The 57,098-nt window shown below is 72.1% G+C and carries 49 protein-coding genes and 1 riboswitch (2 of these 50 running past the window's edge); of the genes, 22 read left to right on the forward strand and 27 right to left on the reverse strand.

Translation table 11 applies throughout. The features are described from left to right. The 3 genes from AB0E98_RS11015 to AB0E98_RS11025 form a co-directional block, all read right to left on the reverse strand. Positions 1–486, reverse strand: the start of a protein-coding gene (locus AB0E98_RS11015; protein ID WP_361701158.1) for an SPFH domain-containing protein. 1,224 nt of this gene lie to the left of the window's left edge; the window shows 486 of its 1,710 coding nt (coding positions 1–486); its start codon is at positions 484–486; its stop codon lies off the left edge, out of view. A 105-nt stretch (positions 487–591) separates the two neighbouring features. Further along, positions 592–792, reverse strand: a complete 201-nt coding sequence (locus AB0E98_RS11020; RefSeq protein ID WP_311613379.1) for a hypothetical protein — start codon at positions 790–792, stop codon at positions 592–594. 22 nt (positions 793–814) lie between these two features. Continuing rightward, positions 815–2,134 (reverse strand): YibE/F family protein, encoded by a 1,320-nt coding sequence (locus AB0E98_RS11025; protein WP_361701160.1) that lies wholly within the window; start codon positions 2,132–2,134, stop codon positions 815–817. 61 nt (positions 2,135–2,195) lie between these two features. Next, positions 2,196–2,333, forward strand: a riboswitch (TPP riboswitch). Between AB0E98_RS11025 and thiC the strand changes: the two genes are divergently transcribed. Next, on the forward strand, positions 2,327–4,099 hold the full coding sequence (thiC, locus tag AB0E98_RS11030; protein ID WP_361701162.1) for a phosphomethylpyrimidine synthase ThiC: 1,773 nt from the start codon (positions 2,327–2,329) through the stop codon (positions 4,097–4,099). It overlaps the preceding riboswitch by 7 nt. Positions 4,100–4,176: 77 nt before the next feature. Here thiC and AB0E98_RS11035 read toward each other — a convergent pair whose 3' ends face one another. From AB0E98_RS11035 to AB0E98_RS11045, 3 genes are all read right to left on the reverse strand, one after another. Continuing rightward, a complete protein-coding gene (locus AB0E98_RS11035; RefSeq protein WP_361701164.1) occupies positions 4,177–5,073 on the reverse strand; it encodes a hypothetical protein in 897 nt (298 codons plus the stop codon). A 180-nt stretch (positions 5,074–5,253) separates the two neighbouring features. Next, positions 5,254–6,348 (reverse strand): metallophosphoesterase, encoded by a 1,095-nt coding sequence (locus tag AB0E98_RS11040; RefSeq protein ID WP_361701166.1) that lies wholly within the window; start codon positions 6,346–6,348, stop codon positions 5,254–5,256. A 297-nt stretch (positions 6,349–6,645) separates the two neighbouring features. After that, positions 6,646–7,758: a LacI family DNA-binding transcriptional regulator gene (locus tag AB0E98_RS11045; protein ID WP_311613383.1), complete on the reverse strand. Its 1,113-nt coding sequence runs from the start codon at positions 7,756–7,758 to the stop codon at positions 6,646–6,648. Positions 7,759–8,158: 400 nt separating this feature from the next. On the opposite strand from AB0E98_RS11045, the gene hisC reads away from it, so the two are divergent. The 6 genes from hisC to AB0E98_RS11075 all read left to right on the forward strand — a co-directional run bounded on the left by hisC (position 8,159) and on the right by AB0E98_RS11075 (position 18,594). After that, positions 8,159–9,238: a histidinol-phosphate transaminase gene (gene hisC, locus AB0E98_RS11050; protein ID WP_361701168.1), complete on the forward strand. Its 1,080-nt coding sequence runs from the start codon at positions 8,159–8,161 to the stop codon at positions 9,236–9,238. Positions 9,239–9,475: 237 nt separating this feature from the next. Continuing rightward, on the forward strand, positions 9,476–11,056 hold the full coding sequence (locus tag AB0E98_RS11055; protein ID WP_361701170.1) for a cytochrome ubiquinol oxidase subunit I: 1,581 nt from the start codon (positions 9,476–9,478) through the stop codon (positions 11,054–11,056). A gap of 106 nt (positions 11,057–11,162) precedes the next feature. Continuing rightward, on the forward strand, positions 11,163–12,164 hold the full coding sequence (gene cydB / locus AB0E98_RS11060) for a cytochrome d ubiquinol oxidase subunit II (protein WP_361701171.1): 1,002 nt from the start codon (positions 11,163–11,165) through the stop codon (positions 12,162–12,164). Positions 12,165–12,177: 13 nt separating this feature from the next. Next, positions 12,178–15,690: a thiol reductant ABC exporter subunit CydD gene (gene cydD, locus AB0E98_RS11065; RefSeq protein WP_361701172.1), complete on the forward strand. Its 3,513-nt coding sequence runs from the start codon at positions 12,178–12,180 to the stop codon at positions 15,688–15,690. An 82-nt stretch (positions 15,691–15,772) separates the two neighbouring features. Then, positions 15,773–17,353, forward strand: coding sequence for a GAF domain-containing protein (locus AB0E98_RS11070; protein WP_361701526.1), 1,581 nt, complete (start codon positions 15,773–15,775; stop codon positions 17,351–17,353). Positions 17,354–17,490: 137 nt separating this feature from the next. Beyond that, entirely contained in the window at positions 17,491–18,594 is a 1,104-nt protein-coding gene (locus AB0E98_RS11075; RefSeq protein ID WP_361701173.1) for a peptidoglycan DD-metalloendopeptidase family protein, read from the forward strand. Between the two features lie 73 nt (positions 18,595–18,667). Here the strand turns inward: AB0E98_RS11075 and AB0E98_RS11080 are convergent, their stop codons facing one another. Beyond that, positions 18,668–19,528, reverse strand: coding sequence for a Cof-type HAD-IIB family hydrolase (locus AB0E98_RS11080; protein ID WP_361701174.1), 861 nt, complete (start codon positions 19,526–19,528; stop codon positions 18,668–18,670). Positions 19,529–19,659: 131 nt separating this feature from the next. On the opposite strand from AB0E98_RS11080, the gene AB0E98_RS11085 reads away from it, so the two are divergent. The 3 genes from AB0E98_RS11085 (at position 19,660) to AB0E98_RS11095 (ending at position 22,229) form a co-directional block, all read left to right on the forward strand. Then, complete coding sequence (locus AB0E98_RS11085) at positions 19,660–20,559, forward strand: LLM class flavin-dependent oxidoreductase (RefSeq protein WP_361701175.1); 900 nt, start codon at positions 19,660–19,662, stop codon at positions 20,557–20,559. Between the two features lie 132 nt (positions 20,560–20,691). Then, positions 20,692–21,594, forward strand: a complete 903-nt coding sequence (gene htpX / locus AB0E98_RS11090; RefSeq protein ID WP_311613391.1) for a zinc metalloprotease HtpX — start codon at positions 20,692–20,694, stop codon at positions 21,592–21,594. Between the two features lie 35 nt (positions 21,595–21,629). Continuing rightward, positions 21,630–22,229: a hypothetical protein gene (locus AB0E98_RS11095; protein WP_361701177.1), complete on the forward strand. Its 600-nt coding sequence runs from the start codon at positions 21,630–21,632 to the stop codon at positions 22,227–22,229. On the opposite strand, the gene AB0E98_RS11100 is transcribed toward AB0E98_RS11095, so the two are convergent. After that, on the reverse strand, positions 22,170–22,766 hold the full coding sequence (locus AB0E98_RS11100; protein WP_361701178.1) for a PadR family transcriptional regulator: 597 nt from the start codon (positions 22,764–22,766) through the stop codon (positions 22,170–22,172). The genes AB0E98_RS11095 and AB0E98_RS11100 overlap by 60 nt on opposite strands. A gap of 142 nt (positions 22,767–22,908) precedes the next feature. On the opposite strand from AB0E98_RS11100, the gene AB0E98_RS11105 reads away from it, so the two are divergent. Together AB0E98_RS11105 and AB0E98_RS11110 are read left to right on the forward strand one after the other, a co-directional pair. Continuing rightward, positions 22,909–23,469, forward strand: a complete 561-nt coding sequence (locus tag AB0E98_RS11105) for a hypothetical protein (protein WP_361701180.1) — start codon at positions 22,909–22,911, stop codon at positions 23,467–23,469. 100 nt (positions 23,470–23,569) lie between these two features. After that, the gene (locus AB0E98_RS11110) at positions 23,570–24,916 is read left to right on the forward strand and encodes a carotenoid oxygenase family protein (RefSeq protein ID WP_361701181.1); all 1,347 of its coding nucleotides are present in this window, start codon (positions 23,570–23,572) and stop codon (positions 24,914–24,916) included. 31 nt (positions 24,917–24,947) lie between these two features. Here the strand turns inward: AB0E98_RS11110 and AB0E98_RS11115 are convergent, their stop codons facing one another. The 4 genes from AB0E98_RS11115 to AB0E98_RS11130 form a co-directional block, all read right to left on the reverse strand. Further along, positions 24,948–25,916 carry a MerR family transcriptional regulator gene (locus AB0E98_RS11115; RefSeq protein ID WP_361701183.1) on the reverse strand — a complete coding sequence of 323 codons (969 nt, stop codon included), beginning with the start codon at positions 25,914–25,916 and terminating at the stop codon, positions 24,948–24,950. A gap of 39 nt (positions 25,917–25,955) precedes the next feature. Then, positions 25,956–26,858: a metal-dependent hydrolase gene (locus AB0E98_RS11120; RefSeq protein ID WP_361701185.1), complete on the reverse strand. Its 903-nt coding sequence runs from the start codon at positions 26,856–26,858 to the stop codon at positions 25,956–25,958. An 85-nt stretch (positions 26,859–26,943) separates the two neighbouring features. After that, positions 26,944–28,731: an SDR family oxidoreductase gene (locus tag AB0E98_RS11125; protein WP_361701187.1), complete on the reverse strand. Its 1,788-nt coding sequence runs from the start codon at positions 28,729–28,731 to the stop codon at positions 26,944–26,946. Then, on the reverse strand, positions 28,728–29,570 hold the full coding sequence (locus tag AB0E98_RS11130; protein ID WP_361701188.1) for a M24 family metallopeptidase: 843 nt from the start codon (positions 29,568–29,570) through the stop codon (positions 28,728–28,730). The genes AB0E98_RS11125 and AB0E98_RS11130 overlap by 4 nt, the downstream gene beginning before the upstream one ends. 239 nt (positions 29,571–29,809) lie before the next feature. Here AB0E98_RS11130 and AB0E98_RS11135 point away from each other — a divergent pair, with 239 nt between their 5' ends. Genes AB0E98_RS11135 through AB0E98_RS11150 form a run of 4 tightly spaced genes read left to right on the forward strand, consistent with a single transcriptional unit; the run spans position 29,810 to position 33,458 of the window. Beyond that, positions 29,810–30,898, forward strand: coding sequence for an ABC transporter ATP-binding protein (locus AB0E98_RS11135; protein ID WP_361701528.1), 1,089 nt, complete (start codon positions 29,810–29,812; stop codon positions 30,896–30,898). Beyond that, positions 30,888–31,802: an ABC transporter permease subunit gene (locus tag AB0E98_RS11140; RefSeq protein WP_361701189.1), complete on the forward strand. Its 915-nt coding sequence runs from the start codon at positions 30,888–30,890 to the stop codon at positions 31,800–31,802. The genes AB0E98_RS11135 and AB0E98_RS11140 overlap by 11 nt, the downstream gene beginning before the upstream one ends. Next, positions 31,799–32,710 (forward strand): ABC transporter ATP-binding protein, encoded by a 912-nt coding sequence (locus AB0E98_RS11145; RefSeq protein WP_361701191.1) that lies wholly within the window; start codon positions 31,799–31,801, stop codon positions 32,708–32,710. Before AB0E98_RS11140 ends, AB0E98_RS11145 begins: the two co-directional genes overlap by 4 nt. Positions 32,711–32,723: 13 nt before the next feature. After that, positions 32,724–33,458 (forward strand): ABC transporter permease subunit, encoded by a 735-nt coding sequence (locus AB0E98_RS11150; RefSeq protein WP_361701193.1) that lies wholly within the window; start codon positions 32,724–32,726, stop codon positions 33,456–33,458. 28 nt (positions 33,459–33,486) lie between these two features. On the opposite strand, the gene AB0E98_RS11155 is transcribed toward AB0E98_RS11150, so the two are convergent. The 3 genes from AB0E98_RS11155 to AB0E98_RS11165 all read right to left on the reverse strand — a co-directional run bounded on the left by AB0E98_RS11155 (position 33,487) and on the right by AB0E98_RS11165 (position 36,613). After that, positions 33,487–34,422 (reverse strand): aminoglycoside phosphotransferase family protein, encoded by a 936-nt coding sequence (locus AB0E98_RS11155; protein WP_361701195.1) that lies wholly within the window; start codon positions 34,420–34,422, stop codon positions 33,487–33,489. An 80-nt stretch (positions 34,423–34,502) separates the two neighbouring features. Further along, positions 34,503–35,660 (reverse strand): MFS transporter, encoded by a 1,158-nt coding sequence (locus tag AB0E98_RS11160; protein ID WP_361701530.1) that lies wholly within the window; start codon positions 35,658–35,660, stop codon positions 34,503–34,505. Between the two features lie 242 nt (positions 35,661–35,902). Further along, complete coding sequence (locus AB0E98_RS11165) at positions 35,903–36,613, reverse strand: FadR/GntR family transcriptional regulator (RefSeq protein WP_361701197.1); 711 nt, start codon at positions 36,611–36,613, stop codon at positions 35,903–35,905. A 144-nt stretch (positions 36,614–36,757) separates the two neighbouring features. Here AB0E98_RS11165 and AB0E98_RS11170 point away from each other — a divergent pair, with 144 nt between their 5' ends. Continuing rightward, positions 36,758–37,519: a rhomboid-like protein gene (locus tag AB0E98_RS11170; RefSeq protein ID WP_361701199.1), complete on the forward strand. Its 762-nt coding sequence runs from the start codon at positions 36,758–36,760 to the stop codon at positions 37,517–37,519. Here AB0E98_RS11170 and AB0E98_RS11175 read toward each other — a convergent pair. The 9 genes from AB0E98_RS11175 to AB0E98_RS11215 all read right to left on the reverse strand — a co-directional run bounded on the left by AB0E98_RS11175 (position 37,461) and on the right by AB0E98_RS11215 (position 47,664). Then, the gene (locus AB0E98_RS11175) at positions 37,461–38,273 is read right to left on the reverse strand and encodes an HAD hydrolase family protein (RefSeq protein ID WP_361701201.1); all 813 of its coding nucleotides are present in this window, start codon (positions 38,271–38,273) and stop codon (positions 37,461–37,463) included. The genes AB0E98_RS11170 and AB0E98_RS11175 overlap by 59 nt on opposite strands. Next, positions 38,270–39,547: a serine--tRNA ligase gene (gene serS, locus AB0E98_RS11180; protein ID WP_311613406.1), complete on the reverse strand. Its 1,278-nt coding sequence runs from the start codon at positions 39,545–39,547 to the stop codon at positions 38,270–38,272. The genes AB0E98_RS11175 and serS overlap by 4 nt, the downstream gene beginning before the upstream one ends. 609 nt (positions 39,548–40,156) lie before the next feature. Then, positions 40,157–41,143 carry a prephenate dehydratase gene (gene pheA / locus AB0E98_RS11185; RefSeq protein WP_361701203.1) on the reverse strand — a complete coding sequence of 329 codons (987 nt, stop codon included), beginning with the start codon at positions 41,141–41,143 and terminating at the stop codon, positions 40,157–40,159. 82 nt (positions 41,144–41,225) lie between these two features. After that, on the reverse strand, positions 41,226–42,719 hold the full coding sequence (efeB, locus tag AB0E98_RS11190) for an iron uptake transporter deferrochelatase/peroxidase subunit (RefSeq protein WP_361701205.1): 1,494 nt from the start codon (positions 42,717–42,719) through the stop codon (positions 41,226–41,228). Next, positions 42,719–44,746, reverse strand: coding sequence for a FixH family protein (locus AB0E98_RS11195; RefSeq protein ID WP_361701207.1), 2,028 nt, complete (start codon positions 44,744–44,746; stop codon positions 42,719–42,721). The genes efeB and AB0E98_RS11195 overlap by 1 nt, the downstream gene beginning before the upstream one ends. A 7-nt stretch (positions 44,747–44,753) precedes the next feature. Next, the gene (locus AB0E98_RS11200) at positions 44,754–45,251 is read right to left on the reverse strand and encodes a copper chaperone PCu(A)C (protein ID WP_361701209.1); all 498 of its coding nucleotides are present in this window, start codon (positions 45,249–45,251) and stop codon (positions 44,754–44,756) included. Next, complete coding sequence (locus tag AB0E98_RS11205; protein ID WP_361701211.1) at positions 45,251–45,904, reverse strand: SCO family protein; 654 nt, start codon at positions 45,902–45,904, stop codon at positions 45,251–45,253. Before AB0E98_RS11205 ends, AB0E98_RS11200 begins: the two co-directional genes overlap by 1 nt. Before the next feature lie 88 nt (positions 45,905–45,992). Further along, entirely contained in the window at positions 45,993–46,757 is a 765-nt protein-coding gene (locus AB0E98_RS11210; protein ID WP_361701212.1) for a YcnI family protein, read from the reverse strand. Positions 46,758–46,869: 112 nt separating this feature from the next. Continuing rightward, positions 46,870–47,664 (reverse strand): hypothetical protein, encoded by a 795-nt coding sequence (locus AB0E98_RS11215; RefSeq protein WP_361701213.1) that lies wholly within the window; start codon positions 47,662–47,664, stop codon positions 46,870–46,872. Positions 47,665–47,881: 217 nt separating this feature from the next. Between AB0E98_RS11215 and AB0E98_RS11220 the strand changes: the two genes are divergently transcribed. The 3 genes from AB0E98_RS11220 (at position 47,882) to dmpI (ending at position 49,777) form a co-directional block, all read left to right on the forward strand. Continuing rightward, positions 47,882–48,361, forward strand: a complete 480-nt coding sequence (locus AB0E98_RS11220; RefSeq protein ID WP_361701215.1) for an ATP-binding protein — start codon at positions 47,882–47,884, stop codon at positions 48,359–48,361. Positions 48,362–48,589: 228 nt separating this feature from the next. After that, positions 48,590–49,480: a LysR substrate-binding domain-containing protein gene (locus AB0E98_RS11225; RefSeq protein WP_361701216.1), complete on the forward strand. Its 891-nt coding sequence runs from the start codon at positions 48,590–48,592 to the stop codon at positions 49,478–49,480. Between the two features lie 114 nt (positions 49,481–49,594). Then, on the forward strand, positions 49,595–49,777 hold the full coding sequence (gene dmpI, locus AB0E98_RS11230; protein WP_358215953.1) for a 4-oxalocrotonate tautomerase DmpI: 183 nt from the start codon (positions 49,595–49,597) through the stop codon (positions 49,775–49,777). 89 nt (positions 49,778–49,866) lie between these two features. Here dmpI and AB0E98_RS11235 read toward each other — a convergent pair whose 3' ends face one another. Both AB0E98_RS11235 and AB0E98_RS11240 read right to left on the reverse strand, forming a co-directional pair. Next, the gene (locus AB0E98_RS11235) at positions 49,867–51,324 is read right to left on the reverse strand and encodes an aminopeptidase P family protein (protein WP_361701218.1); all 1,458 of its coding nucleotides are present in this window, start codon (positions 51,322–51,324) and stop codon (positions 49,867–49,869) included. Positions 51,325–51,399: 75 nt separating this feature from the next. Further along, positions 51,400–52,911 carry a PP2C family protein-serine/threonine phosphatase gene (locus AB0E98_RS11240; RefSeq protein WP_361701220.1) on the reverse strand — a complete coding sequence of 504 codons (1,512 nt, stop codon included), beginning with the start codon at positions 52,909–52,911 and terminating at the stop codon, positions 51,400–51,402. A 777-nt stretch (positions 52,912–53,688) separates the two neighbouring features. On the opposite strand from AB0E98_RS11240, the gene AB0E98_RS11245 reads away from it, so the two are divergent. After that, a complete protein-coding gene (locus AB0E98_RS11245; protein ID WP_361701222.1) occupies positions 53,689–54,426 on the forward strand; it encodes a bifunctional DNA primase/polymerase in 738 nt (245 codons plus the stop codon). A gap of 388 nt (positions 54,427–54,814) precedes the next feature. Next, a complete protein-coding gene (locus AB0E98_RS11250) occupies positions 54,815–55,573 on the forward strand; it encodes a hypothetical protein (RefSeq protein WP_361701224.1) in 759 nt (252 codons plus the stop codon). A 631-nt stretch (positions 55,574–56,204) separates the two neighbouring features. Here the strand turns inward: AB0E98_RS11250 and AB0E98_RS11255 are convergent. Further along, positions 56,205–57,098 carry the 3' portion of a DUF5926 family protein gene (locus AB0E98_RS11255; RefSeq protein WP_361701226.1) on the reverse strand. It continues 75 nt past the right edge of the window, so only the last 894 of its 969 coding nucleotides appear in the window; its start codon lies off the right edge, out of view — the gene reads right to left on this strand; it ends in the stop codon at positions 56,205–56,207.

The following is a 57,098-nucleotide window of genomic DNA, read 5'->3' on the forward strand; positions in this document are numbered from 1 at the left end:
GGCGGCACGGGTCTCACCCGTCAGCCGTTCCCGGTCGCGGATCATGTCCTCCACGGTCAACCCGCCGACGATCGAGCGCAGATGGCCGGCGAAGACGTTGTGCACCCGCTCGGGCATATGTTTCTGCTGGTCGAGGAAGCGGCGGGCGGCGTTGGCGATCGAGACGAAGTCATCGCCCACCTTGAAGATCACCACACCGTGCACCTTCAGTGGAATGCCCTGCTTGGTGACGCAATCCACGTTGAGATCCGCCTCGTTGAGGTCGAGGGACAACTTGCGCACCGCCTGTACCCCAGGCAGCACGAACGTCCCCCGCCCCGTGACTATCCGGAACCCCAGCCCGTCCCCCAAGCCCTCCGTACGGTGCTTGGAACCGGAGATGATCAGGGCCTCGTTGGGCTCCGCGACCCGCCACATGAGCTTGAACAGCCCGACCAGAATGATGACCGCGACGAGGACCGTCCCCGCCACGACGCCGACGACCATGCGTCTCTCCCCCCTGTACGGCCCGCTGCGGGGCCGTCCGTTCACGAAATGTGCCACCCGGCGAGACCGGGTGAGGACGCTGATACCCCGCCCGCGACGTCGGAATCAGGTGTAGGCGGACGTCACATAGACGGTGCGCGGCGGTTGATATTCCGTGACCATCACGACCGTCCCCCGCTCGAGGCGCTCGCCCGGTTCGGCGGCGTAGGCCAGGAAGGCCTCGGCGCCGCCCCGGACCCGCACGATCACCTCGCCGACCAGCCCGGGACCGACCGTCCCCGTCACTCTCCCCAGCTCACCGACCACCGGAAGCCCCCCCGTCTCCCCGCTACTTCGCGCGACGGCGCCTGCCGCCCCGGGCCTTCGCCCGCCCCTTGCCCCCATCATGCCGGTCGGCACTGACAACGAGCGCGGCGAGGAGGGTCGTCACCGGCACCGAGGCCACCAGGCCGATGCTGCCCACCAGCGTCCGGACGATCTCCTCCGCGACGATCTCGCTGGTAGCCACCGTGCCCACACCGCTGTCCGCGATCGAGAACAGCAGCAACAGCGGCAGGGACGCGCCCGCGTAGGCCATGACCAGCGTATTCACGACCGAGGCGATATGGTCCCGCCCGATGCGCATCGCGGAACCGTAGAGTTTCCGCCAATTCGCCGACGGGTCGGCCTCCTTCAGCTCCCACACCGCCGAGGTCTGGGTGACCGTGACGTCGTCGAGCACGCCCAGCGAGCCGATGATGATGCCGGCGAGCAGCAGGCCCCGGATCTCGATCTGCGGATAGAGGCCGTGCACGAGTCCCGTCTGGTCGTCCGTGTTGCCCGTCAGATGCGCCCAGTCGATGAACAGTGACCCGAGCAGCCCGATGACCAGCAGGGACGTCAGCGTGCCCAGCACCGCCACCGAGGTGCGCGCGTTGAGGCCATGGCACATGTAGAGCGCGATCAGCATGATCGCGCTACCGCCGATCACGGCGACCAGCAGGGGATTCGAGCCCTGGAGGATAGCCGGGAGGATGAACAGCGTCAGAATCCCGAAGCTGATCACCAGGGCCACCAGCGCGAAGACCCCGCGCAGTCGGCCCACGACCACGACCGCGAGCGCGAACACCCCCGCGAGCAGGGCCATCGGGAAGTCGCGGTCCACGTCCGTGACCGAATAGCGCAGATTCTCGGGGGCCTTAGGCGCGTAGGCGAGGACCACCTTCTGGCCCACGTCGTAGCGGCGCGACGCGCTCGGCTGGACGATCTCGGTGAAGGTCCTGCCCTTGTCCGGGCCCTCGGTCACCTCGATGGTGGCCTTCTCGCAGGTCCCCTGGGCGGGGGCCGGGGCGGGCGACGGGCTCTGCTGGGGCCCGCCCGGCAGCCCGCCGGACTTCGGGCAGTCGAATTTCTCGATCTTCGTCACCTGCCCCGACCGCAGTTGCTGGTCGAGGCCGACGCCGGTGTGCTGGTGCGGTGGCGCGCCGCCCGGCCAGAGGACTATCAGGCCGGCCAGCACCGCCACGGTGAAGGGCACGAGCACCGCCGCGATCACCTTGCGGAGGTGTGACGACACGGGCGTCGCGGGCCCGTGGCCGTGGGAGTGTCCGTGCGAATGGCCGTGCGCGTGGTGGTGGGGGGCGTGGGGTGTGGAGTCGGTGGGGGTCACCGCCGCATCATCGCAAGCCCCACTGGCCCTCCGGCGGACGGAGGCGCTAGCGTGGTGGCACCTTTGCAATCGCGGGAGCTCGGAGCACCGGGCTGAGAGGGCGCTGATCTTCGTACGACCGCACGTACGAACGCCGCTGCGTCGACCGCCGAACCTGTTACCGGGTAATGCCGGCGTAGGGAGTTTGGTCTGATGACCACGCAGGATGCACGCACGTCCGCGACCGGCCGGGAGATCGGCTGGCACAAGGACTACGTGACCGGCTCGCGGCCGGACCTCAGGGTTCCGGTGCGGCGGGTCCACCTCACCAACGGGCAGGACGTGCGGCTGTACGACACCTCCGGCCCGTACACCGACCCGGCCGTCGAGACGGACGTCCGGCGCGGTCTCGCCCCGCTGCGGGAGAACTGGATCATCGCCCGCGGTGACACCGAGGAGTACGCGGGGCGCCCCATGCGCCCGGAGGACGACGGCATCAAGCACACGTCCCCCCGAGGGGGCCTGAAGAACCTCGACGCGGTCTTCCCGGGCCGCCCCCGCCAGCCCCGCCGGGGCCGCGACGGCACGGCGGTCACCCAGCTCGCGTACGCTCGCCGGGGCGAGATCACCGCGGAGATGGAGTACGTCGCCCTCCGCGAGAACGTCTCCCCCGAGACGGTCCGCGAGGAGATCGCGGCGGGCCGGGCCGTCCTCCCGGCGAATGTGAACCACCCGGAGATCGAGCCGATGATCATCGGCAAGAAGTTCCTGGTCAAGGTAAACGCCAACATCGGCAACTCCGCCGTCACCTCCTCCATCGAGGAGGAGGTGGAGAAGATGACCTGGGCGACCCGCTGGGGCGCCGACACGGTCATGGACCTCTCCACCGGCCGCAACATCCACACCACCCGTGAGTGGGTGCTGCGCAACTCCCCCGTGCCGATCGGCACCGTGCCGCTCTACCAGGCCCTGGAGAAGGTCGACGGCAAGGCCGAGGAGCTCACCTGGGAGATCTACAAGGACACGGTCGTCGAACAGGCCGAGCAGGGCGTCGACTACATGACCGTCCACGCCGGTGTGCTGCTGCGCCACGTCCCGCTGACCGCCCGCCGCAAGACCGGGATCGTCTCGCGCGGCGGCTCGATCATGGCCGCGTGGTGCCTGGCGCACCACAAGGAGTCGTTCCTCTACGAGAACTTCGAGGAGCTCTGCGAGATCCTCGCCGCGTACGACGTCACCTACTCCCTCGGTGACGGGCTGCGCCCCGGTTCGATCGCGGATGCGAACGACGAGGCGCAGTTCGCCGAGCTCAAGACCCTCGGCGAGCTCAACCGGATCGCCAAGCGGCACAACGTCCAGACGATGATCGAGGGCCCGGGCCATGTCCCGATGCACAAGATCAAGGAGAACATCGACCTCCAGCAGGAGATCTGCGAGGAGGCCCCGTTCTACACGCTCGGCCCCCTGACCACGGATGTCGCGCCCGCGTACGACCACATCACCTCGGGGATCGGCGCGGCGATGATCGCCTGGTGGGGCACGGCGATGCTCTGCTACGTCACGCCCAAGGAGCACCTGGGCCTGCCGGACCGCGACGACGTCAAGACCGGTGTGATCACCTACAAGATCGCGGCGCATGCGGCGGATCTGGCCAAGGGGCACCCGGGCGCCCAGGAGTGGGACGACGCGCTCTCCGACGCGCGTTTCGAATTCCGCTGGGAGGACCAGTTCAATCTGGCCCTCGACCCGGACACCGCCCGCGCCTTCCACGACGAGACGCTTCCGGCGGAGCCGGCGAAGACCGCGCACTTCTGCTCGATGTGCGGCCCGAAGTTTTGTTCGATGAAGATCTCGCAAGACATTCGTCGTGAGCACGGCGGGGACCTCGGCGGGGATCCCGCTGTGGACGCCGAGGCCGGAATGGCGCAGAAGTCCCGCGAATTCGCCGCCGCCGGCAACCGGGTGTATCTCCCGATCGCCGAGTAGCCGGCGGAGCCGCCTCCGGAGGGCCCTCCGGAGGCGGTTTCACGGTGGTGCGCGACGCCCGTCGCGCACCACCTCGGTCAGTCCTTCCTGGGGCCCGGGCCGCCGAACTCGGGGCCGGTGTAGTCCGGGCTGGTGAAGCCCGCGCGGCTGGGGGAGGAACGGCCGTCGTCGGGGCTCGAGAAACCGGGCCGGGAGTAGCCGAGCTGGGGGGTACGGCCGGGCCCGGTGTGGTTTCTGGGAGAGGGCGGGCGACGTTGTGCGGCCGGGGTGTTGGCCAGCGACTCCCGGAGGAAGGGCAGGATGCCCCGGTCCAGCAGCGCCTGCCGCCAGGCCTCACGGGCCCGCTCGGTCTCCTGGGAGAGCTGGTCGTAGCCGTCGGGGAGGCCGTCGTGCCGCGGCGTCTCCTCGGTCTGCCTGCCGTTGCGCACGGCCGTGACCAGCATGCCGGAGCTGGCGATGAGCACCGCGGCGACGGTGAAGCCGCCGAACCACCAGCCGATCTTGATGATCGGGTCGGCGACGGCCCCGTTCGACCCGACGGTTCGCAGGACGTAGCCGATGAGCAGGAAGAGGAAGGCGGCGATCCCCGCCAGGACGGGGGCGAGGACGACGACGACCGCGCCGGCGCCCGCTCCCTGGTCCTCGGGGACGTCCGCGGGGGAGAGGGAGGGGGACGGCGCGCCCGTACGGCCGTCGTCCTCGCCCGCCGGGGGCCTGGCGGTGGCCGACCAGGCGCGCTGCTCCTCCCGCGCCCTGACGAAGTCCTGATATTCCGTCATCGCGCAGGCGGAGATGGCCGTCATGGCGCTGAGGGCCATACTGCGCAACTGTTCGGTATTGAGGCGCTGTCCTATCGCGGCGGCCAGGGCGCTGATCTGTGGGTCATGGTTCGCGGTACGCAACGCCCGGTCGAGAACTCGCTCGAATTCCGGGCGGTCCTCGGTCAGCAGGTGCGGAGCGCTGTTCATGTGCATCCCCCGATGCTCCGTAGGGCCCTCTTGCCGGCCGGTGCCGACGGTGGGCGGAAACGGAGGAGAGCCTGCTACGGATAAGCCGATGGTAGAGCCGCACCGCCGCGTGGTGACAGTCGGTTTCCCGAATTACCCCGCGTCGGTGGAACTCCTCACCTGCCCGTGCGGCGGCCCGCTGAACCCTCAGCCCGCCAGGGGGAGTTGTACGACCAGCAGTTTTCCGGCCATGGTGACCCCGCCGTCCATGGCGAGCGCGAGCCCGTCGGCGTACAGGTGCGGACCCTCCACGCGGGGCGCGCCCTCATCACCGTCCGCGTCCTCGGTACCCACCTCGCCCAGGAGGTAGGGGATGGGGCTGTGGCCGTGCACGATGCGGCTGCCGCCGTAGGCGTGCAGCAGCTCCCGTACGGCCATGGGGCCCGCTTCCTCGTCGCGGAAGGCGAAGCGCTTGGTGAATTTGCGGAAGAGATCCCAGCACTCGTCGGGGTCGTTCCGCTGGAGGGCCTCGGTGATCGAGTCGTTGACGGCCGCGATGGAGTCGCCGTACTCCAGATAGGCGGTCGTGTCGGAGTGGACGAGCAGGTGCCCGTCCTCCTCGGCGATCGCGTCCAGGCGCGACATCCACTGGAGGTGGTGGTCCTCCAGGCGCTCCATGTCGGTGCGCTGGCCGCCGTTGAGCAGCCAGGCGGCCTGGAAGGAGGCGGTGCCGGCGCCGGAGTTCACCGGGGTGTCGGCGAACCGCTTGGCGCCGATCAGCAGCAGCTCGTGGTTGCCCATGAGGGCCTTGCAGTAGCCGCCGGCGGCGGCCGCCTCGGCGGACAGCCTCATGACCAGGTCGATGACGCCGATGCCGTCCGGTCCCCGGTCGGTGAAGTCGCCGAGGAACCACAGCCGGGCGTTGCCCGCGGCCCAGTGGCCGTGCTCGTCGATGAGGCCCTGCTCGAAGAGCGCCCGGTGGAGCTCGTCGAGATAGCCGTGGACGTCGCCGACGACGTACAGCGGGCCGGGCCCGGAGGGCAGGGGCTGCTGCTGCGGCTGCGGGGCGGAGAGCGGGGTCAGCTCCACGGTGGGCACGTCCTGGGGCGTGGCGGGCCCGCCGATGACCGGGAGGTCACGGGCGGTCGGGGTGTAGCCCTCGGGGTACTCCGGGTACTCGTGGGCGGGCTGTACGGGCGGGGGAGCGGCATGGGCGTAGCCGGGCGCGGGTGTGGCGTACCCGGGGAAGGGCGGCATCGCCGCCGTGGTCCGTGCCGCTCCCTGACCGGCCCCCTGAGTCATCGACCCCTCCACCATCGCGCCGCCGTGCACCTTGTGGACCTTGCCTGGTCGACGGCGGTCCGTGGTGTCGTGCGCCCATCATAGGAATGACCGTCGCGCCTTGTGACGCACCAGGGGCCGTGAATCGGGGCGGGAGGCCGGGATCGCCGGTCATTTCTCCCAAAATGAGCCGTTAAATGTGCCGTAAGCGCCGGTCAGGCGGCTCCCGGACGGCTCCCCGGGGCGGATGACCCACTGCCCGTGCGCCGGACACGGGGTCCACTTCCGGTTGACGCGCGTCGGGCGGGGTGCGGAGGGTCAGGGGGTGGCGGGGCCGCGGGGCGCGCTGATGGTGGTGCGCGGCGGGCGGCGTTCGGAGGAGGTCCGGACGATCAGTTCGGTGGGTATCACCTGTTCCACCGGCCGGCCGGTGTCGAGGCCCTCGATCGCGTCGATGAGCAGCTGGACGACGGCGGTGCCGATGCGCCGGGGCTTGAGCGAGAGCGTGGTGATGGGCGGCTCGGTGGTCGCGTAGACCGTGGACTCGCTGCAGCAGACGAGCAGCAGGTCGTCCGGGACGCGCAGGCCGTAGCGGCGGGCGGCGGCGAGGAGGTCGGTGCCGTTGGGGTCGAACAGCCCGTAGACGGCGTCCGGCCGGTCGGGCCGGGCCAGCAGCCGGTCGGCGGCCACGGCGCCCGCGCACGGGTCGTGGGCGGGGTACTCCTCGTAGACCGGGTCCTGGCCGACCCGCTCGCACCAGCGCAGGTAGGCGGTGGTGGAGAGCCGGGTGTAGGTGTCCGTGGTGGTGCCGGTGAGCAGGCCGATCCGGCGTGCCCCGGCGGCGGCCAGGTGGTCGAGGATGCCGAGCACGGCCGCCTCGTGGTCGTTGTCGACCCAGGCGGTCACCGGCAGGGATCCCGCGGGGCGGCCGTCGGAGACCACGGGGATGCCCTGGCGGACCAGGTCGGAGACCACGGGATCGTGGTCGGAGGGGTCCACCACGACCGTGCCGTCCAGGGCGACGTTGGACCACACGTCGTGCCGGGAGGTGGCGGGGAGGATGACCAGGGCGTAGCCGCGGGCGAGCGCGGCGGAGGTGGCGGCTCTGGCCATTTCGGCGAAGTAGGCGAACTCGGTGAAGGTGAAAGGTTCATCCCCGTAGGTGGTCACGGTCAGGCCGATCAGCCCCGACTTGCCGGTACGGAGGGTGCGGGCGGCCGCCGACGGGCGGTAGCCCAGCCGGTCGGCGACTTCGCGGACATGGCGGCGGGTCGCGTCCGGGAGCCGGCCCTTGCCGTTGAGCGCGTCGGAGACGGTCGTGATCGAGACGCCGGCGGCGGCGGCCACGTCCCGGATGCCCGCCCGTCCTTGCCGACTGGCCCGGCGGGATGACTCGGCCCGGCTCACCTGGTGCTTCCCTGCTGCTGTCATGGCGAGCCGATAGTAGGGCTCGGTTGGTCCTTTGGCAGGGCGCGGCATTTGACTGTTGACAGGCACGTTTCTGCTCTGGCGATTTCCTTCAATGATCATGGAAACGCAGGCTGTTGAGCGCTTTTGTGGTAGGCCATCGGGCTGTGGCATATCCACGCCTCATGAATGGTCCAGGTCTCGGTGAGGTCTCAACTCACCTTCACGAGGGATGCGCGCCAGGGCGCCCGCCACGGCGCGTGGCAGGCAGAGGAGCGCTCCGACAGCTATGGACGCCGCCCGGGGCAATCCTCATAAGGTGTGCAGTATTCCGATCAGGATTCCCACGGGATTCCCATCCGGGGTGTCCCGAACGGGGGTGTCCCGACAGAGGTGTCCCGTCAGAGGTGGAGGAGGACCCGCGGTGAACGAGAAGACCCCGAAGCTGCGCGCCGCGCTCGAGGCCGTGCCGACCTATAAGCCGGGCAAGCCGGCGACCCCCGGTGGCCCCGTCGCCTACAAGCTCTCCTCCAACGAGAACCCCTATCCGCCGCTCCCGGGGGTGCTGGAAAGCGCTGTCGAAGCCGCCTCCACCCTCAATCGCTACCCCGACATGGCCTGCACCGTGCTGATGGCCGAGCTCTCCGAGCGCTTCGGCGTACCGCTGTCGCACCTGGCGACCGGCACCGGCTCGGTCGGAGTGGCTCAGCAACTGGTTCAGTCGACGGCTGGCCCTGGTGATGAGGTCATCTACGCCTGGCGCTCCTTCGAGGCGTACCCGATCATCACCCGGATCGCCGGGGCCACCCCGGTCGAGGTGCCGCTGACCGAGGACGCGACGCACGACCTGGAGGCGATGCTCGCCGCGATCACCGAGCGGACCCGGCTGATCTTCGTCTGCAACCCCAACAACCCCACCGGCACGGTGGTGGGCCGGGCCGAGCTGGAGTCCTTCCTGGACCGGGTCCCCGGCGATGTGCTGATCGTCCTGGACGAGGCCTACATCGAGTTCATCCGGGACGAGAACGTCCCCAACGGCATCGACCTCTACCGGGACCGGCCGAACGTCTGTGTGCTGCGGACCTTCTCCAAGGCGTACGGGCTCGCCGGGCTCCGCGTCGGCTTCGCGATCGCGCACGAGCCGGTGGCGGCGGCGCTCCGCAAGACGGCGGTGCCCTTCGGCGTGAGCCAGGTGGCCCAGGACGCGGCCGTGGCATCGCTGCGCAGCGAGGAGGCGCTCCGCGAGCGCGTGGACGCGCTGGTGGCCGAGCGGGCGCGGATGGTCGAGGCGCTGGCCGGGCAGGGCTGGACGCTGCCGGTCTCCCAGGCCAACTTCGTCTGGCTGCCGCTGAAGGACCGGGCTCTGGACTTCGCCGCCGCGTGCGACCGGGCGGGTGTGGTCGTCCGGCCGTTCCAGGGGGACGGGGTGCGGGTGACGATCGGCGAGACCGAGGCGAACGACATCTTCCTGAGGGTGGCCGAGGAGTTCCGCAAGGAGCTGTAGCCGCCGGCGGGCCCTCCCGCCCGTCTGACCGACCGTACGGAACCGGGGTATCCCCTTCGCGCTAGGGCCGAAGGGGGTACCCCCCCTGTTTGTCCGAAAAGCGGGTGCGCCATAATGCTTGTGAATGTGAACGCGTTCACAAGCGCCGCCTTTATGTCCTGCTTTAACTGGGGCATACGAGGGCATAACGTCGGCTGCACGCGCTGCCGACGACGCAAGAGGCAAGGAGAGACTCCGGTGAATCTGGCTCTGGCTCCCGAGACACTCGCGCGATGGCAGTTCGGCATCACGACCGTCTACCACTTCCTCTTCGTACCGCTCACGATCAGCCTTGCCGCGATCACGGCCGGCCTCCAGACGGCCTGGGTCCGTACGGACAAGGAGAAGTACTTCCACGCCACGAAGTTCTGGGGCAAGCTCTTCCTGATCAACATCGCGATGGGTGTGGTCACCGGGCTCGTCCAGGAGTTCCAGTTCGGGATGAACTGGTCGGACTACTCGCGCTTCGTCGGGGACGTCTTCGGGGCGCCGCTCGCGATGGAGGCCCTGCTGGCCTTCTTCTTCGAGTCCACCTTCATCGGCTTGTGGATCTTCGGCTGGGACAAGCTGCCCAAGAAGATCCACTGCGCGTGCATCTGGATCGTCGCCGTCGGCACGATCCTCTCCTCGTACTTCATCCTGGCCGCCAACTCCTGGATGCAGCACCCGGTCGGCTACAGGGTCGACAAGGCGACCGGCAAGGCCCAGCTCACCGACATCTGGGCCGTGCTCACGCAGAACACCACGCTGGTCGTCGTCTTCCACACCCTCACCGCCGCCTTCCTCACCGGCGCCGCGTTCGTCGTCGGTGTGGCCTCCTTCCACCTCTGGCGCGCCAAGCGCAAGCAGCTCAAGGGCGAGGAGCTCGGCGAGAAGCAGCGCAAGCAGCTGCCGGCGATGCTGGCCTCGCTGCGCGTCGGTCTGGTGATCGCGGTGATCGCCGGAATGGGCACGGCGCTCAGCGGTGACTCGCTGGGCAAGGTGATGTTCGAGCAGCAGCCGATGAAGATGGCCGCCGCCGAGGCCCTGTGGGACACCCGGTCGCCGGCGCCCTTCTCGGTCTTCGCGGTCGGCGACGTCGGCAAGGGGCACAACAGCGTCGAGATAGAGATCCCCGGCCTGCTGTCCTTCCTCGCCCACAGCAACTTCACCGACCCCGTCCCCGGCATCAACGACATCGCCGCGCAGGAGGCCGCGCGCTACGGCGGGCAGCCGAAGGACTACATCCCCAGCATCTTCATGACCTTCTGGGGCTTCCGCCTCATGATCGGCTTCGGGATGACCTCCTTCGTGGCCGCGCTCATCGGGCTGTGGACGACCCGCCGAAAGCTCTGGCTCGCGCCCGAGTACCGGGTCGGGGAGGGCGAGATCCCGCGTCTGATGCTCACGCGGACGCGCGAGATGAGCCCGTTCTTCACCAAGTGGTCCTGGCGCATCGGCATCCTCACCATGGGCTTCCCGCTGATCGCCAACTCCTTCGGCTGGATCTTCACCGAGATGGGCCGCCAGCCCTGGGCCGTCTACGGACTGATGAAGACCGGCAACGCCGTCTCACCGGGGGTGAGCCAGGGCGAGGTGCTCACCTCGATGACCGTCTTCACCGCGCTCTACGCGATCCTCGCCGTGGTCGAGGTCAAGCTGCTGGTGAAGTACGGCTCGGCCGGGCCCGACACGGACGAGAAGCCGCCGACGAAGGACCCCCGGCTGCGGATGCCGGGCGGTGACCGGGGCGCGGAACTGCCCGAGGACGCTGACAAGCCGATGACCTTCGCGTACTGACGCGTGACCTTCTGACGCGTGACCTTCGCGTACCGACACGTGACTTTCACGTACCGACGCGTGACCTTCGCGTGCTGACGCCCGCGGTGGAACGGAGAACCCGACCATGCACCTCCACGACTTCTGGTTCCTGCTGATCGCCGTCCTGTGGACCGGCTACTTCTTCCTCGAAGGCTTCGACTTCGGCATCGGCGTCCTCACCAAGACGCTGGCCAAGGACCGCACCGAACGCCGGGTGCTGATCAATACGATCGGCCCCGTCTGGGACGGCAACGAGGTCTGGCTGATCACCGCGGCCGGCGCGACCTTCGCCGCCTTCCCCGACTGGTACGCCACCCTCTTCAGCGGCTTCTACCTGCCGCTGCTGGCCGTGCTCGTCTGCCTGATCGTGCGCGGCGTCGCCTTCGAGTACCGCCACAAGCGCAGCGAGGAGCGCTGGCAGCGCAACTGGGAGAACGCGATCTTCTGGTGCTCGCTGCTGCCCGCCTTCCTCTGGGGCGTCGCCTTCGCCAACATCGTGCGCGGGGTGCCGATCGGCCCGGACAAGAACTACACCGGTGACGTGCTCGACCTGCTGCACCCGTACGCCCTGCTGGGCGGCCTGTTCACGCTGGTGCTGTTCACCTTCCACGGGGCCGTCTTCGCCGCGCTCAAGACCGTCGGCGACATCCGGGACCGGGCTAGGGCCCACGCGGTCCGCTACGGCCTGGCCGCCGTGGCGCTCGCCGCGGCCTTCCTGGCCTGGACGCAGGCCGAGTCCGGCAACGGACGCAGCCTGCCCGCGGCCGTCGTCGCGGTGGTGGCGCTGCTCGCGGCCCTGGTCCTCAACCGGGCGGGCCGGGAGGGTTGGGCGTTCGCCCTGTCCGGGGTCACGGTCGTGGCCGTCTTCGCGATGGTCTTCCTCGCGCTCTTCCCGGACGTCATGCCCTCCTCGTCCGATCCGGCGTGGAGCCTGACCGTGAGCGACTCCTCCTCCAGCCCGTACACGTTGCGGATAATGACGTGGGTCGCGGGCTTTATGACCCCCGTGATCGTGGGCTACCAGGCGTGGACGTACTGGGTGTTCCGCAAGCGGATCGGCACCCAGCACATCCCGGCCGCGCACTGAGACGGGGCGTGTCGTGAAGCCCGTCGACCCCCGACTGCTGCGGCACGCCGCCGCGACCCGTTTCTTCCTGGCCGCCTCGGTCGTGCTCGGGCTGGCCGGGGCGGGCCTGGTCATCGCCCAGGCGATGCTCGTCGCCGAGGTGGTGACCGGGGCCTTCCAACGCGGGCTCACCGCCCGCGACCTGGGGCTGCCTCTGGCGCTGCTGGCCGCCGTCGCCCTCGGCCGGGCGGCGGTGGCCTGGCTCACCGAACTCGCCGCGCACCGCGCGAGCGCGGCGGTCAAGTCCGCCCTGCGGACCCGACTGCTCGAACACGCGACCAGGCTCGGCCCCGGCACCCGGAACACCGGCGAGCTGACCGCCCTCGCCACGCGCGGAATCGACGCGCTGGACGACTACTTCGCCCGCTACCTCCCCCAGCTGGGTCTCGCGGCCGTGGTGCCCGTGGTCGTCCTCGCCCGGATCGTCTCCGCCGACTGGGTGTCGGCGCTCGTCATCGTCCTCACGCTTCCCCTCATCCCCCTCTTCATGGCCCTGATCGGCTGGGCCACCCAGGGCCGGATGGACAAGCAGTGGCGGCTGCTGTCCCGGCTGTCCGGCCACTTCCTGGACGTCGTCGCGGGGCTGCCCACGCTCAAGGTGTTCGGCCGGGCCAAGGCGCAGGCCGAATCCATCCGCGCGATCACCGCCGACTACCGGCGGGCCACCCTGCGCACCCTGCGACTCGCCTTCCTCTCCTCCTTCGCACTGGAACTGCTGTCCACCTTGTCGGTCGCGCTCGTCGCGGTCGGCATCGGCATGCGCCTCGTCCACGGCGAACTCGACCTCTACACCGGGCTGCTGGTGCTGGTACTGGCCCCGGAGGCCTATCTGCCGCTGCGGCAGGTGGGCGCGCAGTACCACGCGGCGGCGGAAGGGCTGGCGGCCGCGGACGAGGTCTTCGCGGTGCTGGAGACCGAGCCGGCGCCCGTCGGCACCCTCCCGGCCCCCGACGCCCATGGCGCGGCGCTCACCGTGGACCGGCTCGTGGTGCGGCACGCGGGGCGCGGCACGCCCTCGCTGGCCGAGACCTCGTTCGAGGTCCGGCCCGGGGAGACGGTGGCGGTGACCGGACCCAGCGGAGTCGGCAAGTCCACCTTGCTGAACGTGTTGCTGGGCCTTGAACAGCCCACGAGTGGGCGGGTGTTCGTCGGTGACGCGGATCTGGCATCGCTCTCCCCCGAAAGCTGGCGGGACCAGGTGGCCTGGGTCCCGCAACGACCCCATCTCTTCGCCGGGACGATCGCCGAGAACGTCCGGCTGGCCCGGCCCGGCGCCACGGACGCACAGGTGCGGGAGGCACTGCGCGCGGCCGGAGCGCTCGAGTTCGTCTCCATGTTGCCGCAGGGCACTGACACTCGCCTCGGCGAGGACGGGAGCGGGCTGTCCGCCGGACAGCGGCAACGCCTCGCGCTGGCCCGGGCGTTCCTGGCCGACCGGCCGGTACTGCTGCTCGACGAGCCGACGGCCGCGCTGGACGGGGAGACCGAGGCGGCGGTGGTCGAGGCGGTACGACGGCTGTCCGCCGGGCGCACGGTCGTCCTGGTCGTGCACCGCCCGGCGCTGCTGGCGGTGGCGGACAGGGTGTTGCGGCTGGAGGCGCCGCGGGCCGTGGCCGCGCGACCGACCGTTCAACGGGAGCAGGGCTACGAGCCGGTGGCTCCCACGGACGTCGACACGGTTCTGGGCGCCGGGCGGGCAGGCCGGCATGCCCCCGCGCGAAGCGCGGGAATCCTGGCCAGAGTCCGGGCCGCAGGTAACCCGTACCGAGGGCGGTTCGCCCTGGCCACGCTGCTGGGCGCCCTGGCCCTGGGCAGTGCCGTAGGCCTGATGGCCGTCTCCGGATGGCTGATCTCCCGCGCCTCGGAGCAACCCCCCGTGCTGTACCTGATGGTGGCCGTCACGGCGACGCGGGCCTTCGGCATCGGCCGTTCCGTGTTCCGCTACGCCGAGCGGCTGGTCTCGCACGACGCCGCCCTGCGCGTGCTCGCGGAGCTGCGCGTGTCGGTCTACCGGCGGCTGGAACGGCTGGCTCCGTCGGGGCTGCGGGACACCCGGCGCGGTGACCTGCTCTCGCGGCTGGTCGCCGATGTGGACGCGTTGCAGGACTACTTCCTGCGCTGGCTGCTGCCGCTCTGCGCGGCCGTGCTCGTCGGTGCCGTGTCGGTCGGTTTCACGGTGTGGCTGCTGCCGGAGGCCGGTGCGGCGCTGGCGGTGGGGCTGCTGGTAGCCGGGCCGGTCGCGGCCGCGCTGTCCGGGGCGGTCGCCCGGCGTGCGGAGCGCAGACTGGCGCCCGCGCGCGGGGAGTTGTCCACGCATGTGGTCGAGGTGCTGAACGGCACCGCCGAGCTGACGGTCGCCGGTGCCCTGCCCGGCAGGCTGGAGCGGCTGCGGGGCGCCGACGCCGCGCTCACCCGGATCGCCCGGCGGGCCTCCGCCGCGACGGCCCTCGGCTCCGGCCTGTCGGCCCTGGCCTGTGGGCTGACCGTGGCCGTCTCGGCATGGGTGGGAGCGAACGCCGTGCACGACGGCCGGCTCGGCGGGGTGTGGCTGGCCGTGGTGGTGCTCACTCCGCTGGCCGCGTTCGAGGCGGTCGCGGGGCTGCCGCTCGCGGTGCAGTACCGCCAGCGCGTCCGGCGCTCGGCGGAGCGGGTGTACGAGGTGCTGGACGCGCCCGTGCCCGTACGGGACGGGTCGGGGGCGGCGCCGGAGTCGCCGTTCCCGCTGCGTGTGACGGGGCTGACGGCACGCCATCCGGGGCAGTCCGTCCCGGCCCTGGACGGCTTCGCGCTGGAGCTCACGGCGGGCCGCCGGGTCGCCGTGGTGGGGGAGTCCGGTTCGGGCAAGACCACGCTCGCGCGGGTGCTGCTGCGGTTCCTGGACGCGGAGGCCGGTTCGTACACCCTCGGCGGGCGGGACGCGGCGGGGACGGACGGGGACGCGGTGCGGCGGCTGGTGGGCATGTGCGAGCAGGACGCCCACATCTTCGACAGCTCGGTCCGCGAGAACCTGCGGCTCGCGCGACCCGGCGCGGATGACGGGGAGCTCCGCGAGGCGCTGCGGGCGGCGCGGCTGCTGGAGTGGGTGGACGGCCTTCCTCAGGGGCTGGACACGCTGGTGGGCGAGCACGGCGCGCGGATGTCCGGAGGCCAGCGGCAGAGGCTGGCTCTGGCCCGGGCCCTGCTGGCGGACTTCCCGGTCCTGGTGCTGGACGAGCCCGCCGAGCACCTCGACCTGGCGACGGCCGACGCCCTGACGGCCGATCTGCTGACGGCGACGGAAGGCCGTACGACGGTGCTGATCACGCACCGGCTCGCGGGGTTGGCGGCCGTGGACGAGATACTCGTGCTGGAGCGGGGGCGCGTGGTGCAGCGAGGGGCGTACGAAGAGCTCGCGGAGGCGCCCGGGCCCTTCCGCCGGGCGCTGGCGCGGGAAGCGGCGGCGGACACCAGCCTCATGGCGCTTTCCCCGGCAAATGGTGCTCACTAGGCTCGGCCCCATGGCAGCGACGGCGCACCCCTCCGACCCGCAGGACCGGGATCCGCGGGGGGCTGTGCCCGACCGGGGGCCGATGGACTCGCTGGACGTCGCCACGGAGGCCACCCGCAGTCTCCAGGGCCTGTCCACGGAGCTCACCGGGCGCGTTCCGCAACTGCTGGAGGCCATGCGCTCGGTAGGCACCGGCATGGAGCTCCACACCACGCTCGACCGGATCTGCCGGACCGCCGCCGAACTCGCCGACGCCCGGTACGCCGCCATCGGCGTGCTCGACGCCGGTGGCGAGGGGATGTCGGACTTCGTCACCCACGGGGTCGCCGAGGACGAGTACGAGCGCGTCGCGGCCTTTCCCGACGGCCGGCACGCCCTGGGTGTGCCGATCCGGGTCGGGGGCGAGATCTTCGGCAATCTCTACCTGACCGAGAAGCGCGACGGCGGCGAGTTCGGCGTCGCCGACCTGCACATGGTGAAGATCCTCGCGACCGAGGCGGGCATCGCGATCGGCAACGCGCGCGTGCACGAGGAGCGCGGGCAGCGCATGCGCTGGATCGACGGTTCGGTCGCGGTGACGACGGCCCTGCTGTCGGGCAGTGACGCCGAGGACGCGCTCGCGGTCGTCGCCGAACAGGCGCGTCGCCTCGCGGACTCGTCCGCCGGCATCGTGCTGCTGCCGGACGGAGAGGGCGGGCTGGAGATGGTCGTCGTCTCCGCCGAGGACCCCGCCGGCCTCATGGGGACGGTGATACCGCCGCACAGCCCGGTCGTCTCCCAGCTCCTCGCCGGGGAGCCGGTGTTCGTCGACGACTCGGCCACCGACCCGCGCATGATCACGGAGGTCGCCCCGCGGTTCGGCCCGAGCATGCTGCTGCCGCTCAAGAGCGGCGACCGGGTGCTCGGCACGCTCGCCATCCCCCGGCGGCGCGGCGCCCGCAAGTACACGGCCACCGAGCGCGTCCTGGCCACCCAGTTCGCCGCGCAGGCCGCCCTCGCGCTCGTCCTGGCCGAGGCCCAGCGGGACCGGGAGCGGCTGGCCGTCTACGAGGACCGCGACCGGATCGCCCGCGACCTCCACGACCTCGTCATCCAGCGGCTGTTCGCCACCGGGCTGCTGCTGGAGGGAGCCCAGCGGCTCGCCGCCGAGACCGAGGTGCGGACGAAGGTCGGACAGGCCGTCGACGAGCTGGACGTGACCATCCAGGAGATCCGCACGGCCATCTTCGCGTTGCAGCAGGAGCCCACGGAGGCGCCCGCCGGGCTGCGGACGCGCGTGCTGCGCGAGCTGGGCACGGCGGCCGTGCCGCTCGGCTTCCAGCCCTCCGCGAACTTCGTCGGCCCGGTCGACGCGAAGGTCGGCGAGCTCACCGGCAAGAACCTCATCGCCGCGCTGCGGGAGGCGCTCTCCAACGCCTTCCGGCACGCCCGGGCGTCCCGTATCGAGGTGCTGGTCGACGCCACGATCACCTTGCCGGACGGCCGGGAAGGAGTCCGGCTGGCCGTCTCCGACGACGGGGTGGGCATCCCGGAGGGCGGCCGCCGCAGCGGGCTGCGCAACCTCGCCAAGCGTGCCGAGTCGCTGGGCGGGTCCAGCTCGTACGGGCCGGGTCTGGGCGAGGACGGGGGCGGCACGAGGGTGGTGTGGGAAGCGCCTCTGTAGGCATTGACTGCGGCCCTGTGGGTGGCTGAGTTCCTCCGAACGGTCTTCCGCGGGCGCGCCCGGCCGGTACGCCAGTGAAGATCGCGAACATGCTGCTGCGTTCATATCGCACATGTCGCATTCACCGTTCTCGACGTTTGAGACGTTCGAGCGGTTCGTACGGGCGGGCGCACAAGGGCGTGGCGCTGTGCGCGCTCTGCGTGCTGACCCTCCCGCTTGTCGCCGCCGAGCCGTCCTCCGCCGTTCACGCCCCCGAGCGGCTGGTGCGCGTCGGCACGGAGGTGGTCCGGCTGGCCCGGGAGGCCGGACGTCTCCGGCAGCGCTACGAGCTCCGGGTACGCGCGGCGAAGGACCAGAGGGCCCGGGGCGAGTGGCTCACCCGGCAGTCGGCGGGCCAGCGGTTCGTCACCGTCACCCTGCGCCGTGACGCGGGGGCCGTGGCCCGGGCGCAGTACCGGACCGGGGGCTTCACCGCCCCCGGCAGTGCCGCGCTCGCCGACGAGCCCCTGGAGTTGCTGGAGCTTCAGTACCAGGAGACCGACCGGCGGGAGAGGCTCGCGCGGATGCTGATCGAGGCCGACGGCAGGAGCCGCACGCTGGCGGCGGACCGGCTGTCGATGACGACCTCCTTGCAGGCGCTCACCGAGGACGCCGCCCGGCTGCGGGTGGAGAAGGCCGCCCTGGAGGAGCGGCTGGCGAAGGCGCGGGGCGAGCTGAACACCATGGCGGACATGGCCATCCGCAGCGGTCGCTGCATGCCTGTCGACCTCGACGGGCTCCAGAGCGAGCAGGAGGACACCCAGGACGCCGCCAACCGTCCGCCGGAGGTCTCGCGGAGCGGCTGGACGCGCCCCCTGGTGGCCTACGAGCTCACGGCGGGTTTCGGCGGCACCGGCGCCCACTGGGCCAGCAGCCACACCGGGCAGGACTTCGCCGTCCCCACCGGCACTCCTGTCCGGGCGGTGGGCGCCGGGACGGTGGTCGCCACCGGGTGCGGCGGGCCGTTCGGGATGAGCGTGGTCATCCGGCACGAGGGCGGCTGGTACTCGCAGTACGCGCATCTGTCGGCGCCGCTCATGACCCCGGGGCGACAGGTCCGCGCGGGCGAGTGGATCGGGCTGACCGGGACCACGGGGAACTCCACGGGGCCGCATCTGCACTTCGAGGTCCGTACGACGGCGGACTTCGGTTCGGCCGTCGACCCGGTGCGGTGGCTGCGGGCGCGCGGGGTCGTGCTGTAGGCCGCGGTCAGGGGTTCAAACCGGCCGTCAGGGTGGATCCGCCGTCCGGGGCCGGAACCGGGTGCCGAGGGGGCTACGGCAGGCCGTGGAGGATCTGCTCGATGACCGCCGCCACGCCGTCCTCGGTGTTGGCGGCCGTGCGAAGCGTGGTGGCGGCGAGGACCTCGGGGTGGGCGTTGGCCATGGCGTAGGCGGTGCCGGCCCAGCCGAGCATCTCCAGGTCGTTCGGCATGTCACCGAACGCCACGACCTCCTCGGGGGATATGCCGCGCTCCGCGCAGCACTGGGCCAGCGTGCTGGCCTTGCTCACGCCGGGGCCGCTGATCTCCAGCAGGGCCGTCGGGCTGGAGCGGGTGAACACACCGTGCTCACCGGCCACGGCCCGGGCCAGCTCCAGGAACTCGTCCGGGGCCAGCTCGGGGTGGAAGGCGAGCAGCTTGACGACGGGGCCGTGGCCGTCGCCGTTCAGCAGCTCTTCCGCCGGGGCGATCGACGCGTACGGGTCGGTCTGGAAGGGCGGGTAGTGCGGCTCGTAGTGGATGCCCGAGGTGCGCTCGACCGCGAACGAGGCCCCGGGTGCGGCGGCGCGCACCGCGCGGACGATCGCGAGGGCGGCGCCGGACTCCAGCGGGCGGACCTTGACGTACCGGCCGCCGTCGTGGAAATCGACGACCACCGCGCCGTTGGCGCAGATCGCCAGGCCGTGACCGTGCACATGGTCCCGGACGACGTCCATCCAGCGGGCCGGGCGCCCGGTGACGAAGAAGACCTCGATGCCCGCCTCCTCGGCGGCCGCCAGGGCCGCCACCGTGCGATCGGAGACCGTCCTGTCGTCCCGCAGCAGGGTGCCGTCCAGATCGGTGGCGATCAGCCGGGTGGTCGCGGCGGTGCGGCGCGTGGCCGGGGTCTCGGGCTGCTCGGTAGCGGAAGTCACATTTCTTATTCTCGGGCACGTGCCGCGGACATGCGTACGAGCGTGCGCGCAAGGCGCGGTCTTGAGCCGGGCGCCGTCGGCAGGTCTCCCCCGCGGCCCGGTTGTCGCACCCAGCGCCTACGCTCGGGGGCATGCGACTGAGCACCGTGATCCTTCCCGACCGCCGCTGGTCCGAGGGCGGCCGTGAGTCCTGGCAGCGAGCCGAGGAACTGGGCTTCCACACGGCGTACACCTATGACCACCTGTCGTGGCGGACCTTCCGCGACGGGCCGTGGTTCGGCGCGATACCGACCCTGACGGCGGCGGCCGGTGTCACGTCCAGGATGCGCCTGGGGACCCTCGTCACCTCCCCCAACTTCCGGCACCCGGTCACGCTCGCCAAGGAGCTCATCTCCCTGGACGACATCTCGGGCGGGCGGATCACCCTCGGTGTCGGCGCGGGCGGCTCCGGCTTCGACGCCACGGCGCTGCTGCGGGACGGGCAGGCGCCGTGGACGCCGCGCGAGCGCGCCGACCGCTTCGCCGAGTTCGTGCCGCTGCTGGACCGGCTGCTCACCGAGGACGTGGTCACCTACGACGGCGAGCACTACTCGGCGCACGAGGTCCGCAACATCCCGGGCTGTGTGCAGCGCCCCCGCCTGCCCTTCGCGGTCGCCGCGACCGGCCCGCGCGGGATGCGGCTCGCCGCGCGCCACGGTCAGGCCTGGGTGACCACGGGCGACCCGAAGATCTACGAGACGGGCACCCCGGAGCAGTCCCGGGCGGCCATCGCCGGGCAGATCGAGCGGCTCGGCGCGATCTGCGCCGAAGCCGGGCGGGACGTCGCCGAGCTGCCCAAGGTGATGCTCACCGGCTTCACCCCCGACCGGCCGCTGGAGTCCTTCGACGCCTTCGTCGACTTCGCGGGCTCGCACGCGGAGCTGGGCATCGACGAGATCGTGGTGCACTGGCCGATCGCCGATTCGATCTTCGAGGCGGACGTCGCCGTCTTCGAGAAGATCGCCACGGAGGGCCTCGCACAGCTCTCCTGACCGGGGAGCCCGTCGCTGGGCGGGTGGAGAGCCCGCCCAAGGCGCGAGGGAGAGGGAGAATCGGGTCAGAGGCACCTACTGGGGGGCATGCTCCACTACGGGGGCGTGCTCGCGGAGCCTTGGAGGTCTGCCGTGCAAGGGACCCGATTCGCCCCCGACCGGGGACTGACCACCCGCATGGTCGCCACGATGTTCCTCATCGGGCTGCTCTACGTGGTCTTCGTGGGTGTGCTGGTGGCGCTGCTGCGCGGGGCCTGGCCGTTCGTCCTGGTCCTCGCGGGCGGTCTGTTCGTCGCCCAGTTCTGGTTCAGCGACCGGATCGCCGCCTTCGGCATGGGCGCCCGGGAGGTCTCCCCGGAGGAGGCGCCCGAGCTGCACGGCGCCGTCGACCGGCTCTGCGCGCTCGCCGACATGCCCAAGCCGCGCGTGGCGATAGCGGACAGCGACGTGCCCAACGCCTTCGCCACCGGACGCGATCAGCGCAACGCCCTGGTCTGCGCGACGACGGGGCTGCTGCGACGGCTGGAGCCGGAGGAGCTGGAGGGTGTTCTGGCCCATGAGCTCTCCCATGTCGCGCACCGCGACGTGGCCGTGATGACCATCGCGTCCTTCCTGGGCGTCCTGGCCGGGATCATCACCAGGATCGGGCTGTGGGGCGGCCTGCGCCGGGTGGGCGGCCGGGACGCCAACACGGCTCTGATCATGGTGCTGGTGCCGCTGGTCAGCGCCGTCGTCTACGCGATCAGCTTCCTCCTCACCCGGATGCTGTCGCGCTACCGCGAGCTCTCCGCCGACCGGGCGGGTGCCCTGCTCACGGGCCGGCCCTCGGCGCTGGCGTCCGCGCTGACCAAGGTCACCGGGCAGATGGCCCGCATTCCGACGCGCGATCTGCGGCAGGCCGAGCCCTTCAACGCCTTCTACTTCGCACCCGCTCTCAGCAGGGACAGCCTGAGCCAACTGCTGTCCTCGCACCCGACGCTGGAACAGCGGCTGGACCAGCTGGGGCGGATCTCGGCCCAGCTCGGCCGCCCGTGACAGGTGACCGACCGACACGGAGGGAGACGTGGCCCGTGGGCTTCCTGGATGTGATCCTCGGCCGCAGCAAGCCGGTCCGCCCCGATCTCGACCAGTTGTTCGCCCTGCCCTCCGCCGCCGTGACGCTGCGGGCCGGTGCCGGGTTCGCTCCGACCGGGCTGGGCTCGGTGTGCTTCGCGAGTGTGGAGGGAGGGGCGTTCGACCGGATCCGGCGGGACGTCGGGGAACTGCTGGACGCCGACGCCGAACGGGGCGGTGAGCCCGTGGAGTTCAGCCGGGACTCCTACGGATACACCTGGCTGCTGGCGCGACGGCCCGCGGACGACACGGCCGCCCTGGTCAACGACCTGCACGCCGTGAACACCCTGCTCCAGGAGGGCGGTTTCGGCCCCCAGCTGCTCTGCTCGCTGATGGGCTTCCGCGATGAGGGGCGGCGCCCGCTCGCCCTCGTCTACCTCTACAAACGAGGCACCTTCTACCCCTTCGCGCCGGTGACCGGCGGGGACGGGGCCGTCGTGGCGGACAAGCGGGACAACGAGCTGGAACTACAGGTCAGGGCTCTGCTCGCCGACGATCTACGGATCGAGGTGGACCTGGGGCGCTGGTTCCCGGTCTGGGGCGCCCCCGGGCTCTGAGGGCGTCAGACGCCGCCCGGAGCGGGCCTCGATCTGCGCCGCCGCCCAGCGGGCCCACTCCTCGTACATGGCGGTGAAACGCAGGCCGTACTCCAGGGCGAGGCGGCCGTTGACCGACAGCGGGCCGTCGTCCCACTCGACGGACTTGTCCAGCCCCTCCAGGGCCTCGTGCCGTCCCGCGGCCCGCTCGGCCTCGGTGGAGAGGTAGGTGAACGCTTCCAGCGGGGTGAGCTGGTCGAGGAAGAAGACCCGCAGCATCGCCTCGCTGCGCCGCATCCGCTCCGGCTGGGTCTCGGTGAGCCAGCGGTGCAGCTCGGCGAGGCCCTCCTCGGTGATGGCGTACTCCTTGCGCCCCCGCGGGCCCTCCGCCGCCACTTCGAGGAGCCCGCTCTTCGCGAGCTTGCCCAGCTCGCCGTAGACCTGGCTCTGGGTGGCCGGCCACACGTTGGAGAGCGAGGTCTCGAAGCGCCTCATCAGGTCGTATCCGCTGGCGGGGCGGTCGGACAGCAGACCCAGCAGCGCGTGTCTCAGGCTCATGAACCCACCCTACATTCCACTCTTGACACGTCAAGGCAGGACCTTCTAGCTTTGACATGTCGAAGTTGGAATGTCGGTCGACGAGGCCGACGCACGGGTGGGCCGGCCAAGGGTCTGGCCGGATCGTCTGAGGGAGATCTCCATGAACTATCTGCGCGGCTTCGCCCCCTGGATCGCCTTCGCGGCCGTCTCCCCCCTCGGCTGGCAGTGGGGGGCGGCCACCGCTCTGGCGGTGGCCGCGGCGCTGCTGGTGACAGAGCGGTGGGCGGGCGCCACCGCCGACTCGCTGATCCTCGAGATCAGCACGGCCGTCTACTTCGTCGCCCTCGCCGCCGTGGCCTTCGCCCTCCCGCACAGCGAGCTGCGGCACTACGGCGGTGCCCTCTCGCTGGGCTGGCTCGCCGTGACCGCGTGGGCGACCCTGGCCGTCGGGCGCCCCTTCACCACGGGCATCGCCAAGCGCCAGACCCCGCCGGAGGTATGGCGCACCACGATCTTCCGCCGGATCAATGTGGTGATCACCGCCGTCTGGGCCGTGGCGTTCACGCTGACGGCCGCCGCGCTGACCGCCGTCTACGCCGAGGGCCTCGGCGCCGGGGTGTCCATCCCGCTCCAGGTCGCCGGGTTCGTGCTGCCCGCGGTGTTCACCGCCCGCTACCCCGAGCGGGCCCGGGCCCGGATGGCCCCGCACGGCGCCGCCTGACGCGCAAAGGGCCCGGACGCGCCCGACCCATAGCGGGTCCGGGCCGCCGGCGAGAACCCCGACGGGGACCCCTCGACGAGAGCCTCAAGGAGACCGCACGATGACGACCGCACCCGCTCATCTCGCCGGCAACTTCGCGCCGGTGACCGAGGAACTCACCGCCCACGACCTTCCGGTCACCGGGACGATCCCGCCCGAGCTCAGCGGCTGGTACCTGCGCAACGGTCCCAATCCCCACGACGCCGCTTCCGGCCACTGGTTCCTCGGCGACGGCATGATCCACGGGGTGCGCCTGGAAGGCGGCAGGGCCACCTCCTACCGCAACCGCTGGGTCCGTACCTCGACCTTCACGCACGGCGTCTCTTCCCGCGACGCGGAGGGCCATGTCGATCTCACGGCCGGACGGGCCAACACCCATGTGGTGCGCCACGCGGGCCGTACCCTCGCCCTGATCGAGTCGTCCTTTCCGTACGAGCTGGACCTGCGGAAGGGCCGTGAGCTGGAGACGGTCGGGCACCATGACTTCGGTGGCCGGCTGACCACGCCGATGACCGCGCACCCCAAGACCTGCCCCGACACCGGGGAGCTGCACTTCTTCGGATACAGCGGTAGCGAGGCGCCCTATCTGACCTATCACCGCGCGGACGCCGGCGGCGAGTTGACGATCAGCAGAGCCGTCGACGTGCCGGCGCCCACGATGACGCACGACTTCCACCTCACCGCCGCCCACGTCGTCTTCATGGATCTGCCGGTGGTGTTCGACGAGGAGCGGGCGAGAACGCGCCAGGGCATGCCCTACACATGGCGGCCGGACCACGGCGCCCGGCTGGGTGTGCTCCGCAGGGACGATCCGTACGGCGCGGTCCGCTGGCTGCCGATCGAGCCCTGCTATGTCTTCCACGCGCTCAACGCGTACGACGAGAGCGACGTCGACGGCGAGCGGATCGTGCTCCATGTCATCCGCTACCCGCACCTCTTCGCCGAAGAGAACGACGGACCGGCCCGGCCCGCGCTGTGGCGCTGGACCGTCGATCCGACCCGGGGCACGGTCAGTGAGGAGCAACTCGACGACCAGCCCTGTGAGTTTCCCAGGATCGACGACCGGCTGGCCGGGCGTTTCGCCCGGTACGGGCATGTGACCGTCGGCGAGAGCCCGGGGGCCGGCCGGGCCGCCGGTGAGCTGCTCCGCTACGACCTGCGCACCGGATCCGTCGCCCGGCACACCTTCGGGCCCGGGCGCGTCCCGGCCGAGGCGGCCTTCGCGCCGGCGGACGACCGCCCGGGCGGGCCGGGCTGGCTGCTCACCTATGTGTACGACGCCGCCACCGACCGGAGCGACCTGGTCGTACTCGACGCCGACGATCTCGCCGCGCCACCCGTCGCCGCGATACATCTGCCCCGGCGAGTGCCCTACGGCTTCCACGGCAACTGGCTCGCCGACCGCTGAGGGCACAGGCCCCGGGCGGCCCGCCCAGGCCTCAGGGGCGGGGGAGAAGACCGTCCATGACGCGGGCCTGCACCTCCCGCTCGGCGGCCGCGGTGAGGAAGGCCGCGACGTTCCCGGACCCGACGAGCGCCCGGACGGCCCGCACGGTCGCGGCGGGCAAGGCCACCTGCTCCATGGCGGGCTGCTGCTTCTCGGTGGGCGGTGCCATCCGCTCCGGTGCGGGCTCACGGCCGGCCTCGGTGGAGTCGCTTGGGACGGCGTTCGGGGCCCACGCGTCCAGATGCTGATGAAGGTGGCGGGTGGCCAAGGTTCGCATCGCGCGGGCGAGTTCGGCGTCGACGGTCTGCTGGGCCAGGGGGCGCAGGCGGCGGACGAGGGAGGCGGCTTCGGTGGCCTCCTCGTCGGAGGGGGGATGGCCGAGGAACTGCTGGAAGACGTGCTCGGTGGTGAAGTCGAGGAAACGGGAGGCGATGTGTTCGACCTGAGTACGCAGTTCACGCAGATGCCCGGAGATGGCGCGCAGGGGGACGCCGGCGGCGTGGAGCTCGGCGGCGACGGCCAGCTCCCGAGGGCTGGGCACCAGGAATTCCCCGGGCGAGGAGGGCAGCGGGACCAGGATGCCGAGGCCGATGGCGTCCGCGACGGCCTCGTCGTCCTGGGTCCCGCCGAATCGCTCGTCCAGATCGGCCCGGGTGATCCTGCCGGGTTCCTCGTCCGACCATGGGCCGTCGATCTCGGCGACCAGCCCGAGCACCCCGCCCAGACCGCGGCCGGTGGCCCAGGCGTCCAGCAGTTCCTTGATGCTGGCGAGGGTGTAGCCGCGGTCGAGGAGCCCACCGATCTGACGGAGCCGGGCCAGGTGGGTGTCCCGGTAGACGTTGGCCCGGCCGCGCCGCTCCGGCTTGGGCAGCAGTCCGCGGTCCTGGTAGGCGCGGATGGTGCGGACGGTCGTTCCGCTGTGGTGGGCCAGGTCCTCGATCCGGTACTCCGCTTCCGGCACAGGAGTGCTCCTTACAGAAGGCCGCCGTCGGGGGACGGCTTACGAGAGGGCCGCCCGGCCCACCGCGCCCGCCGCGGCGCGGGCCGCGGGCGAGGTCGCCAGGTAGTCGAGGGCCTTGCGCAGCGACCCCTCCTGGGAGGGGTGGTACGAGCGCCGCGCGTAGCGGGGGACGGCCGAGCCCAGCTCCCGCCAGGAGGGCAACAGGCCCTTGGCGACGGCCCGGTTGTGCTCGCGCAGCGAGTAGCGCAGCCGTCCCGCCAGCCAGGGGTCGTGGCGGATCAGATAGCCCGCGCCCCAGCCCCACAGGTAGAAGAGCACCGGCGCCGTGATCGCCATGCCGAGCAGCCGGCGGGCGTAGCGCGCGGCATCCGGGCCGCCGCAGTGCTGGTACATGTCGAAGGCCACGGACCGGTGTTCGACCTCTTCGGCGCCGTGCCAGCGCAGCAGGTCCAGCATCACTGGGTCGGGTTCGGCCTCGTCGAGGGCGTCGGCCCGGAGCACCCAGTCGCCGAGCACCGCGGTGAACTGTTCGACGGCGGCGATCACGGAGAGCCGGAAGCGCAGCCACTCCTGTTCGGGGATCCGCAGGCCGAACGGAGGATGGTCACCGAGCAGGACATCGAACAGGAAGTCGACGCGCTGTGTGTACGGGCCGGTGTCCAGACCCTGTTCGGCGAGGTGTCCCAGCACATAGGCGTGCTGGACGCTGTGGGTGGACTCCTGCCCCATGAAGCCCTTCACGTCCTTGAGGAGCGCCTCGTCGCTCACCAGGGGGAGGGCTTCCTTGAAGACCTTGACGAACCACCGCTCACCGGCGGGCAGCAGGAGGTGGAGGACGTTGATGACATGGGTGGCCGTGGGCTCGTCCGGGATCCAGTGCAGGGGCGTGTCCCGCCAGTCGAACGACACACGCCGAGGGGCTATTCGGTATCTGTCTCTCATGAAGGCGCTCCTACGGAACGGGAGATCACTCTCGGTGGGGGCGGGGGTCGCACGCTACGGGGATCCGCCCGGAGCGGTGGATCGCTCACAGGGGCGGGTCGATACGGGCGATGCGGCGGCCCAGCCGTGGTGCGAAGCGGGAGATGAGGCGCATGCCGTGCGCCTCGGGGGCGACGGGCACCACGGCCCGGTCCTCGGCCACGGCCCGGAGGATCGCCTCGGCGACCTTCTCCGGCGGGTAGTTGCGCTTGCCGTAGAGGCGGGCGGTCTTCTCCTGGAGGCGTCGCTGTTCCTCTTCCGGGACGCCCGCGAAGCCCGCGCTCGTCGTTATGGCGGTGTTGACGATGCCCGGGCAGATCGCGCTGACCCCGATGCCCTGTCCGGCCAGCTCGGCCCGCAGGCACTCGCTGAGCATCAGCACGCCCGCCTTGGACGTGGCGTACGCTGCGAGGGTCTTGGTCGGCTGGAAGGCGGCCGCCGAGGCGGTGTTGACGATGTGGCCGCCCTGTCCGCGCTCGGCCATCTGCCTGCCGAAGGTCCGGCAGCCGTGGATGACGCCCCACAGATTGACGTCGAGGACCTTCCGCCAGTCCTCGGTGGAGGTGTCCATGAAGGAGCCGGAGAAGCCGATGCCGGCATTGTTGACCAGCACGTCCACCACGCCGTACTCGGCGGTGACCTTGGCGGCCAGCTTCTCCATGGCCTGCTCGTCCGAGACGTCGCAGCACTCGGCCCACGCGTCCCGTGCCCCGGTCAGCCGGGCCAGCTCGGCGGTGCGGACCGCGCCCTCCGCGTCCCGGTCGACCGCGACGACGCGCGCCCCGGCCTCCGCGAAGGCGAACGCGGTGGCTCGCCCGATGCCGCTCGCCGCCCCCGTGATCAGCACCAGCCGCCCGCCGAACCGGTCGGCGTACGGGCCCTTCCCCGTGGGCGTCCGGGCGGGCAGGCCCTCGTGGCGGGCGGTCTCCTGAGAGGTGACGAACTCGCCGATCCAGGCCGCCAGTTGGTCCGGGCGGGTGCGGGGCACCCAGTGCCCGGCGGTCAGGGTTCGCCGCACCAGCCGGGGGGCCCAGCGCTCCAGGTCGTCGTAGAGGCGCTCGGAGAGATAGGGGTCGCCGGTCGGGGTGATCAGCTGGACGGGCACATGCGCGTGGGCGTCCGTGCGGGGGCGTCGCAGCCGGGCCCGGACGTTGTCCCGGTAGAGCCAGGCGCCGTGGGCGGCGTCGTCCGGGAGGGAGGACGTCGGGTAGTCGGCCGGGGCCTGCGGCGGCAGGGTCTCCAGCCGTTCCAGCAGCTTGGGCCAGAGCTTGCCGAGGGGGCCGCGCCAGGCCGCCTCCGGAAGGACGGGGGTGTGGAGGGCGTAGACGTACCAGGAGCGGGCCCCCTGGCCGAGGAGCTGGAGGGCACGGCGCGGGGTGGGCCGTGCGGCCCGTTCCTTGAGCCAGTGCCCGAAGTGGTCCAGCGACGGTCCCGAGACGGAGGTGAAGGAGGCGACACGGCCCTCGGTGCGCTCGACGGTGATGAACTCCCAGCCCTGCACCGATCCCCAGTCGTGCCCTACCAGGTGCACGGGCGCGTCGGGGCTCACGGTGTCCACGACGGCCAGGAAGTCGTCGGTGAGCTTCTCCAGGGTGAAGCCGCCGCGCAGCGGTCTCGGCGCGGTGGAGCGGCCGTGGCCCCGCACGTCGTAGAGCACCACGTGGAAGCGGTCCCGCAGCCGCCGGGCGACCTCGGACCAGATCTCCTTGCTGTCGGGGTAGCCGTGCAGAAGCACCACCGTGGGGTCGGCGGGGTCGCCCAGTTCCAGGACGCACAGCTCGATCCCGCCCGTGGTGACCCGGCGCTCCCGTGCGCCCTCGCTGTCCAGGCTCATACGGCCGTCCTCTCCTCCTGCCGGCGCCGCACGTGCGGCAGATCGTCGTCCAGCCAGAACGCGCTCTCCTCGGGGTCCCGTGAGTCGGTGACCACCAGGAGTTCCTCGAACTTCACCCCCGTGCCCCGGAAGCCCAGGTGGGGCTCTACCGCCCACAGCCCGGGGCGTGGCGGGTGGTCGGAGCGGCGGTGGGGGCTCCACAGCGGTGACCAGCCCTCCCGGTGTCCGCGCAGGGCGTCGGAGGCGAGGCTCTTGAGCGCCTGGGTGCCGAAGCCGAACAGCCGCGGGGACCAGCGGCGCTCCCGCAGCCGGTCCACCTTGTGCGCGATCACCCCGAAGGGATAGGCGCGATGCCGGTTGACGTAGCCCTGGCGCACCATGAGGCGCTCCACGTCCTCGTAGATCTCCCGGAGCGGGCGGCGCTCGCGCACCTCGCGGAGGATCAGCTCGCGATGGACGGCGAGATCGGTGAGCAGCCGGTCGTGCAGCGGGTTGGCGCCCAGGCAGCCGGCATAGCCGACGTCCGCGGTGAAGCCGCCGTACACCGGTGCCAGGTCGAGGATGAACGGCATCCCCGGCTCCAGCCGCCGCGCGGTGGGAAAGAACTCCAGCGGCACCCGGAAGCCCGTGAAGGCCGTACGGTCGCCGAACCAGGCGAAGGGCAGATGGAACCAGTCACGGACGCCGCGCTCGCGCAGCCACTCCCGCTGCATCCGGGCCGCCTCGCGCTCGGTCACCCCCGGGGCGAGCCGTGCGGCCACCGCCTCCGCGCAGTCGTACGCGAGCCGCTGGGTCTCCCGGAATCCGCGCAGCTCAGCGCTGTTCACCGAGCTCGTCATACCGACCGCCACCCTCCGACCAGTTCCGTTTCCGGTAATCCGAAGTGCGAAGCCACATACGAAAGTTGCCAGTGATGAATGTGACAATGACTGGCGGCTGCGTCAAGGGATCGGGCCGATCCCGGCGGCGCCGGTGCCCCCTCCGTCCGAACGGTCACGTCAGACCCGAGGAGTACGGACAACCAGCCGTCTGGTCTGACGACTGCCGCGATTTTCGCTACTACGGTCGAAGAGTGACTGTGATCGCTACCGAAAGCCTCAGCAAGCGGTACCCCCGGGTGACCGCCCTGGACCGGCTCACCGTCGACATCAATCCGGGAGTCACCGGTCTGGTGGGTGCCAACGGGGCCGGCAAGTCCACGCTGATCAAGATCTTGCTGGGTCTCTCGCCCGCCACCGAGGGCAGCGCCCGCGTGCTCGGCCTGGATGTGGCCACCCAGGGCGCCCGGATCCGTGAGCGGGTCGGCTATATGCCCGAGCACGACTGCCTGCCGCCCGATGTGTCGGCCACCGAGTTCGTCGTCCACATGGCGCGGATGTCGGGCCTGCCGCCCACCGCCGCCCGTGAGCGGACCGCGGACACCCTGCGCCACGTCGGGCTCTACGAGGAGCGGTACCGTCCCATGGGCGGTTACTCCACCGGTATGAAGCAGCGGGTCAAGCTCGCCCAGGCACTGGTCCACGACCCCAAGCTGGTGCTGCTGGACGAGCCGACCAACGGTCTCGACCCGGTCGGCCGGGACGAGATGCTGGGCCTGATCCGCCGCATCCACACCGACTTCGGCATCTCGGTCCTGGTCACCTCGCATCTGCTCGGCGAACTGGAGCGCACCTGCGACCACGTCGTCGTCATCGACGGCGGCACACTGCTGCGGTCCTCGTCCACGGACGAGTTCACCCAGGCCACGGGTTCCCTCGCGGTGGAGGTCACCGACACCGACGCCTGCCCCGACGGCACCGGCGCGCTGCTGGCGGCCCTCGCCGGGGCGGGCCTGACGACCCGGCCCGCGGGCCGGACGGCCGACGGCTCGCCCATGTCCGGCCGGGTGCTTCTCGTCGACGTCGTCGACGAGAAGACGTACGACATCGTCCGGGACGCCGTCGCCGGGCTCGGTCTCGGCCTGGTCCGCATGGAGCAGCGCCGCCACCGCATCGCGGAGCTGTTCCGGGACGACGAGGCCGCCGCTCCGTACCCCGCCGCCCCCGGAACCCCGGGCGCCCCCGGCGCACCGGCCCAGGCGCCCGTGTGGGGCGCCGGCTGGCAGCAGAAACCGAAGAAGAGCGACAAGCGCGCGCAGCAGAACGGAGGCACCGTCGATGCCGCCTGAGACCACGACGGCACCGGGGCGCGGCCACCGCTCCCAGGACGTCATCCACAACATCGGCTACCGCGACTACAGCGGCCCCCGCCTCGGCCGTGCCTACGCCCGTCGCTCGCTGTTCTCCCAGAGTCTGCGCGGCGCCTATGGCCTCGGCCGGTCGGCGAAGTCCAAGGTGCTGCCGATGACGCTCTTCGGCGTGATGTGCCTCCCGGCCGCGATCGTGGTCGCCGTGGCCGTCACCACGAAGATGAACCGGCTGCCCATGGAGTACACGCGCTACGCGATCTACCTCCAGGCGGTCATCGGCCTCTACCTGGCCGCGCAGGCCCCCCAGTCGGTCTCGCGGGACCTGCGGTTCAAGACCGTGCCGCTGTACTTCTCCCGGCCGATCGAGCGCGTCGACTACGTCGTCGCCAAGTTCGCGGCGATGGCCTCGGCCCTGTTCGTCCTGACGGCCACCCCGCTGCTGGTCCTCTACGCGGGTGCCCTGCTCGCCAAGCTGGACTTCGCCGAACAGACGAAGGGCTTCGCCCAGGGGCTGGTCTCCGTGACTCTGCTCTCGCTCCTCTTCGCCGGCATCGGCCTGGTCGTCGCGGCGCTCACCCCGCGCCGGGGCTTCGGCGTCGCGGGCGTCATCGCCGTCCTGACGGTCCCCTACGGCGCGGTCACCACCGTCCAGGGCATCGCCCTGGCCAGCGACAACCCCTCGCTCGTCAGCTGGCTCGGCCTCTTCTCCCCGATCACCCTCATCGACGGTGTCCAGACGGCGTTCCTCGGCGCCACCAGCGCCTTCCCCGAAACCCATGGCCCCGGCACGGGCGCGGGCGTCGTCTACCTCGCCGTGCTCCTCGGCGTGATCGCCGGCTCCTACGGCCTCCTGATGAGCCGCTACCGAAAGGCCGGGCTGTGACAACCATCCACATCGACAACGTCTCCCGCTGGTTCGGGAACGTCGTCGCCGTCAACGACGTGTCCATGACCGTCGGCCCCGGCGTCACCGGGCTCCTCGGCCCCAACGGAGCGGGCAAGTCCACTCTCATCAACATGATGGGTGGTTTCCTCGCGCCCTCCACCGGAACGGTCACGCTCGACGGCGAGCCGATCTGGCGCAACGAGCAGATCTACCGCCACATCGGCGTCGTCCCCGAGCGCGAGGCGATGTACGACTTCCTGACCGGCAAGGAGTTCGTCCTCGCCAACGCCGAGTTGCACGGGCTGGGCGCGAAGGAGGCCCGGCGCGCCCTCGCCACCGTCGAGATGGAGTACGCGCAGGACCGCAAGATCGCCACCTACAGCAAGGGCATGCGGCAGCGCGTGAAGATGGCCTCCGCGCTCGTCCACGAGCCGACCGTGCTCCTCCTCGACGAGCCCTTCAACGGCATGGACCCGCGCCAGCGGATGCAGCTGATGGATCTGCTGCGGTCCATGGGCGACGAAGGCCGGACCGTGCTGTTCTCCTCCCACATCCTGGAGGAGGTCGAACAGCTCGCCGCCCATATCGAGGTCGTGGTCGCCGGACGGCACGCCGCGTCGGGCGACTTCCGCAAGATCCGCCGGCTGATGACGGACCGCCCGCACCGCTATCTCGTACGGTCCGGCGACGACCGCGCCCTGGCCGCCGCGCTCATCGCCGACCCGTCGACCGCGGGCATCGAGGTGGACGTCCAGGAGGGCGCCCTGCGCGTCCAGGCCGTCGACTTCACCCGCTTCACCGAACTCCTGCCGCGTGTGGCCCACGCGCACGGCATCCGGCTCCTGACGGTCTCGCCCTCCGACGAGTCCCTGGAATCGGTCTTCTCCTACCTCGTCACGGCCTGAAAGGAGGCTCACGATGTCGTTCCACCAGCTCTACCACCCGACCGTCGCCCGGCTGACCTACCGGGGCCTCCTCGGCCGCCGCCGCGCCGCCGTCCTCTTCGCCCTGCCCGCCCTGCTGCTGGCCATCTCGATCGCCATCCGGACGCTGAGCGGCGCGGACGACGAGACCGCCGCCAACGTCCTGGGCGGCTTCGCGCTGGCCACGATGGTGCCGCTGATCGGTGTGATCGCCGGTACGGGCGCGATCGGCCCGGAGATCGACGACGGGTCCGTCGTCTACCTCCTGGCCAAGCCCGTCAAGCGGCACGTCATCATCGTCACCAAGCTGATCGTCGCGATCGGCGTCGCCGTGGCCTTCTCGGCGGTCCCCACGCTCATCGCCGGGTTCGTGCTCAACGGCAACAGCCAGCAGATCGCCGTGGCCTACGCAGTGGCCGCCGCGGCCGCCTCCGTGGCCTACAGCGCGGTCTTCCTCTTTCTGGGGACGGTCACCCGGCACGCGGTCATCGTCGGCCTCGTCTACGCCCTCGTCTGGGAGTCGCTGTTCGGCAGCCTCATTCCGGGGGCACGCACGCTCAGCGTGCAGCAGTGGGCGCTGGCGCTGGCCCAGCGGATCGGCGCGGACGGGGCCGTCAACGCCCAGGTGTCGCTGCCCCTGGGGCTGACGCTGCTGGTCGTCGTGACGGTGGCCGGTACGTATTTCGCCGCGCGCAAGCTCCGGGCGCTGACGCTGGCCGGGGAGGAGTAGCGGGGACTGGGGCGAGCCCCGGGCCTCCTCACACCCGCAGGGCCCTCGTGATGGCGATCTGCTCCGGCTGGAGGCGGGTCTCGCCGTCCTCGACGTCCCACAGGGAGTTCTGGAGGGCCCGGGCGAGCGTCCAGCGCGCCGCCCGTTCGCGGTCCAGGCCCAGCAGGTCCGTCATGAGGTCGAAGCGCCGGCGCACCGCCCGGTCCACGTCGCCGGTGGCGACGATGTCCTCCCAGCGGTTGTCCAGAGCCGGCATCAGGTCGAAGCCCGGATCGCCCACCAGCGGCTTGGGGTCGATCGCCAGCCACGCGCCCCTGTCCGTACCGGGCAGGGGCGCGAGCACGTTCTCGTAGTGGAGGTCCCAGTGCAGCAGCCGGTCGCCCGGCTCGTCGGCGACCTCGCGGACGGCGGCCGCGCAGTCCAGCAGCAGGGCGCGCTCGGCGGCGTCGGACAGGGCGGGCAGCGCCCTCGGCACGTCCTCCAGCATGGCCTCCGCCACCCCGCCCAGCGTCCGCAGCCCGGCCGGTACGGGCGCCTCCAGCAGCCGTCCCAGCAGCTCGGTCAGCGACAGCAGCGCCGCCTCCGCGTCGGGGACGTCCTGGAGCGAGCGGCCGGCGTCCAGCCGCTCCAGCAGCATCGTGCCGGACTCCGGGTCGTGGTCGAGGAGTTCCACCGCTCCCGCGCCGGCCCAGGCCCGCAGCGCCGGTGCCTCACCGGCGCTCTCCTCGGTGACCGGCTGGAGCTTCAGCGCGGCGGGGGAGCCGTCCGCACGCCGTACGGGCAGGACGAGCGCCACCACGCCGTGCGCCGCGGGGCCGTCGACGCGCAGCCGCCAGCGGTCGAGGAAGTCCGCCGCCAGATCCGGCAGCGCGGCGATCCACTCGGGGCCGCCCTCGCCCTCGGACGCGTCCTCGTGGTGCTCGACGAGGCGGGCCGGGACGGTGATCCGGGATGTTGCGCGCATGACGGCGGATTCCTCCTGCGAACTACGCGAATGGGGGAGTGGAGGGGCGGCCCGCGCCGCCCCTCCACTCCCCCAACGCCTCAGATCTTCCGATCGCGCCCGGCGCCCAGCCCGAGGAAGAGCAGCGCCGTGCAGGCGACGAGCAGCAGCGAGACCGGCAGCGTCCAGCTGTCCGTCACCCCGTACACCCAGCCGATCGAGAACGGGCCGACGGAGGCGAGCAGATAGCCCCACGTCTGGGCCATGCCCGACAGCCGGGAGGCTGTGTGCGCGTCGCGGGTGCGCAGCACCATGAACGTCAGGGCGAGGCCCAGCAGACCGCCCTGGGCCACGCCCATGAGCGTCGCCCACACCCACGCGCCCGCCGCGGGGGCGATCAGCAGGCCGGTGACGCCCGCCGCCATCAGGGCCACCACGACGACCACCGGTACGCGCTGGTCGCGCATCCGGCCCGCGATCAGCGGCACGACGAACGAACCGGCCATCTGCACCAGCGTGTAGAACGCGTAGACCAGGCCGGCCTCGCCCTTGCTCATCCCGTGGTCGGTGAAGATCGTCGGCATCCAGGCGATGCACACGTAGGCGATCAGCGACTGGGTGCCCATCATCAGCGTGACCTGCCAGGCCAGCGGCGACCGGGTGAGCCGGGGACCGTCCTGCGCGGTCGAGGGCCCCGCGGCGGGAGCGTTCGTCCGGGCGGCGTCGCGCCGGGTGAGGACCGCCTGCGGCAGCCAGACGAGGGCCGCCACGGCGGCGAGCAGCGCCCAGGAGGCGAGCGAGCCCCGCCAGCCGCCCAGCGCGTTCTCCAGCGGCACGGACAGCGCGGCCGAGCCCGTGGCGCCGAGGATCAGCGTGGTGGAGTAGAGCGCGGTCATGCTCGCGGCGCGGTCCGGGAAGTCCCGCTTGACCAGGCCCGGCATCAGCACGTTGAGCAGGGCGATCGCCGTGCCGACGAGCGCGCAGCCCACGAACAGCGCCACCACGGGCGGCGCGACGCGCAGCAGGATGCCCCCGCACAGCAGCACGAGCGCGCCGCACAGCACGGCCTCCGTGCCGAAGCGCCGGGCGAGCCGGGGCGCGACGATCGAACCGAGGCCCATGAAGACCAGCGGGATCGTGGTCACCAGGCTGCTCACGGCCGCCGAGAGGTGGAAGTGGCCGCCTATCTCGCTCATGAGCGGCGAGACCCCGGCGAGCGCCGCCCGCATGTTCAGCGAGGCGAGCACGATGCCGAGCATCGCGAACGCGGGGTGGGTGAGGACGCCCCGCCGGGCGGGCACACCGGCCGGTGACGTATCGGCCGGTGACGTATCGGTCGGCGTCGTGCCGACCGGCGCTATGTCGGGGGTGTCGGACCTCGTTTCGGACAAGGGGGTGCCTCCAGGGGTGGTGCGAAGGGTGCCGGGGGCGGATCGGCCGCCGGTGGGTGTGGGGACCGGCCCGTGGGGACGGGCCGGTGGCGCGCGGTCGGCTCTCGCGGTCAGCCGTCGCCGAGCAGGGACTCGACGGCCTGTTTGGGGCGTTCGAGCAGTACCCGGGCGGCGTGGGCGGCCGCGTCCGGGTCGCCGGAGGCGATGGCCTCCATGAGGGCGTGGTGGTCGCCGTGGATGATGCGCGGCATGTCGTGGTCGCCGAGCGCGGTGACCAGCGCCTCGCGCACCGAGCTGCTGAACCAGGCGTACGTCGCCGTCAGCGCGCTGTTGTGCGCGGCCTCCACGACGGCGCGGTGGAACTCCACGTCGTGGTCCGCGTAGAGCTCCAGGCTGCCGGAGTCGGGCTGGCCGTCGGCGTCCTCGAAGGCCGTCTGGGCGTCGAGCGCGGCCCGCATCCGCTCCAGGTCGGCGGGTTCGTGGCGGAGCGCCGCGAGCCGGGCGGCCTCGGCCTCCAGCGCGATGCGCAGCTCCAGGACGTCGCGCACCCCGGCGAGCCGCAGTCCGCGCATGACCTCGGCGGGGTCGGCCGCCGACACCACGAAGGTGCCCTCGCCCTGCCGGGAGCGCAGCATCCCGGCGTGCACGAGGACGCGGACGGCCTCGCGGACCGTGTTGCGGCCGACCTTCAGCTGCTCGGCGAGGGCGTGCTCGGTGGGGATGCGCTCCCCGACCCGCCACTCGCCGGCGGCCACCTGGGCGCGCAGCTGTTCCATGACGGTGTCCACGAGGGTCTGTCGTCCCGCCGCTCGCAATGCCATGCGTCCTCCGGACAGGTTCCCTGAAGCCCTGACGCGGAAGCCGTGCCGCGCCGGTTGCTTTCCCGATGCACTGGTCGTCCATTCAACCGGTTGCCCAGTCATCCTACAACTGCGCTCCCGGGTCCGTCGGGCTACCGTCTAAGGGTGGTAGTCGACGGGATTCGCTCCTGGGTCCGTTCCTCGCCCGGTACCCACATCTGGTTGCTGATCATCGGCATCACCAGCCTCGTCGTCGCGTCGGCGAGCGAGGGCCTGGAGGCCTTTCTCCTCCACCGCAACAGCAGCAACATCCACGAGCTCAACAAGCATCCGCTGGAATCCCTGCTGATCAGCGGCTTCTGGATCGAGACCCCGTCGTCGTTCGCCCTCTACGCCGTGCTCTTCGAGGTCTTCCACGCCAACGTCGAGCGCTGGATCGGGACCCTGCGCTGGCTGTGCGTGGTGGCGGTCGCCCATGTCGCGGCGACGCTGATCAGCCAGGAGATCCTGCTGCACGCGATCGAGAGCCACTCGGCGCCGCGCTCGATGAAGCACGTCGTCGACATAGGCGTCTCCTACGGGCTCGCCGGGGCCGTCGGGGTCCTCACCTATCGCGTTCCGAGGCCGTGGCGCTGGCTCTACCTGGTGGGAGCGGTGGCCTTCTTCGCCGTGCCGATGCTGACCGGCGGCACGTTCACCGACATCGGTCACGCGATCGCGCTCGGGCTGGGCCTGGCCTGCTGGTCGCTGACCCGGAACCGGCCGCCCTGGCGGTGGGACGCGGGCCGGGCACGCCGGGCCGCGCTGGAGGCGGCCGGGGCGGCCCGACAGGCGGCCGGGGCGGCTGGACAAGAGCGCGGGACGGCACTCAGCCGAAGAGACGCTCCAGGACGACCGCGATCCCGTCCTCCTCGTTCGAGGCGGTGATCTCGTCCGCCACGGCCTTGAGCTCTTCGTGGGCGTTGGCCATGGCGACGCCGTGGGCGGCCCAGCCGAACATCGGGACGTCGTTGGGCATGTCGCCGAACGCGATCGTGTCGACGGCCTTGACGCCCAGCCGGCGCGCGGCGAGCGACAGGCCCGTGGCCTTGCTCAGGCCCAGCGGCAGCAGCTCGACTATCCCCGAGCCGGCCATCGTCACACCGACGAAGCCGCCCGCGACCGACCGCGCGACCTCCGCCAGGGAGTCGTCGTCGAGCGTGGGGTGCTGGAGGTAGACCTTGTTGAGCGGGGCGGCCCACAGCTCGCTCGCCTCGTTGATCGGAACGACCGGGAGCGGCCCTTCCTGGAGGCGGTAGCCGGGGCCGACCAGGACGTCGCCGTCCATGCCGTCACGGCTGGCGGCCAGCCGCAGCGGGCCGACCTCGGCCTCGATCTTGGCGAGTGCCAGCGCGGCGAGCCGCCGGTCGAGCGTCACGGACGTCAGCAGTCTGTGCTCGCCCGCGTGATAAACCTGCGCGCCCTGACCGCAGACCGCGAGGCCCCGGTATTCCAGCGCGTCCAGGATGTGCTTGGTCCAGGCGACGGTGCGCCCGGTGACGACGATGTGCGCGGCGCCCGCCGCCGTGGCCGACACGAGGGCGGCGCGGGTGCGCTCCGAGACGGTGTCGTCGGAGCGCAGCAGCGTGCCGTCGAGGTCGGTCGCGATCAGACGGAACGGCGGCGGGACCGGGGGCGTCACTTGGCGGTGGGCTCCAGGACCTCACGGCCGCCCAGGTACGGGCGGAGGACCTCGGGCACGCGCACCGAGCCGTCGGCCTGCTGGTGGTTCTCCAGCAGCGCCACGATCGTGCGCGGCACGGCGCACAGGGTGCCGTTGAGCGTCGCCAGCGGACGGACGTTCTTGCCCTCGCGCATCCGGACGGACAGGCGGCGGGCCTGGAACTCGTCGCAGTTGGACGTGGACGTCAGCTCGCGGTACTTGCCCTGGGTCGGGATCCAGGCCTCGCAGTCGAACTTGCGGGAGGCCGAGGAGCCGAGGTCACCGGTGGCCGTGTCGATCACCTGGAAGGGCAGCTCCAGGCTGGTCAGCCACTGCTTCTCCCACTCCAGCAGGCGGGCGTGCTCGGCCTCCGCCTCCTCCGGCGCGATGTACGAGAACATCTCGACCTTGTCGAACTGGTGGACGCGGAAGATGCCCCGGGTGTCCTTGCCGTACGTACCGGCCTCGCGGCGGAAGCACGGGGAGAAGCCCGCGTAGCGCAGCGGCAGCTGCTCCGCGTCGAGGATCTCGTCCATGTGGTAAGCGGCGAGCGGGACCTCGGAGGTGCCCACCAGGTAGAAGTCGTCCTTCTCCAGGTGGTAGACGTCCTGCGCGGCCTGGCCGAGGAAGCCGGTGCCCTCCATGGCGCGCGGCTTGACCAGCGCGGGCGTGAGCATCGGCGTGAAGCCGGCGGCGGTGGCCTGGGCGATGGCGGCGTTGACGAGGGCGAGCTCCAGCAGCGCGCCGACACCCGTCAGGTAGTAGAAGCGGGAGCCGGACACCTTGGCGCCGCGCTCGACGTCGATGGCGCCCAGCGTCTGGCCGAGCTCCAGGTGGTCCTTGGGCTCGAAGCCCTCGGCGGCGAAGTCGCGGGGGGTGCCGACGGTCTCCAGGACGACGAAGTCGTCCTCGCCGCCGCGCGGGATGTCGGGGTGGACGATGTTGCCGATCCGGAGCAGCAGGCGCTGCGCCTCGGCGGCGGCCTCGTCCTGTTCGGCGTCGGCGGCCTTGACGGCGGCGGAGAGTTCGCCGGCCTTCTTCAGCAGCTCGGCCTTCTCGTCGCCGGTGGCCTTGGGGATGAGCTTGCCGAGCGACTTCTGCTCGGAGCGGAGCTCGTCGAAGCGGACGCTTGACGACCTGCGCCGCTCGTCGGCGGAGAGCAGCGCGTCGACGATGTCGACGTCCTCTCCACGGGCGCGCTGGGACGCGCGCACACGGTCGGGGTCCTCACGGAGCAGGCGAAGGTCAATCACCCCTCCAGGCTACCGTTGTGCGCTGCGGTTGCTCGACGCGATATTCCCTTTGGTTGTGATTTGTCCAACTCTGGGAATTTCGGAAAAGGGCGCGGACGGGCATCCGGCGACGATCCGGACGGGCCGGCGGGACCGTCCGGGGCCCGTGCCGCCTTGTGGAAGACGGCAGTTGAGGATGGCGGTGAAGAGCGCCGTTGTCCACAGGAGTGAGTGGTTCCGCTTCTTTGTCCACAGGGTGTGCGGGAAATCTGTGGATGTCGGAATCAGAGATTCCGTTTGGTCCGTCATTCGTCAGAGTTTCATGAGGCAAACCTCTTACGGCCACTCTTTGGGGTGGCGCCCAATCCCCCTAAAGGGTTGTTCGAGGCATTTCGACTGACGGATGGGTAGCGGTCACGGGAATCGGTGGCTGTGGACGGCCGCGCCGGACCGGCGGAGAGATATGTCGACCATTGCCCGTTTCGTACGGCTTCTCGGAGTCTCGCTCTATCGACTTATCCCCAGGTCGAGAACGGCCTGTGGATAAGTCTGTGGGTAACCCTGTGGGAAACGCCGGGCCGACCTCGGCCCGACCTCGGCCCGACCTGGGGCCGGCCTGCGGGCGACCGCTCAGGCCCGGCCGTCCTGGCAGCGTGCCAGCCAGTCCGCCGCCGCCACGAAGTCGCCGTCCGTCGTCCCCGGCCGCGCGTCCCCCGCACCGTTCGGCCGCGCGTCCGGCCGTTCACCCGAGGTGACACCCGGGGCAGTACCCGTGGCGACACCCGCACGCGGGTACGAACCCAGGAACCGTACCTCGGCGCACGTCCGCTTCAGCCCCATCAGCGCCTCGGCCACCCGGCGGTCCGTGATGTGCCCCTCGCAGTCGACGGAGAAGCAGTAGCGCCCCATGCCCTCGCCGGTCGGCCGCGACTCGATCCGCATGAGGTTCACGCCCCGCACCGCGAACTCCTGGAGGTACTCCAGCAGCGCGCCCGGGTGGTCGTCCCGCTGCCACATCACCAGCGACGTCCGGTCCGCCCCCGTGCGCGCCGCCGGCCGCGCCGGGCGGCCGACCAGGACGAAGCGGGTCTGGGCGTTCTCCGCGTCGTGGATTCCGGTGACCAGCGGCTCCAGCTCGTACGTCGCCGCCGCGAACTCCCCGGCGAACGCCGCGTCGTAGCGGCCGTCGCGGACCAGCCGCGCGCCGTCCGCGTTGGACGCGGACGACTCCCACACCGCTTCCGGCAGGTTCGCCGCCAGCCACTTGCGCACTTGCGGCTGCGCGACCGGGTGGCCGGTCACCGTCTTGATGTCCTCCATCCGGGTGCCCGGACGGACGAGGAGCGCGAAGGCGATCTCCAGCAGCACCTCGCGGTAGATCATCAGAGGTTCGCCGGTGGCGAGTTCGTCGAGGGTCGCGGTGACGCCGCCCTCGACCGAGTTCTCGATCGGCACGAGCGCGGCCGCGGCCTCGCCGCCGCGCACGGCGTCGAGGGCGGCGGGCACGGAAACCATGGGCACCAGCTCGCGGGTGGCCGCCTCGGGGAGGGTGCGCAGGGCGGCCTCGGTGAACGTGCCCTCGGGCCCGAGGTAGGTGTAGCGGGTTGCCGACCTCATGTTGTCCTCCGGAAGGGCACGGAACGCTCGGCCGTCCACCCTACCGATCCCGGCTCCGGGGGCGTCCCCCGGAGCCGGACGCTCACCCCTCCAGCAGGCGCTGGCCCACGTAGCTTCCCTCTTCGCAGCCGCCCGGGACGGCGAAGAGGGCGCTGGCCTCGTGGCGGAGGAAGCGGGAGAGGCCGTCGCCGCGGTCCAGCTTCCGCTGGACCGGGACGAAGCCCTTCAGCGGGTCCGCCTGCCAGGCGATGAACAGCAGGCCCGCGTCCGGGGCGCCGTCGTCGAGGAACCCGTCGTGGTACGAGAACGCGCGCCGCAGCATCGCCGCGCCGCGGTTGTTGGCCGGCGCCGCCACCCGGATGTGGGCGTCGCCGGGGACGGCCAGCGCGCCGTCCGAGCCGACCTTGTCCAGGTCCACGCGAGTGGTCTCCGTACCGCCGGACAGCGGGGAGCCGTCGGACTTGCGGCGGCCGATCACGCGCTCCTGGCGTTCCAGCGACAGGTTGTCCCAGCTGTCCAGCAGCATCCGGATGCGCCGGACGACCGCGTACGAGCCGCCCGCCATCCAGGACTCGGCGCCCTGCTGGTCGTCCGGCACGAAGATCTTCCGGGCGAAGTCGGCACTCGACGGCTTCGGGTTGTTCGTCCCGTCGATCTGGCCCATCAGATTGCGGCCGGTCATCGGCTGCGCCGTCGCGCCCGGCGTGCGGTTGAAGCCGGTCATCTGCCAGCGCACCCGGGCCGAGCCCGCCGCCTCCTTCTGGAGCAACCGCAGGGCGTGGAAGGCGACCAGCGCGTCGTCGGCGCCGATCTGCACCCACAGGTCGCCGTTGCTCCGCTTGCCGTCGAGGGCGTCGGCGGTGAAGGGGGGCAGGGGCTCCAGCCCGTCGGGCCGCCGGTCCGTCAGCCCGACGCGGTCGAAGAACGTGCGGCCGAAGCCGAAGGTGACCGTCAGCGACGACGGGCCCGCGTCCAGCGCGACACCCAGCTCGTCGCCCTGGGGCGGCCGGCCGGCCATCATCTCCGCCGCCGCGGCGGACCAGCGGCGCATCAGCGCGGCCGCGCCCTTGCGGTCGGTCCCGGCCGTGAGGTCGAACGCGACCAGATGGCCGTGCGCCTGCGCGGCCTGGACGATGCCCGACTGGTGCGTGCCGTGGAAGGGCACGACGCCCGAGCCGACGTCGGACAGGGGCGTGGGCTTGCCGCGCACCGCCTCGGCCCCGGTGGCCCCCGCGACCCCGCCCACGATGAGCGCCGCCGCGCCGGCGGCGCCCGCCGTGCCCAGCAGCCGTCGGCGGGAGACGCCGTCGGCCGGCGCGGCGGGGCCGGCGGCCTTCGCTGCCGCGTCGCCGCCCCCGCCCCGGGTGACGGGGCCGTCCTTGGCGGGACTGCCGGTGCTCTTGTCGGGTCGCGTGCTCTTGTCGGGCCGCGCGCGGCCCTTCGACGAGCCGCCCGGTCCGGTGCCGGGGCGGGCCCCGGCGCTCTTCCCGGCGCGCTTGCCGCCCGCCTTGCCGCTGATCGGGCGTGTCTCGTCCCCGGCGACTCCGCCGGCCGTGGTGTCAGTCGTGTCAGCCATCAGATGATCTTCACGTTCTCGATCTCGGTGACCTGGTCGATGTCCGAGGTCCGTACGGTCAGGGACAGCTGCCAGTCGCCGGCCATGGGCAGCCGGAAGTCCTTGGCTTTCCACAGTCCGGCGGACTGACGCTCCAGCGCGGCCCGCAGGGGACCGATCTGTTTTTCCTTCTCGGTCATGGACAGTGTCAGCTCCGGTACGTCCACCGGGCGCCCGGACGGGTCCGTCAGAGTGACGGTGAGGGTGTTGGCGCCCGTACGGGCGGGGTCGACGGCGACGCGGGCGGTGCCCCGGCCGTTCGCGCCGCCCGTGTCGTAGGCGATCCGCACCTCGGCGGGCCGGGCCGCGGACGGCGCGGCCGTCCGGCCCGCCGCTTGGCGCTGCTCGGTCTCGGCCCGGCCGGGCTGGGTGCCGGTGAGAGCGGTGGTGACGGCGAGTACGACGACGGCGACGCCCGCCTCGGCGAGGACGGACCGACGCAGCCCGGTACGGCCGCTGTCCGCGTCCCGCGCACGCCGCCCGGCGGCCTTCTCGCGCGCCACCCGCTGCCGGGCGAGCTGCGCGGCCCGCACGGGGTCGCCTGCCGGCGGCTCAGGGGACTTGGCGGCGGCCGCGTTCTTCGAGCCGGTGACGGACCCGGCGCCCGTGCCGGTCGTCGGCTTCGCGCCCGTGCCGGTCGTCGGCTTCTTCCGGCCCGTCGCCCGCCTCGACCCGGACGCGTCCACGAGTTGCCCCGTCCAGCGGCGGGAGAGGAACGCGATGCCCACCATGACGGCCACCAGCCCGGCCTTCACCAGCAGCCAGCGCCCGTACTCGGTGCCCGTCAGCACGTCCCACGAGCCGACCTGCCGCCAGGACTGGTAGAGCCCCGTCGCCACCAGCACGCAGACCGAGACGAACGCCATCCGGGAGAAGCGCGCGACCGCCGCCCGCCGGATCCGTTCGCCCGACCACAGTGTGGCCAGCAGCGCCGCCAGCCCGCCGAGCCACACCGCGACGCCCAGCAGGTGCGCCACGTCCACCGGCATCGCCAGCCACGGCTGGAGGCCCGCCGACGCGTGTTCGGCCAGCGCCCAGGTCGCCGCGAGGCCGCCCGCGACGAGCGTGCCCCCGACGCCGAGGCCCCAGGCGATGTCCCGGCGGCGGCCGAGCGTACGGTCCCCACCGGTACCCGTGCCCGTGCCCGTGCCGGTGCGCGTACCGTCCGTGCGCGTACCGTCCCCGGCACCGCCCGGGGCGTACGTGCCGAACAGCACCGCCAGGAACACCGCCGCCGCGCTCAGCAGCAGCAGACGTGACAGCAGCGCCGCCCCCGGCTTGGTGGACAACACGCCGCCCAGCAGCGACAGATCGAGGACGGACCCCATCCCCTTGCCGCTCGTGAAGGCGCCCCGCAGCAGCAACAGCGCCACCGTCGAGACGAACAGCGTGATCCAGCCGCTCACCGCGACACGCTGCACCGCCCGCGACGCGCGGCACACCCCGGCGAAGACACAGCCGCCAACCAGCAGGATGAGGCCCGCGTACGCCGCGTACCGGCCGATCGCGTAGAAGGCCGCGACGGCCGGATCGGTGCGTGTGGCCGCCGAGTCGACGGCCACGGTCGTCTTCGACGGCGCGCCGACCGAGAAGGTGAAGGCCCCGGCCACCGGGTGGCTGTCCGCCGAGACCGCCTGCCACGCCACCGTGTACGTGCCGTCGGCGATCCCGGCGCGCAGCGCGACGGTCGCGGTCCCGTTCCGTCCGCCGTCGTGCTGCGGCCTGCCCTGGTCGACGCGTTCGCCGCGCGGGTCGAGCACCCGTACCGAGTCGGGGCTGAGCAGCACCCCCTCGGAGAAGGTGAGCGTGACGCGCGCGGGCGCGGTGGGCACCACCGACCCGTCGGCGGGGTCGGTGGCGGTGAGCGCCGCGTGGGCGGACGCGGTGCCCGCGCCGAGGGTCAGCACGCACAACAGCGCGGCGACGAAGGTGCCGAGAAGCGACACCCCGCGAAACGTCCCGCGTCGTACGGCGGTCGGGGTCCTCATCGCGTCGTCAGTCCTTGGGGCGGTACGACGCGCTCTCGACCGGCACCTGGATCTTGATCGGTGCCGAGGTGGCGAAGCGCAGGGTGAACTCGATCTTCTCGCCGGCCTGCGGCTTGTGGTCGAGCTTGCCCAGCATCAGGTGCGTACCGCCGCGCGACAGCGCCAGCTTGCCCTTGGCGGGCACCTCCAGCTTCGCCGCGTGCTTCATCTGCGAGCCCTCGGTGGTGTGCATCGTGATGTCGGACGAGAGCGGGCTGGTGACCTCGACGAGCTGGTCGGCCTTGCCGCCGTCGTTCTCGACGGTGAGGTACGCGGCGGCCATGTCGGCCATCGCGGGCTGCGGCAGGTAGGCGCCGCTGACGGACAGTTCGGGCTTGCCGGAGGAGACCGACAGGCGGTCCTTCTCCGACTGGCAGCCGGTGATCAGCAGCAGCCCGCCGGCGAGGACGAGCGGCAGGGCGGTGGCGGTGGCGACGGTGGCCTTGTTCATCTTCTTCGGGCGCATCACGGGTTCTCCCCCTTGACGATCTTCGGGAGATCCTGGGCGTACTGATCGGACGTGGTGGAAGCGGTGTAGATCCAGTGGCCGCCGTCGTCCTTCGGCGAGAAGCCGACGACCTCGGCGCCGTGGCTGACGGTCACGGAACCGTCCTTCTCCTTCTTGGCCGGCTCCACGAGGATGCCCAGCGGCTTGGCGGCCGCCTGGATCGTGGCGAAGTCGCCGGTCAGGCCGACTATGTCCTGGCCGCCCTGGGCGTCGAGCCACTCACGGATCCGCTTGGGGGTGTCCCGCTCGGGGTCGGTGGTGACGAAGACGACCTGGAGCTTCTCCTGGTCGGCCTTGGGCAGCTTCTTCTCGGCGGCGGCGATGTCGGAGACGACCGTCGAGCAGACGTCGGGACAGTAGGTGTAGCCGAAGTAGAGCAGGACGGGACGGCCCTTGGTCTCCTTGACCAGCTCGTACTTCTTCTCGGACGTGTCCGTCAGGACCAGGTCCGGCTTGGCCTTGGGGGCGTCGAGGACGATCGCCCCGGCCTTCTTCGGCTCGGCGGAGACATCGGCGGCGGGCTTGTCGCCGCCGTCACCCGAGCCGCCGCACGCCGTCAGGGTGAGTGCGGCGGTCGCGGCGAGGACCGCGCCGAGGATCTTGGTGCGCATGGAGTGCTTCTCCAGAGGTGGTCGGTGTCGCCGGGCCACGGGCGTCACGCCCCGCGGCCCGGCCTTCCGTGCTTCTCGCGGTACGGCCTCAGGCGGCGGTGTCGCGGCGACGGCGCCCGGCGAGCACGCCGAAGGCGGCGCCCACCACGCCGACGACGATGCCGGCGATGCCGAGGGCGCGGGCGGTGTTGTCGCTGCCGCCGTCGCTCTTCTTCTCGGCGGTGGCGGTCACCTTGTCGCTCTTCGCGTCCTTGTCGCCCTTGGCGTCGTCGTGGTGACCGCCACCCGCGCCGGCGGCGCCCTTCGCGACGAGCTTGAGGACGGGAGCCGGGTGCTCGGGCTCCTCGCCGCCCGGCTTGGAGGGGTCGATCCAGCGGACGACGTCGTCGTCGGAGTAGGTCTGGAGCGCCTTGAAGACCAGCTCGTCGGCGTCGGTCGGCAGCTGGCCGACGGACAGCGGGAACTGCTGGAACTGACCGGGCTCGATCTTGCCGCCGGTCCAGGTGACCTTGCTGACGGCCTCGTCGATCGACTTGCCGTGCATCTGCACCGGCTTGTCGAGCTTGGTCTTCTCGACCTTCACGTCCCACCCCGGGACGGCCTGCGGCATCACCGAGACCAGCGGGTGCTTGGGGTCGAGGGTGAGCTCCAGCTTCACCGTCGAGGCGTTGTCCTTCTCGTTGGGCACCTTGAGGGCGATGGTGCTGTAACCGCCCTTCTCGGCGGTACCGGGCTGCACGCTCACGTGCGCGAAGGCGGGCCCGGCGAACAGCAGCACGCCACCGGCGGTGACACCGGCGACGAGGGAGGCACGGGCGGCACGGAGACGACGGGACGAGGTCGACGAGGTCATGGGAAAACTCTCCACTGGCAGGAGCGAACGGAAGGGGATGGCGCGCATGCGGTGACAGCGCGAAACACCCTTCCCCGCCCTGCCGGGTGGTGGAAAGCGATGCGTCGTGTCGTCAGGCCGCGAGGGCGAGGCGCGGCGGCCCCCGCCTGATCACGACGTGCCGCCACTCGGCCTCCCGCGCCGGACGCTCGTCCCGCACGGCCGCCCGCCACCGGGGCACCGTGAGCGGCTCCGCGCCCAGTGCCCGGACGAACGGCAGCAGCGCGACGGCCAGCGCCCGGACCAGCGCGGACTCCACGACACCGCGCGCCGACCCGGCCGACAGCCGCACCAGACGCCACAGCGCGGCCTCGCCGCGCCGCAGCAGCCAGCCCAGGGCCAGGGCCGCGAGGAGGTGGCCCAGCACCATGGCCGGGGAGGGCAGCAGGGCGTGTACGAACGAACCGGCGCCGCCACCACCGCTCGGCGCGGGCGCGCCGGGGACGTGGAGGGCCGGGTCGAGCCCGGCACCCGTGATCACTTCACGGGCCCGGTCGGCGGACATCGGCCGCTGGTCGCAGAGCAGCTGCCCCGCGAAGTCGATCAAGTGGCCGTCGGCGCCCGCCCGGTGGGCGGCCGCGGCGTCCGCGCCCCGCCCCCCGTGCTGCCCGAGCGCGAAGAGCGAGTGCAGCGCGAGCTGGCCCACGGCCAGCGCGGCCGCGATGCCCGGCAGCGAGCGCTCCCGACCGGCCAGCGGCACGGCCACGGCGAAGACCGCCGCGCCCGCCGCGACCAGGGTCCACAGCGGCACCTCCGCGCAGGACGCCAGCACATGCCCGCCCGCGGACAGCACGACGCAGACCGCGGTGAACACCGCGGCCCGGATCAGTCGCAGATCGGCGCCGGCGCGCGCGACGGGGAGAGGCATGACCGCGCCATCATCCCACCGGCCTCACGGAATCCCTACGGCAGGGTGTCCGGCTCGTCCCCCGTGCCACAGGCGTCCACCACCGCCCCGTCCCATACACGCCCCCGCCCGCGTGGCGCGTCGGCCGAATGAGCGGTCTCACACAACCGACAGGCTTATGCGGCGCGCCTCGTGGCTATAGGTAACGGTATGTCGAGCCGCGGCCAGGAGGCTGAGCATGAGCATTTGGTGGTCACTCCACTTGCGGCGCGAGGCCGCGAGCGTTCCGCTCGCCCGACGGTTGCTGATCGGTGCCATGGAGACGGCCGGTGTCGACCCCGAGACCTCGTACGACCTGGCCGTGGCGCTCAGCGAGGCGTGTGCGAACGCCGTCGAGCACGGCGGTGACGCCTCCACCGGCTATCGCGTGACGGCCCTCATCGACGGCGACACCTGTCGCATCGAGGTGACCGATTCCGGCCCCGGATTCGCCGAACGCCCCCGTTATCCGCGCCGCCACCCGGCCCGCGCGCACACCAGGACCCCGGCCGCCGTCCATGACGAGCACGGCCGGGGTCTTTTCCTGATCGCGTCCCTCACCGACCACGTCCGCGTCCGCAACCGTCCGGGCCGGGCCGGGGCGGTCGTCAGCTTCGACAAGATCCTCAAGTGGCGGGAAGGCGGCCCCGCCGCCGCGGCCCTCCTGAAGGCGTCCTGAAGGCCACAAGGCCTCAGGGCCTTCCGGGGCCACAAGGCCTCAGGGCCTTCCGGGGCCACAAGGCCTCCCAAGGCATCAAGGCGCCGGGATCCTCAAGGCCTCAAGGCGTCGGGCAAGATCATCGGCGTCAGGTCCTCCCTACGGACGCCGGTGCTCATCCGGGCCTGACCACGGCCTCGACGGGAGGCGGTCCGGCGTCCGACCTCAGGAGAGGCTGGTCGTGCGCCGATGGAACTGCGTCAGCTCCGCTACTTCGTCACCGTGGCCGAGGAGCTGCACTTCGGCCGGGCGGCCGAGCGGCTCCACATCGTGCAGTCCGCCGTGAGCCAGCAGGTCCGCCGCCTGGAGCGCGAGCTGGGCGCCGAGTTCCTCGACCGGTCACCGCGCCACGTACGCCTCACCGCCGCGGGCGAACGCTTCCTGCCCGAGGCACGGGCCGTGCTCGCCGCCGCCGAGCGCGCCCGGACCGTGGCCGCAGGCCTCGGCGAGGCCCGCGCCGCCACCCTCCGCCTGGGCACCAGCGCCGGGCTCGGCGACCATCTGGACCGGGTGCTGGAGGCCCTGGGCCGGCTCGCGCCCCGGCTGGCCGTGGAGCTGGTGTCGGCACCCGCGCGGAGCCGGCTGGAACAGGTCGCCACGGGCACCCTCGACGCCGCGTTCGTCCGGGGCGCCGAGGAACACCCCGGCGTCCGGCTGATACCCGTGTGGCAGGACCAGCTCGTCGTCGCCCTGCCCGCGCGGCACCCCCTCGCCGCAGCGACCGACGTCGACCTCGCCGACCTGGCCGCGCTGCCCCTGCGCCTCACCGACCGGCGCAGCAACCCGCCCCTGGTCGACCTCGTCGTCTCCGCATGCCAGGACGCCGGGTTCACTCCGGTGCCCGGACCGGTGGGCTCCCTCCAGGACACCCTCGCCGCCATCGGGGCCGCCACGCCCCTGTGGACCGTGATCTACGCGTCGCACGCGCGGCAGCTGCGCACCGGCAGGGTGGTCTTCCTGCCCGTCCGCGGCCGGGGCCTGGCCCTCCCGGCGGCGCTCGCGGTGCACCCGGCCGCCCCGCCCCCCTGCCTCGACGTTCTGCTGGAGGCGTGCTCCGGCGCCGACGATCACGATTCGTGATCGCTGCGGGCTCCGAGTGCTCCTGGTTCGGCGGACGGCCGCGCGATGGACTGTTCCCACGCCGGTGAACGACCCGGAACCGCCGGGAACCACCGTGATTCGAGGAGGCACCCCATGCCCGTCGTGACCGTCCAGCAGGGCCCCCGCTCCATCGAGCTCAAGCGCGATCTGGTCCAGCGCATCACCGACGCGTTCGTCGACGCCTACCAGATCCCCGCCGAGGCCGTGCAGGTGTGGATCCAGGAGACCCCGGCGGAGAGCTGGGGCCAGGCCGGGGTGCTGACCGCCGACAAGTAGCGATACACGCGATACACGCGGTACACGAAAGAGCCGCGGCCCCTCGGGGGAGGCCGCGGCTCTTCGGTCGTTCCGGATCCGGATCCGGCTCAGCCCTTCAGGCCGGCCATCCAGGCCTCGACGTCGGCGGACGTGCGCGGCAGGGCGGCGGAGAGGTTCCGGTTGCCGTCCTCGGTGACGAGGATGTCGTCCTCGATGCGGACTCCGATGCCCCGGTACTCCTCGGGCACGGTCAGGTCGTCGGCCTGGAAGTACAGGCCGGGCTCCACGGTCAGCACCATCCCGGGCTCCAGGACGCCGTCGACGTAGGTCTCCGTGCGGGCGACCGCGCAGTCGTGGACGTCCAGGCCGAGCATGTGGCCGGTGCCGTGGAGGGTCCAGCGGCGCTGGAGGCCGAGCTCCAGGACGCGCTCGACCGGGCCCTCGACCAGGCCCCACTCGACGAGCTTCTCGGCGAGGACGCGCTGGGCGGCGTCGTGGAAGTCGCGGTACTTGGCGCCCGGCTTCACCGCCGCGATGCCGGCCTCCTGGGCCTCGTACACCGCGTCGTAGATCTTGCGCTGGAGCCCGGTGTACGCGCCGTTGATCGGCAGCGTACGGGTGACGTCGGCGGTGTAGAGGCTGTGCGTCTCCACGCCGGCGTCGAGCAGCAGCAGGTCGCCGGAGCGGACCGGGCCGTCGTTGCGCACCCAGTGGAGGGTGGTGGCGTGCGGGCCGGCGGCGCAGATGGAGCCGTAGCCGATGTCGTTGCCTTCGACGCGGGCGCGCAGGAAGAACGTTCCTTCGATGTAGCGCTCGCTGGTGGCCTCGGCCTTGTCGAGGACCTTCACGACGTCCTCGAAGCCGCGGACGGTGGAGTCGACGGCCTTCTGGAGCTCGGCTATCTCGAAGCCGTCCTTCACCAGGCGCTGCTCGCTGATGAAGACGCGCAGCTCCTCGTCGCGCTCGGCGGTGACCTTGTCGGTGAGGGCCGTCTCGACGCCGGCGTCGTGGCCGCGGACGACCCGGACCGGGCCGGTGGCCCCGGCGAGGGTGCCGGTCAGCTCGCGGACGTCGTCGGCGGGCACGCCCAGCAGCCGCTCGGCCTCGGTCAGGCTGTGGCGGCGGCCGACCCAGAGCTCGCCCTGGCCGTCCAGCCAGAACTCGCCGTTCTCGCGGTCGGAGCGGGGCAGGAGGTGGATCGTCGCCTCGTGGCCCTGCTCGCCGGTGGGCTCCAGGACGAGGACGCCGTCCTGGGTCTGGTTGCCGGTGAGGTACACGTACTCGGTCGAGGCGCGGAAGGCGTACTCGGTGTCGTTCGAGCGGGTCTTCAGATTGCCCGCCGGGATCACCAGACGCTCGCCCGGGAAGCGGGCCGAGAGCTCGGCACGGCGTCGCGCGGTCTCGGCGGCCTGGGGTATAGGCCGCAGATCGTGGAGCTCGGTGTCGGCCCAGCCGGACTTCATATTGTCGGTGAGCTCGGCGGAGACGGCGGGGTAGAGGCCGTTCTTCCGCTGCTTGATCGGCTCGTCACCTTCAGGGTTTTCGGGTGCGGGCTGCTCGGTCACTGGCTTTCCTCCTCGAACGGGGCCGCTTTCCATCGTATGTGTGGGGGAATGCCCTCGAGAAGGTTGTGCGGACCGTCACTCGAAGTGGGCCACCAGAAGGACGACGTCCTCCGCCGGGTCCGCCGGGTCGCCGTCCTCCGGCAGGACCGTGCGCAGCACGTGGTCCGCGATGGCCTCCGGGTCGCGCCGGTCGGACCGGGGCACGGTCGCCGCCGCCGAGCGCAGCCGGGCGAAGGCCCGGTCCATGCTGTCGCCGGTGCGGTGGAGCAGGCCGTCGCTGTAGAAGAGGAGCGTTTCTCCGGGTTCCGGTTCGATTTCCACGCTGGGCGCCTCCCAGCAGGCCAGCATGCCGAGCGGGGCCGACAGGGAGGTCTCCACGTACTCGACCCTGCCGGGGCCGACGATCAGCGGTGAGCAGTGGCCCGCCCCGGCGACGACGACCTTCCGGCCCCGGCCCTCGCCCGGGAGGGTCCCGGGGGGCTCGCAGTAGGCGAAGAGGGCCGTCGCCGTGCGGGTGGGCTCGGTCAGTCTGAGCAGCAGCTCCAGGTCGGAGAGGACGGCGACCGGATCCTCGCCCTCCATCACGGCGTACGCGCGCAGGGAGGCCCGCAGCCGGCCCGTCGCGGCGATCGCCCCCGGGCCGGAATCGGTGATCCCGCCGATGGCGAGCGCCAGCGCGCCCTCGGGCAGCGGCAGCGCGTCGAACCAGTTCCCGCCGCCCCGGGGCCCGGTGCGGTGGCGGACGGCGAGGCGGATGCCGGGGACCCGGGGGAGCCTGCTGGGCAGCAGTTCCTCGCGGAGGGTGGCCACGGTGTCGCGGGCGCCGGTCAGTTCGATGAGCCGGGCCAGGTGCTCGGTGGCGTAGCCGCAGTAGAGCCCGGCCAGGTGGCGCTGGCGCTCGCTGGGCTCGGCGGGCTCGTCGTAGAGCCATACGGCCGCGCCGATGCGGCCCGCGCCGGGCGGCGTGTCCGCGTCCGGGCCGGACGGCCCCGCCGCCGACTCCAGGGGGAGGGCGTAGCTGGCGGCGTAGCCGAGGCGGGCGGCGACCTCGCGGTGGCGGGGGTCGAGGTCGTCCTCGCCCGGGATGTCGGGATGGACCCTGCCGCTCCGGTCGCCCTCGGGCGGGAGGTCGTCGAGGAGCCGTACGTACGGGCCGGTGTGCGGGCCGGCGAACGGGCCGGTGAACGGGCCGGGGGCCCGTGGGTCGTGGGCCGGCGGGATGGTCTCGATGTGGCCGATGTCGGCGTGGCCGAGGCCCAGGCCGACGGTGACCGGGTGGCCGGTGCCGGAGTCGGGGTGGAGGGTGACGAGGCCGCGTCCGGCGCCCACCAGGGAGGCCCCGGCGCGCAGCAGCTCGCGCAGGGCGGCGTCCAGGTCGGCGGTGCGGCTGAGCCGCTCGGTCAGCTCGTGGAGCGTGGTCAGGTCGGAGACCCAGCCGGCGAGACGGTCCTGGAAGGGGGCACCCGAAGTGGGGGAGGACGGCTCGGGCGCGGTGGGGGGAGTGGGAACCGCAGGGGCCGAAGTGTGCGCGGGAGCGGGGACCGGTGGATTGATTCCGGCCACTTTCGGCGGGTGGGGGGAGGTCATGGCGATCCGCCCGGGCGGGGGCGTGCCCGGCCGCCGCCGGGACCTGTCCGGGAGCCGGCCCGGGGTGGCCCGCCGGGCCCGTACGACCAGTGGGTTGGCCTGGGTGTTCCACGCAATAGCACCGCAAACCCCCTGTCGTGTTGCGCGCTATCAGTGCTCCACATGTACACGCCCGGGCAAGGGGATGTCCAGCATTGGACCAGTGGGATTCATGGTGTCTGATGAGGCTTCCGCGCCCCTCGAAGTCCCCTGAAGTTTGGCCGGAAAATAGTGCCGTGGCCCTGGAATTGCGATCGACTGGCATCGCTCCAGCAGCGCGTCACATCCACCGCGGTGGGTACGTACTCGGAGAAGGGCAGCGGCAGTTGGGGCCGCCCCGCAACCCGGCGGCGGGCCCGAGCGTCTTATCGGTCAACGGCCACGCCCATCCCCGAGCGGCGTGGGGCAACCCATGCCGCAGGCGAGGGGCGCACCGGCTCAGCACGAAGCGCCATACGCGCGCCACCCCCCGCCAGGTTTCACGCTCGCCCCTCGGCGTGATGCGCTGCGTCGTACGCGCAGTGACTTTGATCCACGTGGTGTGCCGGTCCCGGAGCCACGGCGCGGCGCGGTCCGCGCCGAGCAGTGCCCGTAGTGCCATGTAGTCCCCTCGATTCGCGGGGGCTACGCGCAATTCCCGCAGTTCCAGCAGCACCGCCCAGCGTCATGTACGTGCAGTACGGCCCCTGCCGACGGCAAGGGCCCACCTTCGGCGTTCACGGAAAGGAACGAGCGCTCATGCGCGAGATCCTCGGAAGGCGACGCAAGCTCTCCCTCCGGCGGGCCGGCCGGTCCGCCGTACTCACCGCGGCCCTGACCTACGCGACGGAATGGCAGTGGCCAGTGCTCCCCGGCATCGGCCTGCGGCCCGGCATCGGCCGCGTCCGCGAGTGCGGCTGCCCCGACCCCGACTGCGCGGTCCCCGGCGCCCACCCCTTCGACCCGGGTCTGCTGGCGGCCACCGACGACGCCAGGATGGTCCGCTGGTGGTGGACCAACCGCCCGGAGGCGCCCGTGGTCCTCGCCACCGGCGGCCGGGCACCCTGCGCGGTGAGCCTCCCGGCGGTGGCCGGTGCCCGCGCGCTGGCCGCGTTCGACCGGGCGGGCGTCCGGCTCGGCCCGGTGGTGGCCACCCCCACCCGCTGGTCCCTGCTGGTCGCCCCCTACTCCCTCGAAGTCCTCGGTGAACTCCTCCACAGCCAGGACTGGGTCCCCGGGGCGCTGCGCTTCCACGGCGAGGGCGGCTACGCCGTGCTGCCGCCCTCGCCCACGGGCGCGGGCAGGGTGCGCTGGGAGCGGGCCCCGAGGCCGGCGGGCGCCACCGCCGGGCGAGGCGGACGCTCCGCTTCCAAGCGGCGGCTCGACGGTCTGGCCCGGCCCTGGCTGCCCGACGTGGCCACGGTCATCGACGTCCTGGTCGAGCAGACCGTCGGCGCCACCGGCAGCCAGGGCGGCGGCACCCGGCTCGCGCACTGAGCCCGTCCCGGGGCACACCCGGGCACACCCGGGCCCGGCGGCCCGGCGGGGCCTGGCCGGCCACAGGAGCGCGTACGGACGGGAGACGCACGCGCTCGCACTCCTCGCTCTCACTCCTGGCTCTCACTCTTCCGGGTGTAAGCCGGGGAGAGAACCGCAGGAAACGGCCGCGCGAGGCCCCGAAGAGCCGGGTCGTGCCCGTATGTTCGGGATCCGGGTCGTGCCGGGCGCCGTGGCAAGGGCGCCGTCGGCCCGGCGGGGCGAGGGTTCGCGCGGGTCCGTACCGGGGTCATCGGTGCGGGGCCCTTGAGGCGTCCCGCGCCGCGCAATCCGTTCCGTGTCCCGCGGTCGCGCGCTCGAGCGCCCGTGGAGAGTTGCAGGTGGTCCCATGGTGGGTGCGTCCAGTGTTCCCGGCACGGCCGGGCAGCGCGCGGCGAATTTCCGGATGATCGCGCTCGCGAGCGCGGTGGTGCTGGCGGTGGTGCTGCCGCTGGCCGTCGCCGCGGCGGGCCCGGCGGGGGTGGCGGGCCGGGAGAGGGCCCGGACGAAGCCGGATTCCGGAGCGGATTCCGGAGCCGGTTCCGGGATGGATTCCGGGGCGGGATCCGGGGCGGGATCCGGAAAGGGCGCCGGCCGGGAACGCGGCAGCGGTGACGCCGCGCGGGCCGGGGCCCGGGGCGCGGCGGGCGGTCCCCGCCCGGCCGGATTCGGTGCGCCGGGAACCGCGCACGGCCCCCTCGGGCAGGGCGCCACCGATGCGAGCGACCCCGCGGACCCGTCGGCTCCGGCCCTGGGCACCGGTCTCGCGGGCGCCACCCGGTGCGGTCCCGAACTCGGTTCGCCGGAGGGCGTGGAGGCCCAGACCTGCGTCCTTGAGCGGGACCGGGACACCTGGGCCCGTACGTACTACCGCAACGCGACGGGCGCGCCCCTGGTCGGCGTGCTGACGCTGATGGCCCCCGACGGCCGGACCGTGCAGGTGAACTGCGACCTCGCCGCAACCGATGATCCGGACATGTGCGAGACCCCGCACGAACGGACCGTGCGCGGACATGGCTCGTATGCGGCGGTCTCGGAGATCGCTTCGACGGATGGGAAGCTCCTCCTCCGCTCCGGGAGCAACTCTTCGGCGCCCGAGGAGGGTTAGCGCGGGCTCGCGCACCGGGCGCGTATGAGGGTGCGTACGAGGGCGCGTACGAGGGTGTTCGCCCTGAGGTTTAGCGGAGCGCCCCGGGCTCGCGGCAGGTCGCTGTGGGCGCCCCCTGAGCCGGCTGTGAGCCCGTACGCGCGCTGCCGCGCCCATGACGTACGGGGTGGGCGGCCGGGGCCTTGGGCGGCTGTTCAGGGGCCGGGCCGGTGGCGGGGAGTGCCGCGTGGATGCCGGCGGAGGGCCGGGAGCGGGTCCGGGGCCGGGTGGAGGGGCGCCGGGGAGGTGCCGGACGTGTGTCCGATCAGCATCCGATCGGCGTCCCATCGATGCCCAGGCATGGAAACGCCCGGTCGCTGGCGACGGGGGATGCACCAGCGACCGGGCTCCTAGAACGGTAACAAGAGATCTGCGGTTCGCAAATTCGATCGTGGATTTCCGGACGCCGATTTCCGGTCTGACAGCGGGAGTTGTGACAGGAGTCACGCGGCTTGACCGGTCGTTTACCGTTCCGGGGTGCCGGAAGTGCCCCATCCGGCCCTGTTCGACGGTGCGGCCGATTCCGGGTGGGTGCCGGGGCCTGTCCGGATGACGATCACGGGAGTTCCACGTGATCGCCATCCAGCCGGCCTCAGTTCAGGGTGACCTGACGGCTCGTGAGGCCGCCGCGGGCGCGGCGCTCGTCGGCCGTCAGCGGGGTCTCGTCCGCCAGCGCCGCCGCCAGCCGCTCCGCGAAGGCCTCCGCGGGCTTCTGCACGTCCTCCGCGCGCATCGCGGTCGGCAGGTCCCACACCGGCACGATCAGCCCGTGCGCGCGGAAGGAGCCGACGAGGCGGGTGCCCTCGCCGAGCGAGCTCGTGCCGGCCGCGTGGAGGCGGGCGAGGGCGTCGAGCAGCCGCTCCTCCGGCTCGGTCATCGCCCAGCGCAGGTGGTTCTTCTCCGGCGTCTCGCACCAGTAGGCGGAGCCGACGCCGGAGAGCCGGACGGTCGGGATCGCGGCGGCGTTGGCCCGCTCCAGGGAGGCGGCGACCTCACCGGTGGCGTTCTCCGCGTCCTCCACCCAGAACTCGAAGCCCGTGTGGACGACGGGCTCGAAGGGGGCGGCCGGGTCCAGCAGGTCCTGGAGGCGCGGCCCCTCGGCGCCGGTCCGCTCGGCCGCGACCGGGGTGCCCGGCTCGGCCTCCAGGGCGCGCAGCAGGGTGTCGGCCAGGTCGCGGCTGAGGTCGCCGGTCGCGGTGTCGTTCTGGAGGCCCAGCAGAACGGCGCCGTTGTCGCGGCGCAGGGCGGGCCAGGCCATCGGCAGCACCGTCGCCAGGGTCACCGACGGCACGCCCTCCGGCAGCCCGTCCTTCAGCTTCAGCTCCACCGTCGCGGCGGGCACCAGCTCGCGCAGGGCGACCCAGTCGGCCTCGCCGGGCAGCCCCTCGAAGGGCCGCTGCACCAGCTCGACGGCGGCGTGCGTGGCGGCGCGGCCGTGGCAGGCCTTGTAGCGGCGGCCCGAGCCGCAGGGGCAGGGCTCGCGGGC

Origin of the sequence: Streptomyces sp. NPDC037389 (assembly GCF_040636475.1) — a bacterium.
In the GTDB taxonomy this organism is placed as follows: Bacteria; Actinomycetota; Actinomycetes; order Streptomycetales; family Streptomycetaceae; genus Streptomyces; species Streptomyces hesseae.

Excerpts from the sequence above, each read along its gene's own strand:
- AB0E98_RS11140 (WP_361701189.1), top strand. The coding sequence starts at position 30,888 with ATGCCGCCTGAGACCACGACGGCACCGGGGCGCGGCCACCGCTCCCAG.
- efeB (WP_361701205.1), bottom strand. The coding sequence starts at position 42,719 with ATGGCTGACACGACTGACACCACGGCCGGCGGAGTCGCCGGGGACGAG.
- pheA (WP_361701203.1), bottom strand. The coding sequence starts at position 41,143 with ATGAGGTCGGCAACCCGCTACACCTACCTCGGGCCCGAGGGCACGTTC.
- AB0E98_RS11035 (WP_361701164.1), bottom strand. The coding sequence starts at position 5,073 with ATGCACATGAACAGCGCTCCGCACCTGCTGACCGAGGACCGCCCGGAA.
- dmpI (WP_358215953.1), top strand. The coding sequence starts at position 49,595 with ATGCCCGTCGTGACCGTCCAGCAGGGCCCCCGCTCCATCGAGCTCAAG.
- AB0E98_RS11250 (WP_361701224.1), top strand. The coding sequence starts at position 54,815 with ATGGTGGGTGCGTCCAGTGTTCCCGGCACGGCCGGGCAGCGCGCGGCG.
- AB0E98_RS11245 (WP_361701222.1), top strand. The coding sequence starts at position 53,689 with ATGCGCGAGATCCTCGGAAGGCGACGCAAGCTCTCCCTCCGGCGGGCC.
- AB0E98_RS11130 (WP_361701188.1), bottom strand. The coding sequence starts at position 29,570 with ATGACGAGCTCGGTGAACAGCGCTGAGCTGCGCGGATTCCGGGAGACC.
- AB0E98_RS11040 (WP_361701166.1), bottom strand. The coding sequence starts at position 6,348 with ATGACTCAGGGGGCCGGTCAGGGAGCGGCACGGACCACGGCGGCGATG.
- AB0E98_RS11120 (WP_361701185.1), bottom strand. The coding sequence starts at position 26,858 with ATGAGAGACAGATACCGAATAGCCCCTCGGCGTGTGTCGTTCGACTGG.
- thiC (WP_361701162.1), top strand. The coding sequence starts at position 2,327 with ATGACCACGCAGGATGCACGCACGTCCGCGACCGGCCGGGAGATCGGC.
- AB0E98_RS11155 (WP_361701195.1), bottom strand. The coding sequence starts at position 34,422 with ATGCGCGCAACATCCCGGATCACCGTCCCGGCCCGCCTCGTCGAGCAC.
- AB0E98_RS11225 (WP_361701216.1), top strand. The coding sequence starts at position 48,590 with ATGGAACTGCGTCAGCTCCGCTACTTCGTCACCGTGGCCGAGGAGCTG.
- AB0E98_RS11045 (WP_311613383.1), bottom strand. The coding sequence starts at position 7,758 with ATGACAGCAGCAGGGAAGCACCAGGTGAGCCGGGCCGAGTCATCCCGC.
- AB0E98_RS11165 (WP_361701197.1), bottom strand. The coding sequence starts at position 36,613 with ATGGCATTGCGAGCGGCGGGACGACAGACCCTCGTGGACACCGTCATG.
- AB0E98_RS11105 (WP_361701180.1), top strand. The coding sequence starts at position 22,909 with ATGAACTATCTGCGCGGCTTCGCCCCCTGGATCGCCTTCGCGGCCGTC.
- AB0E98_RS11160 (WP_361701530.1), bottom strand. The coding sequence starts at position 35,660 with ATGCTCGGCATCGTGCTCGCCTCGCTGAACATGCGGGCGGCGCTCGCC.
- AB0E98_RS11240 (WP_361701220.1), bottom strand. The coding sequence starts at position 52,911 with ATGACCTCCCCCCACCCGCCGAAAGTGGCCGGAATCAATCCACCGGTC.
- AB0E98_RS11205 (WP_361701211.1), bottom strand. The coding sequence starts at position 45,904 with ATGCGCACCAAGATCCTCGGCGCGGTCCTCGCCGCGACCGCCGCACTC.
- AB0E98_RS11085 (WP_361701175.1), top strand. The coding sequence starts at position 19,660 with ATGCGACTGAGCACCGTGATCCTTCCCGACCGCCGCTGGTCCGAGGGC.
- AB0E98_RS11100 (WP_361701178.1), bottom strand. The coding sequence starts at position 22,766 with ATGAGCCTGAGACACGCGCTGCTGGGTCTGCTGTCCGACCGCCCCGCC.
- AB0E98_RS11200 (WP_361701209.1), bottom strand. The coding sequence starts at position 45,251 with ATGCGCCCGAAGAAGATGAACAAGGCCACCGTCGCCACCGCCACCGCC.
- cydB (WP_361701171.1), top strand. The coding sequence starts at position 11,163 with ATGCACCTCCACGACTTCTGGTTCCTGCTGATCGCCGTCCTGTGGACC.
- AB0E98_RS11070 (WP_361701526.1), top strand. The coding sequence starts at position 15,773 with ATGGACTCGCTGGACGTCGCCACGGAGGCCACCCGCAGTCTCCAGGGC.
- AB0E98_RS11125 (WP_361701187.1), bottom strand. The coding sequence starts at position 28,731 with ATGAGCCTGGACAGCGAGGGCGCACGGGAGCGCCGGGTCACCACGGGC.
- AB0E98_RS11150 (WP_361701193.1), top strand. The coding sequence starts at position 32,724 with ATGTCGTTCCACCAGCTCTACCACCCGACCGTCGCCCGGCTGACCTAC.
- AB0E98_RS11220 (WP_361701215.1), top strand. The coding sequence starts at position 47,882 with ATGAGCATTTGGTGGTCACTCCACTTGCGGCGCGAGGCCGCGAGCGTT.
- AB0E98_RS11215 (WP_361701213.1), bottom strand. The coding sequence starts at position 47,664 with ATGCCTCTCCCCGTCGCGCGCGCCGGCGCCGATCTGCGACTGATCCGG.
- AB0E98_RS11110 (WP_361701181.1), top strand. The coding sequence starts at position 23,570 with ATGACGACCGCACCCGCTCATCTCGCCGGCAACTTCGCGCCGGTGACC.
- AB0E98_RS11210 (WP_361701212.1), bottom strand. The coding sequence starts at position 46,757 with ATGACCTCGTCGACCTCGTCCCGTCGTCTCCGTGCCGCCCGTGCCTCC.
- AB0E98_RS11195 (WP_361701207.1), bottom strand. The coding sequence starts at position 44,746 with ATGAGGACCCCGACCGCCGTACGACGCGGGACGTTTCGCGGGGTGTCG.